The organism is Massilia sp. Leaf139 (genome assembly GCF_001424165.1).
GTDB lineage: Bacteria > Pseudomonadota > Gammaproteobacteria > Burkholderiales > Burkholderiaceae_D > Telluria.
In genome coordinates this window covers 111,094-168,638 of sequence record NZ_LMOJ01000001.1, presented here as the reverse complement: position 1 = coordinate 168,638, position 57,545 = coordinate 111,094, and the positions used below count along the sequence as shown (strand labels likewise).

At 65.9% G+C, this 57,545-nt stretch carries 45 protein-coding genes (1 of these 45 running past the window's edge); 13 read left to right on the top strand and 32 right to left on the bottom strand.

Translation table 11 applies throughout. The features are described from left to right. The 4 genes from ASF77_RS00725 to ASF77_RS00710 all read right to left on the bottom strand — a co-directional run. Positions 1–2,388, bottom strand: partial view of a ligase-associated DNA damage response DEXH box helicase gene (locus tag ASF77_RS00725; RefSeq protein WP_056332913.1) — the 5' portion only. It extends 69 nt beyond the left edge of the window; only the first 2,388 of its 2,457 coding nucleotides appear in the window; the start codon lies at positions 2,386–2,388; its stop codon lies off the left edge, out of view. Then, a complete protein-coding gene (locus ASF77_RS00720; RefSeq protein WP_056332908.1) occupies positions 2,385–4,025 on the bottom strand; it encodes an ATP-dependent DNA ligase in 1,641 nt (546 codons plus the stop codon). The genes ASF77_RS00725 and ASF77_RS00720 overlap by 4 nt, the downstream gene beginning before the upstream one ends. Then, positions 4,018–5,076, bottom strand: a complete 1,059-nt coding sequence (locus ASF77_RS00715; RefSeq protein ID WP_056332905.1) for a ligase-associated DNA damage response exonuclease — start codon at positions 5,074–5,076, stop codon at positions 4,018–4,020. The genes ASF77_RS00720 and ASF77_RS00715 overlap by 8 nt, the downstream gene beginning before the upstream one ends. Positions 5,077–5,148: 72 nt before the next feature. Next, positions 5,149–6,774 (bottom strand): ATP-dependent DNA helicase RecQ, encoded by a 1,626-nt coding sequence (locus ASF77_RS00710; protein WP_229445257.1) that lies wholly within the window; start codon positions 6,772–6,774, stop codon positions 5,149–5,151. 278 nt (positions 6,775–7,052) lie between these two features. Between ASF77_RS00710 and ASF77_RS23935 the strand changes: the two genes are divergently transcribed. Continuing rightward, positions 7,053–7,193, top strand: a complete 141-nt coding sequence (locus tag ASF77_RS23935; protein WP_156648689.1) for a hypothetical protein — start codon at positions 7,053–7,055, stop codon at positions 7,191–7,193. Positions 7,194–7,533: 340 nt separating this feature from the next. On the opposite strand, the gene ahpF is transcribed toward ASF77_RS23935, so the two are convergent. The 15 genes from ahpF to ASF77_RS00635 form a co-directional block, all read right to left on the bottom strand. Next, positions 7,534–9,123 carry an alkyl hydroperoxide reductase subunit F gene (ahpF, locus tag ASF77_RS00705; RefSeq protein ID WP_056336128.1) on the bottom strand — a complete coding sequence of 530 codons (1,590 nt, stop codon included), beginning with the start codon at positions 9,121–9,123 and terminating at the stop codon, positions 7,534–7,536. A gap of 91 nt (positions 9,124–9,214) precedes the next feature. Beyond that, entirely contained in the window at positions 9,215–9,778 is a 564-nt protein-coding gene (gene ahpC, locus ASF77_RS00700; RefSeq protein ID WP_056332901.1) for an alkyl hydroperoxide reductase subunit C, read from the bottom strand. A gap of 245 nt (positions 9,779–10,023) precedes the next feature. Continuing rightward, positions 10,024–11,235 (bottom strand): hybrid sensor histidine kinase/response regulator, encoded by a 1,212-nt coding sequence (locus tag ASF77_RS00695; protein WP_056332896.1) that lies wholly within the window; start codon positions 11,233–11,235, stop codon positions 10,024–10,026. After that, the gene (locus ASF77_RS00690) at positions 11,232–11,843 is read right to left on the bottom strand and encodes a chemotaxis protein CheB (RefSeq protein WP_056332891.1); all 612 of its coding nucleotides are present in this window, start codon (positions 11,841–11,843) and stop codon (positions 11,232–11,234) included. The genes ASF77_RS00695 and ASF77_RS00690 overlap by 4 nt, the downstream gene beginning before the upstream one ends. Continuing rightward, positions 11,840–12,670 carry a protein-glutamate O-methyltransferase CheR gene (locus tag ASF77_RS00685; protein WP_056332887.1) on the bottom strand — a complete coding sequence of 277 codons (831 nt, stop codon included), beginning with the start codon at positions 12,668–12,670 and terminating at the stop codon, positions 11,840–11,842. The genes ASF77_RS00690 and ASF77_RS00685 overlap by 4 nt, the downstream gene beginning before the upstream one ends. An 8-nt stretch (positions 12,671–12,678) precedes the next feature. Beyond that, positions 12,679–16,164 (bottom strand): response regulator, encoded by a 3,486-nt coding sequence (locus ASF77_RS00680; protein WP_056332883.1) that lies wholly within the window; start codon positions 16,162–16,164, stop codon positions 12,679–12,681. 99 nt (positions 16,165–16,263) lie between these two features. Next, positions 16,264–18,834 (bottom strand): excinuclease ABC subunit UvrA, encoded by a 2,571-nt coding sequence (gene uvrA / locus ASF77_RS00675; protein WP_082493490.1) that lies wholly within the window; start codon positions 18,832–18,834, stop codon positions 16,264–16,266. A 249-nt stretch (positions 18,835–19,083) separates the two neighbouring features. Beyond that, the gene (locus tag ASF77_RS00670; RefSeq protein ID WP_056332880.1) at positions 19,084–20,352 is read right to left on the bottom strand and encodes a glycosyltransferase; all 1,269 of its coding nucleotides are present in this window, start codon (positions 20,350–20,352) and stop codon (positions 19,084–19,086) included. A 20-nt stretch (positions 20,353–20,372) separates the two neighbouring features. Then, on the bottom strand, positions 20,373–21,440 hold the full coding sequence (locus ASF77_RS00665; RefSeq protein ID WP_056332877.1) for an SDR family oxidoreductase: 1,068 nt from the start codon (positions 21,438–21,440) through the stop codon (positions 20,373–20,375). Between the two features lie 167 nt (positions 21,441–21,607). Then, complete coding sequence (locus ASF77_RS00660) at positions 21,608–22,144, bottom strand: pyridoxamine 5'-phosphate oxidase family protein (protein ID WP_056332876.1); 537 nt, start codon at positions 22,142–22,144, stop codon at positions 21,608–21,610. Between the two features lie 105 nt (positions 22,145–22,249). Continuing rightward, the gene (locus ASF77_RS00655) at positions 22,250–22,654 is read right to left on the bottom strand and encodes a GFA family protein (protein WP_056332872.1); all 405 of its coding nucleotides are present in this window, start codon (positions 22,652–22,654) and stop codon (positions 22,250–22,252) included. A gap of 70 nt (positions 22,655–22,724) precedes the next feature. Beyond that, complete coding sequence (locus ASF77_RS00650; RefSeq protein ID WP_056332869.1) at positions 22,725–23,192, bottom strand: MarR family winged helix-turn-helix transcriptional regulator; 468 nt, start codon at positions 23,190–23,192, stop codon at positions 22,725–22,727. Next, complete coding sequence (locus ASF77_RS00645; RefSeq protein ID WP_056332865.1) at positions 23,192–24,064, bottom strand: serine aminopeptidase domain-containing protein; 873 nt, start codon at positions 24,062–24,064, stop codon at positions 23,192–23,194. The genes ASF77_RS00650 and ASF77_RS00645 overlap by 1 nt, the downstream gene beginning before the upstream one ends. A 129-nt stretch (positions 24,065–24,193) precedes the next feature. Continuing rightward, positions 24,194–24,661: a DUF1854 domain-containing protein gene (locus ASF77_RS00640; RefSeq protein ID WP_056332862.1), complete on the bottom strand. Its 468-nt coding sequence runs from the start codon at positions 24,659–24,661 to the stop codon at positions 24,194–24,196. Beyond that, positions 24,661–26,919 carry an ABC transporter ATP-binding protein gene (locus ASF77_RS00635; protein ID WP_373961745.1) on the bottom strand — a complete coding sequence of 753 codons (2,259 nt, stop codon included), beginning with the start codon at positions 26,917–26,919 and terminating at the stop codon, positions 24,661–24,663. The genes ASF77_RS00640 and ASF77_RS00635 overlap by 1 nt, the downstream gene beginning before the upstream one ends. A gap of 331 nt (positions 26,920–27,250) precedes the next feature. Between ASF77_RS00635 and cphA (ASF77_RS00630) the strand changes: the two genes are divergently transcribed. The 3 genes from cphA (ASF77_RS00630) to ASF77_RS00620 all read left to right on the top strand — a co-directional run bounded on the left by cphA (ASF77_RS00630) (position 27,251) and on the right by ASF77_RS00620 (position 32,926). Further along, entirely contained in the window at positions 27,251–29,422 is a 2,172-nt protein-coding gene (gene cphA, locus ASF77_RS00630; protein WP_056332859.1) for a cyanophycin synthetase, read from the top strand. A 101-nt stretch (positions 29,423–29,523) separates the two neighbouring features. Continuing rightward, the gene (gene cphA, locus ASF77_RS00625; RefSeq protein WP_056332857.1) at positions 29,524–32,109 is read left to right on the top strand and encodes a cyanophycin synthetase; all 2,586 of its coding nucleotides are present in this window, start codon (positions 29,524–29,526) and stop codon (positions 32,107–32,109) included. Positions 32,110–32,299: 190 nt separating this feature from the next. Then, a complete protein-coding gene (locus ASF77_RS00620) occupies positions 32,300–32,926 on the top strand; it encodes a LysE family translocator (RefSeq protein WP_056332854.1) in 627 nt (208 codons plus the stop codon). Between the two features lie 36 nt (positions 32,927–32,962). Here the strand turns inward: ASF77_RS00620 and ASF77_RS24600 are convergent, their stop codons facing one another. The 4 genes from ASF77_RS24600 to ASF77_RS00600 form a co-directional block, all read right to left on the bottom strand. Then, positions 32,963–33,592 (bottom strand): PEP-CTERM sorting domain-containing protein, encoded by a 630-nt coding sequence (locus ASF77_RS24600; protein ID WP_056332851.1) that lies wholly within the window; start codon positions 33,590–33,592, stop codon positions 32,963–32,965. Between the two features lie 182 nt (positions 33,593–33,774). After that, positions 33,775–37,905 (bottom strand): CheR family methyltransferase, encoded by a 4,131-nt coding sequence (locus ASF77_RS00610; RefSeq protein ID WP_200934118.1) that lies wholly within the window; start codon positions 37,903–37,905, stop codon positions 33,775–33,777. Positions 37,906–38,045: 140 nt separating this feature from the next. Continuing rightward, a complete protein-coding gene (locus ASF77_RS00605) occupies positions 38,046–40,073 on the bottom strand; it encodes an ATP-binding protein (RefSeq protein WP_056332843.1) in 2,028 nt (675 codons plus the stop codon). 86 nt (positions 40,074–40,159) lie between these two features. Then, complete coding sequence (locus tag ASF77_RS00600) at positions 40,160–40,534, bottom strand: hypothetical protein (protein WP_056332840.1); 375 nt, start codon at positions 40,532–40,534, stop codon at positions 40,160–40,162. Between the two features lie 230 nt (positions 40,535–40,764). Here ASF77_RS00600 and ASF77_RS00595 point away from each other — a divergent pair, with 230 nt between their 5' ends. The 3 genes from ASF77_RS00595 (at position 40,765) to ASF77_RS00585 (ending at position 44,968) form a co-directional block, all read left to right on the top strand. Next, positions 40,765–41,217, top strand: a complete 453-nt coding sequence (locus ASF77_RS00595) for a response regulator (protein WP_056332836.1) — start codon at positions 40,765–40,767, stop codon at positions 41,215–41,217. A 116-nt stretch (positions 41,218–41,333) separates the two neighbouring features. Next, on the top strand, positions 41,334–44,009 hold the full coding sequence (gene mutS / locus ASF77_RS00590) for a DNA mismatch repair protein MutS (protein ID WP_056332833.1): 2,676 nt from the start codon (positions 41,334–41,336) through the stop codon (positions 44,007–44,009). After that, positions 44,009–44,968: a hypothetical protein gene (locus ASF77_RS00585; RefSeq protein WP_056332830.1), complete on the top strand. Its 960-nt coding sequence runs from the start codon at positions 44,009–44,011 to the stop codon at positions 44,966–44,968. The genes mutS and ASF77_RS00585 overlap by 1 nt, the downstream gene beginning before the upstream one ends. Before the next feature lie 235 nt (positions 44,969–45,203). Here ASF77_RS00585 and ASF77_RS00580 read toward each other — a convergent pair whose 3' ends face one another. Beyond that, positions 45,204–45,746, bottom strand: a complete 543-nt coding sequence (locus ASF77_RS00580; protein ID WP_056332826.1) for a peptidylprolyl isomerase — start codon at positions 45,744–45,746, stop codon at positions 45,204–45,206. Between the two features lie 91 nt (positions 45,747–45,837). On the opposite strand from ASF77_RS00580, the gene ASF77_RS00575 reads away from it, so the two are divergent. From ASF77_RS00575 to ASF77_RS23450, 3 genes are all read left to right on the top strand, one after another. Continuing rightward, complete coding sequence (locus ASF77_RS00575) at positions 45,838–46,959, top strand: cupin domain-containing protein (protein WP_056332824.1); 1,122 nt, start codon at positions 45,838–45,840, stop codon at positions 46,957–46,959. A 14-nt stretch (positions 46,960–46,973) separates the two neighbouring features. Beyond that, positions 46,974–47,453: a hypothetical protein gene (locus ASF77_RS00570; protein ID WP_056332816.1), complete on the top strand. Its 480-nt coding sequence runs from the start codon at positions 46,974–46,976 to the stop codon at positions 47,451–47,453. A gap of 268 nt (positions 47,454–47,721) precedes the next feature. Beyond that, a complete protein-coding gene (locus tag ASF77_RS23450) occupies positions 47,722–48,018 on the top strand; it encodes a hypothetical protein (RefSeq protein ID WP_082493489.1) in 297 nt (98 codons plus the stop codon). A 297-nt stretch (positions 48,019–48,315) separates the two neighbouring features. On the opposite strand, the gene bamC is transcribed toward ASF77_RS23450, so the two are convergent. The 7 genes from bamC to ASF77_RS00535 all read right to left on the bottom strand — a co-directional run bounded on the left by bamC (position 48,316) and on the right by ASF77_RS00535 (position 54,370). Then, positions 48,316–49,491: an outer membrane protein assembly factor BamC gene (gene bamC, locus ASF77_RS00565; RefSeq protein WP_056332813.1), complete on the bottom strand. Its 1,176-nt coding sequence runs from the start codon at positions 49,489–49,491 to the stop codon at positions 48,316–48,318. Between the two features lie 72 nt (positions 49,492–49,563). Beyond that, positions 49,564–50,439: a 4-hydroxy-tetrahydrodipicolinate synthase gene (dapA, locus tag ASF77_RS00560; protein WP_056332808.1), complete on the bottom strand. Its 876-nt coding sequence runs from the start codon at positions 50,437–50,439 to the stop codon at positions 49,564–49,566. A 61-nt stretch (positions 50,440–50,500) separates the two neighbouring features. Beyond that, positions 50,501–51,070, bottom strand: a complete 570-nt coding sequence (locus ASF77_RS00555) for a bifunctional 2-polyprenyl-6-hydroxyphenol methylase/3-demethylubiquinol 3-O-methyltransferase UbiG (protein WP_056332806.1) — start codon at positions 51,068–51,070, stop codon at positions 50,501–50,503. Continuing rightward, positions 51,070–51,723: a site-2 protease family protein gene (locus ASF77_RS00550; protein WP_056332804.1), complete on the bottom strand. Its 654-nt coding sequence runs from the start codon at positions 51,721–51,723 to the stop codon at positions 51,070–51,072. Before ASF77_RS00550 ends, ASF77_RS00555 begins: the two co-directional genes overlap by 1 nt. A 68-nt stretch (positions 51,724–51,791) precedes the next feature. Beyond that, positions 51,792–52,415, bottom strand: a complete 624-nt coding sequence (locus ASF77_RS00545) for an L-threonylcarbamoyladenylate synthase (protein WP_056332800.1) — start codon at positions 52,413–52,415, stop codon at positions 51,792–51,794. After that, the gene (gene htpX, locus ASF77_RS00540) at positions 52,416–53,309 is read right to left on the bottom strand and encodes a protease HtpX (RefSeq protein WP_056332796.1); all 894 of its coding nucleotides are present in this window, start codon (positions 53,307–53,309) and stop codon (positions 52,416–52,418) included. A 227-nt stretch (positions 53,310–53,536) separates the two neighbouring features. Then, on the bottom strand, positions 53,537–54,370 hold the full coding sequence (locus ASF77_RS00535; RefSeq protein ID WP_056332793.1) for a 3',5'-nucleoside bisphosphate phosphatase: 834 nt from the start codon (positions 54,368–54,370) through the stop codon (positions 53,537–53,539). Positions 54,371–54,489: 119 nt separating this feature from the next. Here ASF77_RS00535 and ASF77_RS00530 point away from each other — a divergent pair, with 119 nt between their 5' ends. Then, positions 54,490–54,888 (top strand): GFA family protein, encoded by a 399-nt coding sequence (locus tag ASF77_RS00530; RefSeq protein ID WP_056332790.1) that lies wholly within the window; start codon positions 54,490–54,492, stop codon positions 54,886–54,888. Positions 54,889–54,993: 105 nt separating this feature from the next. On the opposite strand, the gene ASF77_RS00525 is transcribed toward ASF77_RS00530, so the two are convergent. Continuing rightward, the gene (locus ASF77_RS00525; RefSeq protein WP_056332787.1) at positions 54,994–55,872 is read right to left on the bottom strand and encodes an alpha/beta fold hydrolase; all 879 of its coding nucleotides are present in this window, start codon (positions 55,870–55,872) and stop codon (positions 54,994–54,996) included. Between the two features lie 165 nt (positions 55,873–56,037). Here ASF77_RS00525 and ASF77_RS00520 point away from each other — a divergent pair, with 165 nt between their 5' ends. Together ASF77_RS00520 and hslO are read left to right on the top strand one after the other, a co-directional pair. Further along, positions 56,038–56,562, top strand: coding sequence for a gamma carbonic anhydrase family protein (locus tag ASF77_RS00520; protein ID WP_056332784.1), 525 nt, complete (start codon positions 56,038–56,040; stop codon positions 56,560–56,562). A gap of 3 nt (positions 56,563–56,565) precedes the next feature. After that, positions 56,566–57,522: an Hsp33 family molecular chaperone HslO gene (gene hslO, locus ASF77_RS00515; RefSeq protein WP_056332782.1), complete on the top strand. Its 957-nt coding sequence runs from the start codon at positions 56,566–56,568 to the stop codon at positions 57,520–57,522. Positions 57,523–57,545: the final 23 nt, after the last annotated feature.

Below are 57,545 nucleotides of genomic sequence, written 5' to 3'. Positions count from 1 at the left end.
CACTTTTTCGCGGAAGCGCTCGACCATCAGCGCAAACCCGAAGGGCGTTGCGCGTTTCACGACACGATACGCTACTTTGCGTGCATGCAGTTCGGCCAGCGTATCGCGCAGGCGGGTCAATTCCAGTTCCTGTTCCAGCACCTCGCGCTGGGCTTGCGTCAGCAGCAGGTTGCCGGCGTCGTGCTTGCGGAAGACTTCGAAGAACAGCGACGACGAGGCCTGCACCTGCCGGTTCGATTTCGGCTGGCCTGGATACCCCTGGAACACCAGACCGGCAATGCGCGCCACTTCGCGGAAACGCTGCTGCGACAGCTGGGTTGCGTTCAGGCTGTCGAGCACGTCCTCCAGCAGATGCTCGGTGTCGAACAGGCCCACATCCAGCCCCGTCGCGCCCGCGAATTCGCGTTCCCAGTCGACCGGCTCCGGCGCCATCAGCTCGAAGCCGTAGTCGTTGATCGCGATCGAAAACGTGATCGGCTGGCGCCGCCCGATGCGGTAGGCCATCAGCGAGGCCAGCCCCATGTGCACAGAGCGCCCGGCGAAGGGATAGACGAACAGGTGATAGCCCTCGCGGCTCTTCATCGATTCCAGCACCAAGGTGTCGAGCGTGGGCAGGGCCGACCACTTCTGCTGGATCTCGATCAGCGGCCGGATGGCCTGCATTTCCGGCCCCTCGAAGCGGCCCTCGTCCGCCTGGCGCAGCTGCTCGAGCGCGGCATGCGCCAGCTCGGACGACATCGGCATCTTGGTGCCCTGCCAGCGCGCGATCGCGCCGCGGTTACCGGTCGCGCGTTTTACAAAAGCCGTCATCTCGTGCACGCGCACGAACTCGAGGATGCGCCCGCCGAACAGGAAATGGTCGCCCGGCTTCAGGCGCCCGATGAAGGACTCTTCCATGCTGCCGATGCGCCCGCCGCTGACATATTTCACCTGGATCGTCGCGTCCGAGACGATGGTGCCGATGCCCATGCGGTGACGGCGGCCGATGGCCGTGTCAGGCACCCGGTAGACGCCCTCCTCGTCCGGCAGCACGCGCCGGTATTCCGGATACACGGTCAAACTCTGGCCGCCGCGCGCGACGAAATCGAGCGCCCACTGCCATTCCTCTTCGGTGAGATGGCGATACGACCAGGCGCGGCGCACCTCTTCATAAAACGCCTCGGAACGAAAGCCGCCGCCCAGCGCCACGGTGACCATGTGCTGCACCAGCACGTCGAAGGGTTTGTTCGGCACATAGCGCCCTTCGATCTTGCGCGCGGCGACTGCCTTCTTGGCGCCGGCCGCCTCCAGGATCTCCATGCTGTTGGTCGGCACCAGGGTCACGCGCGAGACCCGCCCCGGCGCATGGCCGCTGCGCCCCGCCCTTTGCAGCAGGCGCGCGATACCCTTGGCACTGCCGACCTGCAGCACGCGTTCGACCGGCAGGAAATCCACGCCCAGGTCGAGGCTGGCCGTGCAGATCACGGCCTTCAGGTCGCCTTTTTTCAGGCCCATCTCGACCCAGTCGCGCACCTCGCGCGCCAGTGAACCGTGGTGCAGCGCGATCACGCCGGCCCAGTCGGGACGCAGCTCGAGGATGTTCTGGTACCAGATCTCGGATTGAGCGCGGGTATTCGTGAACACCAGGGTCGCATCGTAGTGCTCGATCTCGTCGATTACGGGTTTGAGCATCTGCAGGCCCAGGTGGCCGCCCCAGGGAAAGCGCGCGACATCCTTCGGGATCAGCGAATCGACGACGATCTCCTTCTTGGAGTCGCCCTCGACCAGGACGCCTTCCAGGCCGCCCAGCAGCACCTGGCGCGCCAGGTCGAGGTCGCCCATCGTCGCCGACACGCCCCAGATGACGAGGCCCGGCCGCCAGTGCCGCAGCCGCGCCAGCGCCAGCTGCACCTGCACCCCGCGCTTGCTGCCCATCAGTTCGTGCCACTCGTCGATGATGATCATGTCGAGGTGCTTGAACTGCTCTTCCGCAGCCGCATGGCTGAGCAGCAGCGACAGGCTTTCCGGCGTCGTGATCAGGCTGGTCGGCCACTTGCGCGCCTGGCGCGCGCGCTCGGCCGAGCCGGTATCGCCGGTGCGCGCGCCCACCGTCCATTCGGGCGCCAGCGCCGCGGCCGATTCCTCCAGCGCGCGCTGGGTGTCGGCGGCCAGCGCCCGCATCGGCGTGATCCACAGCACGCGCAGCCCGCTCATCCGGCCTTTGGAAAGCGCCCCGCGCTGCAGCGCCGCCAGCCAGACGGCATAGGTCTTGCCGGCGCCGGTGTTCGCGTGCAGCAGCCCGGACTGGCCGGCAAGCGCCGCCTTCCACACTTCCTTTTGAAACGGGAAGGCCTTCCAGCCGCGCGAGGCGAACCAGTTCCTGACGTCGGTCGGCTTCGGCCCGCTCATGCACCCGCGGCGGCCAGCAGGCCTTTCAGGGTATCGAGGGTGTCGGCATCCTCGACCGTCTTGTCGTCGCGCCGGCGCAGGATGCGCGGGAAGCGCACCGCGATGCCTGCCTTGTGACGCGAGGACAGCGCGATGCCTTCGAAGCCGATCTCGAACACCATCGTCGGCTTCACGGCGCGCACCGGGCCGAATTTTTCCAGCGTCGTCTTGCGGATCGCATTGTCGACCTGGGCGATCTCCGCGTCCGTCAGGCCGGAATAGGCTTTCGCGAAGGGCACCAGCTTGCGCTCGCCGTGGCCTTCGTCGTCGTCCCAGACGGCGAAGGTGTAATCCGTATAGAGTGAAGCGCGCCGGCCGTGGCCGGCCTGGGCATAGATCAGCACCGCGTCGACCGAATACGGGTCGACCTTCCACTTCCACCAGGTACCGACATCCTTGGTGCGGCCCACGCCATACTGCGCGCTCTTCGCCTTGACCATCATGCCTTCGACGCCGCGGTTGCGCGATTCGGTACGCAGGGCGGCCAGCGCTTCCCAGCCCTCGGCATGCACCAGCGGCGAAATCTTGAGCTGCGGCTGGTCGATGGCGGCGACCTGGGTTTCCAGCAGCGCGCGCCGCTCGTGCTGGGGCAGCTGGCGCAGGTCGACGCCGTCGAGTTCGAGCAGGTCGTAGCAGACCAGCACCGCCGGCAGTTCGGCCAGCAGCTTGGCGGACAGGGTTTTGCGGCCGATGCGGCGCTGCAGTTCCGCGAAGGGCGCCGGCACATCGTTCCCATGATCCCAGACCAGCACTTCGCCATCGACCACCGTGCCCTCGGGCAGGCGCACGCTGCACAGTTCGGGGAAGCGTTCGCTGATCAGGTCTTCGCCGCGCGACCACAGGTAGTTCTGCGCGCCGCGCCGCACCAGCTGGGCGCGGATGCCGTCGTACTTCCACTCGACCTGCCAGTCGTGCAGCTCGCCCAGCGCCACCGGGTCGCCCTGCAGCTGGTGCGCGAGGAAGAAGGGATAGGGTTGGCCGCCGCGCAGGTTGTGCTCCTCGTCCGACTGCGCCGCGATCAGCTGCAGGAACTTGGTCGCCGTCGGGCGCACGCTGCCGTCCGTCCAGCCCATCAGGCGCTGGGCGATCAGCTTGCTGTCGACGGCGGCGATCGCGGCGAGCGCGCGCGTCACCAGCAGCTTCGAGACGCCGACCCGGAAGCCCCCGCCGATCAGTTTGCAGAACAGGAAGCGCTCGGGCGTGGTCAGCTCGTTCCAGTAGCTGAACAGGGCTTCGCGGATGACGCCGGGGTCGGCGCCGCGCAGGGGGCCGATCCGCTCCGTCATCCATTCGGCCAGGCCGACGTCGCTGCGCTTTTCCGGCGGCGGCAGGATGTGGGCGATGGTTTCGGCCAGGTCGCCCACCGCGTTGTACGACTCGTCGAACAGCCATTCGTCCAGCACCGCGTATTCGATCGCGTACTGGCGCAGCAGCTTGGTCGGCACGGCCTGCTTCGGCTTGCCGCCGGCGAGGAAGTAGACGGCCCAGGCGGCGTTCTCGGGCGCGGCCGTGGAAAAATACTGCTGCAGGGCTTCGAGCTTGCGGTTGGTGGCGGTGGTTTCGTCGAGTTCGGCGAACAGGCGGGCGAATTCACGCATCGCTGGTCTCCTGCTTTTCGACAGCCTGCTCTCCTTCCGTGGCCGGCTGGGGGGCAATGCCGACGTCGTCATCGTCGTCGCCGTATTCGGTGTCGAAGCCGGCCGCGTCCAGGCCCTGCTGGCACAGCCACTTGACCATCACGGGAATCGAGCCGTGGGTGACGATGATGCGCTGGGCGCCGGTGGCGGCGATCGCGCTCATCAGGCCGGGCCAGTCGGCGTGATCGGACAGCACGAAGCCGCGGTCGACCCCGCGCCGGCGCCGTGCACCGCGCAGCTGCATCCAGCCGCTGGCAAAGGCGTCGCTGTAGTCGCCGAAGCGCTTCATCCAGGCCGAACCCGAGGCCGACGGCGGCGCCACGATGATCGATTGCTTCAGGGCCGCCTTGTCGACGTCGCTCACCATCAGGGTCGCCGGCAGCGCTACGCCGCCCTCGCGGTAGACACGGTTGAGCGGCTCGACCGCGCCATGGCAGACGATCGGCCCGATGGATGGATCGAGCCCGGACAGGATGCGCTGGGCCTTGCCGAAGGAATAGCCGAAGATGACGCTCGCACGCCCTTCGTTGGCGTTCTTTTGCCACCAGCGGTTGATGTCGTCGAAGATCGACTGTTCCGGTTCCCAGCGGTAGATCGGCAGGCCGAAGGTCGATTCGGTGATGAAGGTGTCGCAGCGTACCGGCTCAAAGGGCGCGCAGGTCTTGTCCGGTTCGATCTTGTAGTCGCCCGACGCGACCCAGACTTCGCCTTGATACTCCATGCGCACCTGGGCCGACCCGAGTACGTGCCCGGCCGGGTGCAGCGAGATGGTGACGCCGTTGTGCACGACCGTCTGGCCATATTCCAGGCCGTCGACGTTGATCTCGCCGAGGCGCGAACGCAGCACATGGACGCCGCTGGCGGCGGTCAGGTATTTGCCATGGCCGTAGCGCGCATGGTCGCCGTGGGCATGCGTGATCACGGCGCGCTCGACCGGGCGCCAGGGATCGATATAGAACCCGCCAGGGACGCAGTACAGCCCCTCCTTGCGCACTACCACCATATCACCCATAAGATCCTTATTCAGTAGAACTCACGATTGCATGACGCGGGCGAGACGCTGCAACGCAGCCATGAGGCCGCGTCAGGCGATCGTTACGAAGTCTGCCATAAAGCTTTTGTGCTCGCCGTCCGGGAAGTCGATGCCGATCTGGTCGCCCGCCACCGACACCACCACGCCCTCCCCGTACTTCGGCACCGTCACCCGCATGCCGGGTTCGAACTGCGGGCCGCTTGGCGCCGGTTCCGGCGTATGGTCGAACTCGTCGTCGCGGATCTCGATATCGTCCAGGTTCATCGACGGCGGGTTCTTGCAGTTGTCGCACTTGCAGCACTTCTCGAAGCCTTCGACTTCGTCGCCGAAATAATCGAGCATCAGCTTCCAGCGGCAAAAGCCGCTCACCGCATAGCTCACCATCTTTTCCAGCGACTCGCGGTCGTGCTCCTGCTTCTGCACGTAGACGGCGGCCAGCGCTTCGAAGGTGGCCGCCTTCGGTTCGGCGGCGGTCAGCACGAATTCGAGCTTGCGGTTCTGGCGCACCAGCTTGCCGTCCTTGAGCAGCTTCAGGCAGACCTTGATCTTGGCCTCGTTCAGGTCGGCCAGCTGTTCTTCGATGCGCTCGGTCGTGACGGCGCCGCTATCCGCCAGTTCGCGCGCGGCTTCATACACCGAGCGGATCTCGGCCGCATCCGGATAATGCTTCACCAGGAAGAACTGTTGCAGGCGCTTGTCGTCCTGCAGGAAGAGCAGCGTGCAGCTGGCGTCCACGCCGTCGCGCCCCGCGCGGCCGGACTCCTGGTAATACGATTCGAGGTTGGCCGGAATCTGCAGGTGGATCACGAAGCGGGTATCGCTCTTGTCGATGCCCATGCCGAAGGCATTGGTCGCGACCATGACGCGCCGCTCGTCGTTCATGAACAAGTCCTGGTTCGCCTTGCGCTCGGCGCTGGGCAGCTTGCCGTGGTAGAGCGTGACCGATTCGCCGGCTTCCTCGAGGATGCGGTGCATCTCCTCGGCCGCCTTGACGGTCGCGGCGTAGACGATGCCGACGCCCTCGCTTTCCGCCACCAGGCGCCGCGCTTCCTGGAATTTTTCGGCGAGATTGGTCACCTGGCGCACGCTGTAATGCAGGTTCGGGCGGTAGATGCCGGTATTGATGACATTCATGCGCGACCGGTTCAGCTGGCGGCCGATGTCTTCGATCACTTCGTCGGTGGCGGTGGCGGTGAGCGCCAGCACCGGCGGCTGGCCCAATGCGGCGATCGCGGCCGCCATCTCGATATAGGCCGGACGGAAATCGTGACCCCATTGCGAGATGCAATGGGCTTCGTCGACGGCGACCAGCACGATTTTGGCCTGTTTGAGCACGTCGAGGAACTCAGGGGAGGTCAGGCGTTCGGGCGTGCAGAACACGATCTCGCATGCGCCCGCAGCGATGGCGTCGAGCGCCGCATGTTCTTCGTCGGCGTTCAGGCTGCTGTTGACCTGACAGGCGCGGATACCCAGTTCCTCCAGCTTCCCGAGCTGGTCTTTCATCAACGAGATCAGGGGCGAGACGACGACCGTCGTGCCTTTCAGGATATGCGCCGGGATCTGGTAACACAGCGATTTGCCGCCACCGGTGGGCATGATGGCCAGCGTGTCCTTGCCGTCCAGGATGCTGTCGATCACACGTTGCTGGCCATCGCGCAGGCGTTCGAGACCGAACACGGAGCGCAACAGCTTTTTGATGGAATGGCGGCGCACTGCAAGCAGGCCATTATGGAGGAGTTGGGGGTCGTGTCGGGTCATGCCGCCACTGTAGATTTCGCGCGCGAGCACGACTATAGGACGCGGGCTAGAGTCGGCGTAGGAGCGCCTCTCTGAGGCCCTTCCTACTGCTGAGACACCGCCGCAAGGTCTTTTCCTACAGAACGGCGGAATCCCCGCCGATGCCGCGGCTTGGGGCAAGGCCTCAGAATGGCACCATACCAAACGAAAACACGACCATGAAGACCGGAGAAACCATCATGATTCGCTCGATCCCTACCACCCTGACCGCACTCCAGCTTGCCCTCGCCGCCGCCGCCACCTGGCTGGTGGTCGAAACGAACGCCCTGCAGAGCGCAGCGGTATTGATGTTCCACTGATTTCCGCGATGGTTTGCGACAAGGCGGATAGTGATATCTGGCTGAAATCATTGTCGCAAAACATTGCTGCAACTGGCGCACGATAACGCCAGGAAACAAGTTGAGACCGGTGCAATCATATCCGCCGGCAATTAATAAGCGACAGCGCCAGCCCATATACCATGGGTTGGCGCTTTTTGTTGTGATGCATACGTGCGTTGAGCGCGTGGGCGGCGCACGAGCCGCGTCGTGTCGAACAAATGGGTGGAGCCGACTACCCTACCGCCGTGCGAACGTAAACAAAAAACGCCATCCCGATCTACACCGGGATGGCGTTTCGTTTACTACCCTACGCGATGACTCAGGCAGCCTTGGCATCCATGTCGACCGCGTCCGTCTCTTCGGTCGGCAGGCGCATCATGTAGTCGAAGGCGGCCAGCGAGGCCTTGGCGCCCTCACCCACGGCGATCACGATCTGCTTGAACGGCACGGTGGTCACGTCGCCAGCTGCGAAGACGCCCGGCAGCGAGGTTTCGCCACGCACGTCGACTTCGATCTCGCCGTACGGCGACAATTCCAGCGTGCCCTTCAGCCATTCGGCATTCGGCACCAGGCCGATCTGCACGAACACGCCCGCCAGTTCCACGGTTTTCACTTCGCCACTGGCGCGATCCTTGTAGGTCAGGCCGGTGACTTTCTTGCCGTCGCCCAGGATTTCCGTCGTCTGTGCGCCCTTGATCACGTCCACGTTCTTCAGGCTGTAGAGCTTGCGCTGCAGAACCGCATCGGCGCGCAGCTCGTTGCCGTACTCGATCAGGGTCACGTGCTCGACGATGCCGGCCAGATCGATGGCCGCTTCGACGCCCGAGTTACCGCCGCCGATCACCGATACGCGCTTGCCCTTGAACAGCGGGCCGTCGCAGTGCGGGCAATAGGCCACGCCGTGGTTCTTGTACTGCTTTTCGCCCGGCACGTTGATTTCGCGCCAGCGGGCGCCGGTCGAGATGATGACCGACTTCGATTTCAGCACGGCGCCGTCTTCGGTCTGCACTTCGAACAGGTTGCCGACACGCTCGAGCTTCGAGGCGCGCTGCAGGTTCATGATGTCGACCTCGTAGTGCTTGACGTGCTCTTCCAGCGAGACGGCGAACTTCGGGCCTTCGGTTTCCTTGATCGAGACAAAGTTCTCGATCGCGAGGGTGTCGAGCACCTGGCCGCCGAAGCGGTCGGCGACGACGCCGGTACGGATGCCTTTGCGGGCGGCGTAGATCGCCGCGGCCGCGCCGGCAGGGCCGCCGCCGACGATCAGCACGTCGAAGGCTTCTTTTTTGCTCAGCTCGGCGGCCTTGCGCTTGCCGGCGCCGGTGTCGAGCTTGGCGAGGATTTCCTCGGCGCTCATGCGGCCCTGGCCGAAGTGCTCGCCGTTCAGGAACATCATCGGCACGGCCAGGATCTGGCGCGACTCGACTTCATCCTTGTACAGGCCGCCGTCGATGGTCGTGACCTTGATGCGCGGATTGATGATCGACATCGAGTTCAGCGACTGCACGACTTCAGGGCAGTTATGGCAGGACAGCGAAATGAAGGCTTCGAAGACGAAGTCGCCGTCGAGGTTCTTGATCTGTTCGATGACCGCGTCGTCGAACTTGATCGGGTGGCCGCCCACTTGCAGCAGGGCCAGCACCAGCGAGGTGAATTCGTGGCCGAGCGGAATCGCGGCAAATTCGATGCCGATGTCGGTGCCGACGCGGTTGATGGCGAAGGAAGGCTTGCGCACGGCATTGCCGTCTTCGCGATACGTAATCTTGGTGCTCAAGGAGGTAATTTCCTTGAGCAACTCTTCCATTTCTCGCGCTTTGGGCGAGGCGTCCAGCGATGCAACGATCTCAATCGGCTGCACCACTTTTTCCAAATAGGCTTGTAACTGCTTTTTGAGATTTGCATCCAGCATGGTGGTTTCCTTGTATTCGGTGAACTTTGGATGCCGGCACATTTACTGCCGGCATCCCGGTACTACGCAACTACGACTTGACTGCGACTACTTAGATCTTGCCGACCAGATCCAGGGATGGGGTCAGGGTTTCTGCGCCTTCCGTCCACTTGGCTGGGCAGACTTCGCCTGGGTGCGAAGCGACGTACTGGGCTGCCTTGACTTTGCGCATCAGTTCCGAAGCGTCGCGGCCGATGCCGTTGTCGTGCACTTCCATGACCTTGATCTGGCCTTCAGGATTGATGACGAAGGTGCCGCGCAGTGCCATGCCTTCTTCTTCGATCATGACCTGGAAGTTGCGTGCCAGGGTGCCGGTCGGGTCGCCGATCAGCGGGTAGTTGACCTTCTTGATCGCGTCCGAGGTGTCGTGCCATGCCTTGTGCGCGAAGTGGCTGTCGGTCGACACGCCGTAGACCTTGACGCCCATCTTTTCGAATTCAGGCTGGAACGCAGCCAGGTCTTCCAGTTCGGTCGGGCAGACGAAGGTGAAGTCGGCCGGGTAGAACATCAGGATGGACCAGGTGCCTTTGAACTGCTCTTCCGTCAGGTCGATGAATTTGCCTGCGTGGTAAGCGGTTGCTTTGAATGGCTTGATCTCGGTGTTGATAAGGGACATGGAAGCTCCTGTTGTGTTGTGAATCAAAAGTTGATGAATGCAAGTGTAGAGGTCTTGCTCATGCTTGTAAAATTAATTGATCGGATAACATCGATTAATTTCTACTATCACGAGGAGGAAACAAGTTCGGCCGTGGCAGGCACGGTCGCTCATTCTCCTGTCATTCTCGCAAGAGGCCTGTCAGTGTGAGGGAAACGCGCGGTCTTTGCAACCGCGCGCGGTCTGGCGAACGTGGATGAGCAGGCTCAGGCCGGGGCGACGGCGCAGGATTCGAGCACGTCGCAAGGCAGCGCCAGACTGAAGGTCGAGCCCTGCCCCGGCGTGCTCTTGACGGTCAATTCGCCGCCGTGCGCGGTGGCCAGCTGGCGCGAGATGTACAGGCCCAGGCCCAGCCCCTTTGGCTCGCCGTTGCGGGCACCGCGCTCGAAGGGCTGGAAGATGCGCTCGGCGTCTTCCGGCGAAATGCCCTTGCCCTGATCGACGACGTCGATGCGGGCGCACTTGCCTTCCACCTCGACGCGTACCTCGACATTGCAGCCGCCGCCGTAACGCAGCGCATTGGTCAGCAGGTTCACCACCACCTGCTCGATACGGAACTCGTCCCAGCAGCCCGTGACCGGCGCATGCGGCGCCAGCGAGATGACGCAGCCGCTGGCGGCGGCCTGCAGCGACAGGTCGCTCACCACGCGTTCCAGCATGCCCATCAGCTCCACTTGCGCCGGGCGCACCGACAAGGTGCCATTGCGCATGCGGGTCACGTCCAGCATGTCGTCGATCAGGCGGATCATGGCCTTGATCTGGCGCTCGTCGCGCTTGATCATGGCGCCCATCTGCTCGCCGGCGAAGGCCTGCAGGTTGCCGCGCTTGAGGTGCAGCGTGCGCATCTGCGTCTCCAGGAACAGCGTGTTCAAGGGCGTGCGCAGCTCGTGCGCGACCAGCGACATGAACTCGTCGCGCATGCGCAGGGAGCGCTGCAGTTCGGCCTGGGTCGCGTTCAGCTCCTGCAGCAGGATCTCCTGCTCGCGCCGGCTCTTTTCGAGCGCTTCCATCTGGCGCCGCGTCTCGCGCCGCTGCTGGTCGAGCGCCACGAACACGTTCACCTTGCCGCGCACGGCGTCCGGATCGAGCGGTTTGTAGAGGAAGTCGACGGCGCCGGATTCATAACCCTTGAACGCGTAGTTTAATTCGCGCCCGGCAGCCGACACGAACACGATCGGGATATGGCGGGTGCGCTCGGTACCGCGCATCAGCTCGGCCAGCTCGAAGCCGTCCATGCCCGGCATCTGCACGTCGAGGATCGCCAGCGCGAACTCGTGTTCGAGCAGCAGCGCCAGCGCCTCCTCGCCCGAGTGCGCGTGGAAGACGAGGCGTTGCTCGTCGCGGATCAGGGCGTCGAGGGCGCGCAGGTTGTCGGGCAGATCGTCGACGATCAGGAGTTTGCTAGGTTCTTGGTTCATGGACTTGTCTCCAGCTGGGGCAGCAGCGTGCGGATGGCGGCCAGGGGCAGGATCAGGTGCGGGGCGCAGGTACGGATCGCCCCTGCGGGCATGGCCGGCGCCTGCGCTTCCCGTGGATCCTGCACGACCGTCAGGCCGCCGCGCTGCCTGATGCTTTGCATGCCGTCGGCGCCGTCGATATTGGCGCCGGTAAGCAGGATGCCGGCCAGCGCCGCGCCATAGGCGTCGGCGGCCGACTCCATCAGCAGGTCGATGGCCGGACGCGCATAGTGCACGGGCGGCTCGCAGCTGATGGAAAAAACGCGATCGTGTTCGATCGACAGATGGTAGCCGCTGCCGGCGAAGTACACGGTGCCGCCTTCGACCGGCGCCTTGTCGACGGCTTCGCGCACCGGCAGCGACAGGCGCGCGCCGAACAGTTCGGCCAGGCGGCTTTCGCGGTCGGCCGGCAGGTGCAGGATGCACACCGTGGCCGGCTTGAAGTCCGGCGGCAGCGCCGGCAGCAAATCCACCAGCGCGTCGACGCCGCCGGCCGAGGCGCCGATCACGATCGCCTCGATGCTGCGGCCCGCGAGCGCCGCTTCCACGGTGTCATGCGTGGCGCTCATGCGGCCACCTTGCGGAAGATGCGCTCGCGCTTGGCGACTGCCTCGAAGCGGTTGGCATGGTTCGAAAAGTCGATGCTTTCCTTACTGCCCAGCGCCAGGAAGCCGCGGTGGCACAACGACTCGTGGAACAGCCCCAGCACGCGGTTCTGCAGGCGCCGGTTAAAGTAGATCATCACGTTGCGGCAGCTGACGAAATGCGTCTCCGAGAACACGCTGTCGGTCGCCAGGCTGTGGTCGGCGAAGGTGACGTTCTCGGTCAGGAATCGTTCGAACAGCGCCCCGCCATAAGCCGCCGTGTAGTAATCGGAAAACGCGCGCTTGCCGCCTGCCTTCTGGTAGTTCTCCGTGTAGAGCCGCATGCGGTCGAGCGGGAACACGCCGCGCCGCGCCGCATCCAGCGACTCCGGATTGATGTCGGTGGCGTAGATGATGCTGCGTTCGAGCAGGCCTTCCTCGTGCAGCAGGATCGCCAGCGAATACACCTCCTCGCCGGTGCTGCAGCCGGCCACCCAGAGTTTGAGCGACGGATAGGTCGACAGATGCGGCAGCACCTGGCTGCGCAGCGCCGCGTGGTACTCGGGGTCGCGGAACATCTCGGTGACGGGGATGGTGAGGTATTGCAGCAGCCGCGCGAAGGCCTCCGGCTGGTGCAGCACCTTCGCCTGCAGCTCCGACACGGTCGCGCATTCCATCTCGCGCAGGGCCACCAGCACCCGCCGCTTCTGGGACGCGCCGGTGTAGTCGCGGAAGTCGTAGTTGTACTTGAGGTAGACCGCCTCGACCAGCATCCGCAATTCGATATCGATGTCTTCGGGTGGATGCTTCATATGCTGACTCATAGGTTGCTGAGGCGCTCCATGGTCGGCATCCAGACCCGCAGCAGCGAGTACAGGCGCGCCAGGTCGATCGGTTTGGCCAGGTAGTCGTTGGCGCCCGCGGCCAGGCACTGCTCCTGGTCGTCCTTCATCGCCTTGGCCGTGATCGCGATGATCGGCAGGCGGTTGAAACGGCCGTCGGCGCGGATGCGGCGCGTCGCTTCCAGCCCGTCCATCCCCGGCATCATCACGTCCATCAGCACCAGGTCGATACCTGGAATCTCGTCGAGTTTCGCAATTGCTTCAAACCCGTTTCGGCCGACTTCGACGTTAGCACCGCGCTGCTCGAGCGCGCTCGTCAAGGCGAACACGTTGCGCACGTCGTCGTCCACCAGCAGGATGGTACGCCCTTCGAACACGCGGTCACGGCCGCGCACGGTTTTCAGCATGTGCTGGCGCTCGGTCGAGAGCTGCGACTCGACCTTGTGCAGGAACAGCGTCACCTCGTCGAGCAGACGCTCGGGCGAACGCGCGCCCTTGATGATGATCGAGCGCGAGTACTTCATCAGCTCGGCCTCTTCGTCGCGCGTCAGGTTGCGGCCCGTGTAGACGATCACCGGCGGGAAGGAGAACAGGTCTTCGTGCGACATCTGTTCCAGCAACTCCTTGCCCTGCATGTCCGGCAGTTTCAGGTCGATGATCATGCAGTCGAAGAGCTCGGTGCGCAGCAAGGCCAGGGCTTCCTCGCCCGAGCCGACGGCGTCGATCTTGACATCCTCGTCGGCGATGAGTTTCACCACGCTGTCGCGCTGGCGCTCGTCGTCCTCGACCAGCAGCACGCGCTTGATCTGCTGCGCGCTCTTTTGCTGGAGCTTGCGGAACACGTCTTCCAGCTGCTCGCGGCTGGTGGGCTTCAGCGCATAGCCGATCGCGCCCAGGTGCAGGGCCTCGCCGCCGTTCTCCATGCTCGACACCACGTGTACCGGGATGTGGCGGGTGGCCGGGTTGTCCTTCAGCTGCTGCAGCACCGACAGGCCGGAACTGTCCGGCAGGCGGATGTCGAGCAGGATCGCGTCCGGGCTTTCGCTGGCGGCCAGTTCCAGTCCTTCGCCGGCGGTCAGCGCCACCAGGCAGCGGTATTCGAGGTCGTGCGCGAGGTCGAACAGGATGCGTGCGAAGTCGGGTTCGTCCTCGATCACGAGCACGGTGCGCGCGCCGGCGGCCGGCTGGGCGCGATCGTCGGGGAAGGAGGTGCGGGCGGGCGCCTCCTCGGCTTCGACCACGACGGGCGCGGGTGCCGGACGCGGCGCCGGACGGGCCGGACGCGGGCTCGGCGCCGCCGCGCGCGGCGCCGGCGGCGCGGCCGAGACGGTGCCGTTCCTCGGCATGCTCAGGGTAAAGGTGCTGCCCTCGCCCGGCGTGCTCGACACCACCAGGGTGCCGCCCAGGAGGCTCGTCAGATCGCGCGAGATCGAGAGGCCCAGGCCGGTGCCGCCGAAGCGGCGGTTGGTGGTGCCGTCGGCCTGGTGGAAGGCCTCGAAGATGCGTTCCTGCTGATCCGGTGCGATGCCGATGCCCGAATCGACGACAGTGAACTGCACCCAGCCCTCGCTTGTTGCGCTGACCGTCAGGCTGACCTCGCCCTGCTCGGTGAATTTGACGGCGTTCGACAGCAGGTTTTTGAGCACCTGTTCTAGGCGCTGGCGGTCGGTATGCAGGGTCGCCGGCACGTCAGGCTCGACGCTGAGCGTGAAGCGCAGATCCTTTTGCTTGGCCAGCGGCTCGAAGGTGCGGCCCAGGCCCTCGACCGTGCGCCGGATCGGCAGGTCTTCCGGCACCAGCTCGAGTTTACCGGCTTCGACCTTCGAGATGTCGAGGATGTCGTTGATCAGGTGCAGCAGGTCGTTGCCGGCCGAGTAAATCGTCTGGGCGAAGCGCACCTGCTCTTCGTTCAGGTTGCCCGGCACGTTGTCGGACAGGAGCTTGGCCAGGATGAGCGAGCTGTTGAGCGGCGTGCGCAGCTCGTGCGACATATTGGCCAGGAATTCGGACTTGTAGCGGCTCGCACGTTCCAGATCCAGCGCACGCGCGCGCAGCTGCTCCTGCGCTTCGGTGAGCGCGGCGTTCTTCATGTCGAGATTGAGCGCCTGCTCGGCCAGCTGGTCGTTGGTCTGTTCGAGTTCGGCCTGCTGGTTTTCCAGGCTGGTCTGCGATTCTTCCAGCGCGCGCGACTGTTCCTCGAGCTCCTCGTTGGCGGTGCGCAGCTCTTCCTGCTGCACCTGCAGCTCCTCGTTCAGTGCCTGGCTTTCCTCGAGCGCGTCCTGCAGGCGCTGGCGGTAGACCACCGCGCCGACCGAAGCGCCGACGGCGTCGCCGACGAGCTTCAGGAACTCGATGTCGCGCTCGCGCACCGGATGCAGGAAACCGATCTCGAGCACGCCCTTGACCTTGCCGAAATTGGTGAACGGCGCGATCACGACTTCGCGCGGCGCCGTCTCGCCCAGGCTGGAGGCGACCTTGATGTAATCGCCCGGCAGTTCCTTGACGCGCACCAGGCGGTTCTCGCCCGCGGCCTGGGCGGCCAGCGAGGCGCCCGGCTCGATCGTCTTCGCACGCGCTTCGTCGTTGGAGAAACCGTAGGCGCCGATCCGGTGCAGCACGCCATCCTCGGTGCGCCGGTACATGGCGGCCACGCTGCCGCCCAGGTAGCGCACCACGTGATCCAGCACGGCCGCGGCAAGGCTTTCGAGGTCGTTCAGGCCGACTGTCTTGGTCGCCAGTTCGGTCTGGCCGCTGCGCAGCCAGCTCAGGTGGCGCAGCTCGGCATTGTGTTCGTTCTCGTGGCGCAGCACCTCGTCGTAGCTGTTCGACAGGTGCACCAGCTCGCGCCGGCCGAACGCGGCCAGCAGGCCGCCGACGATCAGAGTGAACATCAGGAAGGCACCGACCGACCAGACGATCACCGAACGCGCATCCTCGTTGCGCGCCCGCAGTAGATCTTGCTCCGCGGCCAGGAAGCCCGCGAACTGGGCGCGCATGTCGTCGGTCAGGCTCTTGCCGCGCCCGCTCATGATCGTTGCCACGACATCGTCCCTGGCGCGGCGGCGGTCGATCACCTCCGTCGTGAACTTGAGCCATTCGGCATGGGCGCCGCGCACGCGGCTCAGGCGGTCGGTCTGCTGCTGGTTGTCGCCGACGAGACGCTGCAGCGCGTCGACCTCGATGTCCACCTTCGGCTTGGCTACCGTGTAGGGCGCGAGGAAGCTTTCGTCGCCCGAGATCACGTAGCCGCGCATGCCGGCCTCCATGTCGGAGACCAGGCGGTTCACTTCATTGGCCTTGCCGATGACTTCCTGCGAATGCTCGACCCAGTTCAGCACGCTGACCAGGTAGGCAACGATCGCCACGAAGACGGCCGCGCTCAGCACGGACAGGCCAAGCGGGAGGGCGACGTTACGCGTCAGAATGCGGCGGAACTGGGTGTTATCGAGCGAGGTGCCGGTCATGTATTGCGATTATCTTAAGAAAAAAGTTCTTAAGTGTAACGCAAATGACACGTTTACGGCGGTTCAACCGTGCGCTGCCTGCAGGCCGCAATACCGTCTTTATGCGGGCAGATGGGGCCGTAAATACGGCGCCGTACGGCTCTTCGGCGCCTGCGCCACTGCCTCCGGCGCGCCCGCCGCCACCACGGTGCCGCCCTCGTCGCCAGCGCCCGGCCCGATATCGATCACCCAGTCGCAGGCGGCCACCACGCGCATCGTGTGTTCGACCACGACCACCGTGTTGCCGGCGTCGACCAGGCGCTCGAGCTGGAGGATCAGGCGATCCACGTCGGACGGGTGCAGGCCGGTGGTCGGCTCGTCCAATATATACAGGGTGTTGCCGCGCCCGGTGCGCTGCAGTTCGGTCGCCAGCTTGATGCGTTGCGCCTCGCCGCCCGACAGTTCGGTGGCCGGCTGGCCCAGGCGCAGGTAGCCGAGGCCCACTTCGCGCAGCACTTCCAGCGAGCGCTCGACCAGGGCTTCGCCCGCGAAGAACTCGGCCGCCGCATCGACCGTCATGCCCAGCACTTCGGCGATGTTCTTGTCCTTGTAGGTGACCTCGAGGGTCTGGGCGTTGTAGCGCGCCCCGGCGCAGACCGGGCACGGCGCGTACACGCTCGGCAGGAACAGCAGTTCGACCATGACCGAGCCCTCGCCAGCGCAGTTCTCGCAGCGGCCCTTGGCGACGTTGAAGGAAAAGCGGCCGGCATCGTAGCGGCGCGACTTCGCCATCTTGGTGGCGGCGAAGAGTTTGCGTACCTGATCGAACAAACCGGTATAGGTGGCCAGGTTCGAGCGCGGCGTACGGCCGATCGGCTTCTGGTCGACGCGCACCATGCGCCGGATCGCTTCCATGCCGCCGACGATATGGCCTTCCAGGGGCAGCGCCGCTTCCTGTTCGAGGTCGTCGGTTTCCTCCATCTCGAGCGGCGCGCCGCCCTGCCCCAGTTCGCGCGCCACCAGGTCGACCAGCACCTGGCTTACCAGGCTCGATTTGCCGGAACCCGAGACGCCGCAAACGGCGGTCAGCACGCCGAGCGGGAATTCCACCTTCAGCTTGTTCAGGTTGTTGCGGGTGACGCCTTCCAGGCGCAGCCAGCCGGCCGGTTCGCGCCGTTCGCGCCGTGCGAGCGGCGCCTCGTCGAACAGGTAACGCCGGGTCTGCGAGGCCTCGACCTGTTTCAGCTCCTGCGGCGGGCCGCTGAAGAGCACCTCGCCGCCCTTCTCGCCCGCGGCCGGGCCGACGTCGACGATCCAGTCGGCGCGCCGGATCACGTCCAGCGCGTGCTCGACCACGAACAGCGAATTGCCGGATGCTTTCAGCTGATCGAGCGCGGTGAGGAGGGCTTCGGTATCGGCCGGATGCAGGCCGGCGGAAGGTTCGTCGAGCACGTAGACGACGCCGAACAGGTTCGAGCGCACCTGCGTGGCAAGGCGCAGGCGCTGCAGTTCGCCGGGACTGAGCGTGGGCGTGCTGCGCTCCAGCGCCAGGTAGCCCAGGCCCAGCGCCAGCAGCACATCCAGGCGCGCGACCAGGTCTTCGGCGATGCGCTGGGTGATGATCAGCTGTTCGGGGTGCAGCTTGGCACGCGCCTTGTCCGCGACGCCTTTACCGCTCGCATAGGGTTCGAGCATGGCGTGCAGGCGCGCAAGCGGCATGCGCGAAATGTCGGCGATATCGACGCCGCCGAAGGTGACCGACAAGGCTTCCTGGCGCAGGCGCTTGCCGCGGCACAGCGGGCACTCGGTGCTGACCATGTAGCGCGCCACGCGCTTCTTCATCGAGGCGCTTTCGGTGGTGGCGAAGGTCTGCAGCACGTAGCGGCGCGCGCCCGTGAACGTGCCCTGGTAGCTCGGCGTGTCCTTGCGCTTCAGGGCGCGCTTCGTTTCCTCGGGCGTGAGGCCGGCGTAGACGGGCACGGTCGGCGTCTCGTCGGTATACAGAATCCAGTCGCGGTCTTTCTTCGGCAGCTCGCGCCAGGGCGTGTCGACGTCGTAGCCCATGGTGACGAGGATGTCGCGCAGGTTCTGGCCATGCCAGGCCGGCGGCCAGGCGGCGACCGCGCGCTCGCGGATGGTGAGCGAGTCGTCCGGCACCAGCGACTGTTCGGTCACCTCGTAGACGCGTCCCAGGCCCGAGCATTGCGGGCAGGCGCCTTCGGGCGTGTTCGGCGAAAACGATTCGGCGTACAGCAGTTCCTGGCCGGGCGGATAGTCGCCGGCGCGCGAATACAGCATGCGCAGCGAGTTGGAAAGCGTGCTGACGCTGCCGACCGAGGAGCGCGTGGTGGGCGAACCGCGCTGCTGCTGCAGGGCGACCGCCGGCGGCAGGCCGTCGATCTCGTCGACTTCCGGCACCGGCATCTGGTGGAACAGGCGGCGCGCATAGGGCGAGACCGATTCCAGGTAGCGGCGCTGGGCTTCGGCGTACAGGGTGCCGAAGGCGAGCGAGGACTTGCCCGAGCCGGAGACGCCGGTGAACACGACCAGCGCGTCGCGCGGGATGTCGAGGCTGACGTTTTTCAAGTTGTGTTCGCGCGCGCCGCGCACCCGCACATAGCCGGGACGCCTCTCGCCGTCGGCCGGGTTGCCCGTCTGTTTTACCTCACCGTCTTTCGTCTTGCGCCGCATCGCCGCTCCTGCCTTCAGCCAGTCATGGCGCCATTAAAACGTTCTGTAGGGAAGTTGACGGTGCGTTGACACACCGATGTTGAAGGCAAGGGCATGTGGCAACGCGAGCGCTGCAACGCGTGGGCATGCCCACCCTACGGTACACACCGTTCTCGGGCAACAGCACACCGTAGGGTGGGCATGCCCACGCGTTACGGACATCTCTGTTGGCTCGGGAACGCGCCGTGATCCAGCACGCGACGCATGCACCTACTGCTGCGACGCCAACCCTTCCAGCGCCCGCACCACCTCCTCCACCCCCGCATCCCGCTCGAAATTCCCCGCCAGCGCCCGGCAGCGCCCGCGCACTCCCTCGTCGTCCAACAGCGCCCCGAGACAAGCCACCAGCCGCCGCGTATTCAAGCGCGTCGCCGGCAGCGCCACGCCCACGCCGAGCGCTTCCACGCGGGCTCCATTGTCGAACTGGTCGTGCGCGAGCGGCACCACCAATTGCGCGGTGCCGGCAAGCAGGGCTTCGGCCGTGGTGCCGATGCCGCCATGGTGCACCAGCACTGCTATCCGCGGCAGCAGGGCGCGCAGCGGCACGTACTCCTGCCACAGCACATGGCGCGGGAGTTCTTCGGGCAGCTGGTCTCGGTGCGGCGTGAGGAAGACGGCGCGTTCGCCCAGCAGGCGGGTCGCTTCGATCGCGTGCGCGAAATAGCGGCGCGCCTGGCGGTTGCCGGTGCCGGGCGTGAACACCAGGGGCCGGCCGCCCTGCCCCAGGAAGTGCAGCAGCTCGTCGGACAAGGCCGCATCCGGCTTGGGATCGAACAGCGGAAAGCCGCAGCGCACCAGCGGCTGTGGCCAGTCCGGCTGGGTCGGCGCGAACCAGTCCGGAAACAGCGCGATCGACAGGTCGGCGATCGAGACGATGGTGTCGATCAGCGACTCGATCGGCGCCAGTCCGGCCTGTGTTCGCGCCGCGTTCAGGCCGGGCAGCGCGATCGGGTCGACGAAGCGGCTGGCCAGGCTGCGCCACAGGCGCCGGCGCACGCCATGCGGCACCCAGCGCGGCACGCGCCAGGGGCCGAGCATCAGCGGGTCGTGAACGGTCGGCAGGTTCGAGGGTGCGAGAAAGGCGGCGGCGATGCGCAGGCCTGGGCGCGCGGCGCGGCACAGGGCAGCTTCCGGCAGCGCCAGCGGATGCACCAACATGGTGCAATTTTCGTCAGGCGGCAATGTGGCCATGAACGTCGGGACGGCCGCCATCGCCGGCCGCGTCGCTTCCCAGACGACACCGAAGCCGCGCGTCGGATGCCACAAATCCGGGTGGTCGAGCACGGCCGGGTCGGCCGGCAAGCCGTGGAAAGGCAGGCCGGCGTCGCGCACAAAGGGTTCGTGCTGATGCGGCCCGAGAAAGCTGATGCGGTGCCCCGCTTTGCGCAGGGCCAGCGCCAGGCGCATGAAGGGAAACAGGTCGCCGGCCGAGCCGATGGTGACCAGCACGATGTGGAGCGGCCGGGCTTTCGCTTCCATGGTGCGCGCCGCTGGCGTCGTCAGGGAATCAGGCGTTCCGCGCGCAAGCGGTCGAAGAGCGCGAAGAACGAATCGTCCGTGGCCTGATAGGCGGTGAAGCCGAGCCGGCGGCTGTTGGCCATGTCGGTCATGACTTCCAGCGGACGCCCCAGGTCGAGATCGGTGTGCCAGGCCGAAGCCAGGCGCTCGAGCTCGGGTTCCACCAGATTGTGGCGGGCCGCGATCTCGCGCCAGAGCGGGCCGTCGTTCGCCATCGCCGGCTCCAGGGGCTGGATCTGGCCGCTATAGCCGCCCGCTTCCACGCCAAAATAAGCCGCCAGTTTCGGCCACAGCCAGCTCCAGCGGAACACGTCGCCATTGACGATATTGAAGGCTTCGTTCTTGGCCGCGTCGGTGTCGGCGGCCCAGACCAATTGCTTGGCAAGCATGCGTGCATCGGTCACGTCGGTCAGGCCTTTCCATTGCGCCTCGGAGCCGGGGAACTGGAAGGGACGCCCGGTTTCCTTGCAGATGGTGGCGTAGACGGCCAGCGTGGTGCCCATGTTCATCGCGTTGCCGACGGCCAGGCCGATGATGGAATGCGGACGGTGCACGCTCCAGGTGAAGCGGTCGCGCCCGGCGGCGGCGTAGACCTCGTCTTCCTGGGCATAATAAAAATTGTCGAGCGGCAGGCGCGGCTGGCTTTCGCGCAGCGGCGTGTCCGGCAGCGTGCCCGAGCTGGCATACGCCTCGAAGGGGCCGAGATAATGCTTCAGGCCCGTCACCAGGGCGACGTGACGCACGCTCTTTTTCGGCGACAAGGCGTCGAGCAGGTTGCGCACCAGCGCCGCGTTGACGCGGATGTTTTCCTGCTCGGTGTCCTGGCGCATCCAGGTGGTGATGAACACGTGGGTCGGATCGACGGCGGCTAGGGCGGCGGACAGTGCCGCCGGATCGAGCAGGTCGGCCGCCACATGGCGCACCTGCGGCAAGTCCTTCGGCGCCCGGCGCGACAGGCCGACCACCTTCCACCCGTGCGCCAGCAATTCGCGCGCGACATGGTTGCCGCCGATCCCCGTGATCCCTACCACCAAAGCCGTTCGTTGCATGTGATTCCCCTGCGATTCAATGAAACCCATTGTAGCCGCAGGTCAAAAACGGCGTGCGCGAGGGACAAATGTGCGATGTGCCAGCAGCCGCGCGGCGGCCACCCGGTCGCGCGCGGACACGATCACGTGGTCGAGCTCGATCATCGCCCCTCCCTCCGAGGACAGGTTTATGGCGTCAGCGTGCCCTCGATCGAATCGTCGAGCGTCTTGCCGATCGTCGCGCCAATGAGCATCTTGACGCCGGCCACGGCTTGCCCGTGCTTGTTGTCCCAGTAATAGCCGCTCTTCGGTACGAAGTGGATGACGGTGATGCGCGGGTCGTCCTCGCCTTCGGTGAACCAGGTTTTCAGCGTGAAGTCCCACAGCTCCTTGATCTTGGCGCGATCCTGGGAGACCGTGGCGATGCCCTCGAGTTCCATGAAGCCGGCATGGGTGCTGCGCTGGAAATACAGCTTGACCTGCGGATCGGTGGCGAGTTCTGCATCCTTGTGGCTGTCGATGGCGCTCAGGAACCACAGGTGGCCGGCCTCGTCGGCCTGCAGCACGCTCATCGGGCGCACGCCGCCGTCCGCGCCGGTGCCTTTGGCGGTGACGAAAAAGCAGGTCTTGGCCTCGTCGGCCGTCTCGCGGATGCGCTTGCGGGCTTCCTCGCCGCTCAGGTCGCGGCGGTTGACTTCGGGCTGGTTGCGGTTGATCGAATCCATGTCGGTTGTCCTTGTGGTTGGCAATGGAACGACATTAGGGGAGCACGCGCCGCCGGTCTGTGGGCAGTTTCACCCTGGCGGCAGCGATAGCGGGACAAAATAGGGTCAGCCCGCGCCTTCCGAACGGGTGCGCGGAAAGGCCGGCAAGCCGTCCGCGGCGCGCATCCAGCTCAGCCGTTCGCCAGCGAAGGTATGGTCTTGCGGCGGCGCCGCTTCGGGATCGTCGAGGCTGGCCGTGGCAATGTCGATGTCGTCGGGGCTGCGGTCGTCCTGATAGGTGAGCGTGGTGCCGCAGGTGCCGCAAAAGGCGCGCAGCACATGCTCGCTGGAGCGGAAGGTGGATGGGTTGCCCTTGGTGAAACGCATGTCCACGGTGCGCGCGCTGAACCAGGCCACGGCCGGTGCACCGGCGATGCGCCGGCAATCGCTGCAATGGCACAGGGTGCCGTGAAAGATGTCGCCTTCGACGACGTAGCGTATCGCGCCGCAATAACAGCCGCCTTGCAACATGAGACCTCCGATGACGTTGGACTGCGATCAGCATAAAGCAGCCTGCTGTGCGCTTCAAGCGCAGCGCGAACTAGGATTCGTCCGGTTCGCTCAAGACGGAGGCCGAATGGTCGAGCCAGCGCGCCACCGTCCGCAGTTCCTCCGGGCTGAAACCCCGGCACAGTTTCGCGTTCAGGTCGGCCAGCACCGTTTTCGCCTGCAGGCTGGCCGCCACGCCGGCGGGCGTCAGGCGCAGGCGCGTCATGCGCGCGTCGTGCGCGTCGGCGATGCGTTCGACGAGCCGCGTTGCCTCCATCCGCTTCGACAGGTTCGTCACGGCGGCCGGCGCGACTTCCAGCGCGGCGGCGATCTCGCCGATCGATGCCGCATCGGCCGCCGCATCCGGCGCAGACCCGCGCCCGGCCAGCAGGAACAGCAGGCCGGCCTGGGCGGCACTGGCCCCGTCCCATGCCGCGGGCCGGCTTTCGATCCAGCGCATCATGGCGCGCTGCGCGCGGTTCACGAGGAATACGAAGCGCGGCGTCTTGGCGGTGGCCATCACCCCTCCTCCCGCGCCGCCTGCGCCAGCAGCCAGTCGCCGACCGCGGGCCAGAGCGCCGGGCCGCAGCGCTTGCGGAAGAACCCCATGTGGCCGATGCCTCCCAGGCCGAGCGTGCGCGGTGCGAACTGGCGTCGCTCGACCGGCGCCCCTGTCACGGGTGCCAGCAGGATGTCCATCGCGTGCGGATTGGCCCAGGGATCGTCGTCGAAGCCGAGCGCCAGCAAGGGCATGCGCAGGCGCGCCGCGCGCGCTTCGGCAGCGAGCGCCGGATCGTCGTAGAAGTAGCGAGGCAGCGTCGTCCAGCGGCTCCACTGCAGCATCACGCCGCGCGGCAGGTCTTCGCCCAGGCCGATGCGCCGTCCCGGCATATAACCGTTCAACGCGCACAGCAGCGGCGCCAGCACCCGCATCACGCACCAGACCCGCGCCTGTTCGGCGCGGCCGCGGATGGTGCGCGTGATGCCGGCGTGGCAGGCCACGAGCACGGCGGCGCGTACCGCGTTCCGGTCGCCCGACAGCACCAGCGCATGACCGCCGACGCTATGGCCGACCGCAAGCAGCGGCAGATCCGGGAAGCGTTCAAGGGCCCAGCGCGTGACGGCGGGGACGTCCTCCAGCATCCAGCCGGCCATCGTCACCGCCTCGCCGCTCAGGCTGCGGCCGCGCGAGGCGCCGGTGCCGCGGTAGTCGTAGGTCAACGCCGTGAGGCCGATGCCGGCCAGGTAACGGGCGAAGTGCTCGTAGAAGGTCTGGGTGACGGCGGTGGCGGGGTGGATCAGGACAAGGGCTTTCGGTGCGCTCGCCACGTACAGGGTGGCGGCGAGCGAAGCACCGTCGGCGGTCGGGATCGCGTGGGATTCGGGCGTCATCGAGGCGTCGAGATAGTTAACGTGTTAACGACATTAACACCGAAGCGCCGCGGCGGAGCGAAAACGCCGGCATTCTAGAGGCAGTGCTCGAGATGACGCAGCGCGGGCGTTCTGCGCCCACCTAGAGAATCAGAGGAACCGGTCCAGGATCTTCCTGCTGTGCTTGTCGATACGGAACATGTCCCGCACCAGAAAGTTGATGCCGTGGTTGTCCGCGATCAGCAGCGAAGCCTCGCCCACGCGGCGGATGTCTTCGTCGACCTTCAGCACGAAGGACGTCTCGCCACGGTCGGTCTTGACGAACCAGGTGCAGGGCGTGGCGAAGCTCGACACGCTGGCGATGTGCTGGATCTCGGGGATGAATTCGCGGCCCTCGAGTTCTTCCGTGACGAGCGTGCGGATCGCTTCCGATGTGGTGGCCAGGTCGTCGATCCAGGCCACTTCCTTGCCGCCGTCGCGCACCAGCGAGATGCCGCGCGTGGGCGCCTGGATGGGGAAGGCGCGTACGGGAATGACGCCGTGGATGTCGACGCCGTCCTCGCCCGTGAACACCAGTTTGCCGAAGCTGTCGCGGCGTAGTTGAATGTCAGTGCTCATCAATCATCCTTGTCCGAATCGTCCATGTCCTGGTCCACGTTGCGCGCCTGCGCTTCGTAGAGGCGGTGGTAGGCGCCCTCGCGCGCCATCAGCTCGTCGTGGCTGCCCTCTTCCACCACCACGCCGCGATCCAAGACCACCAGGCGGTCGGCGCGGTGCAGGGTCGAGAGGCGGTGCGCGATGGCGATGGTGGTGCGGCCCTGCACCAGGTTGTCGAGCGCCTTCTGGATTTCCTTTTCGGTTTCCGAATCGACCGAGGACGTGGCCTCGTCCATGATCAGGATCGGCGGATCGATCAGCAAGGCGCGCGCGATCGAGATGCGCTGGCGCTCGCCGCCCGACAGGCCCTGGCCGCGCTCGCCGACCATGGAATCGTAGCCCTGCGGCAGGCGCAGGATGAATTCGTGGGCGTGGGCGGCCCGGGCGGCGGCGATGATCTCTTCGCGCGTCGCATCCGGCTTGCCATAGGCGATGTTCTCGGCGATCGTGCCGAAGAAGAGGAAAGGCTCCTGTAGCACCAGGCCGATGTTGCGGCGGTAGTCGGCCACCGCGAACGAGCGGATGTCGACGCCGTCGAGCAGGATCGCGCCTTCGGCCACGTCGTAGAAGCGGCAGATCAGGTTCACCAGCGTGCTTTTACCGGAACCGCTGTGGCCGACCAGGCCGACCATCTCGCCGGCCTTGATGTTGAGCGAGATGCCGCGGTTGACGGCGCGGTTACCGTAGCGGAAACCGACTTCGCGCAGCTCGATATTGCCCTGCACCTTTTGCACCTTCACCGGGTTGACCGGATCCGGCACGCTCGAGACGTGGTCGAGGATGTCGAAGATGCGCTTGGCCGCCGACGCCGATTTTTGCGTGACCGAGACGATGCGGCTCATGGAATCGAGCTTGACGTAGAAACGGCCGCTGTAGGCAATGAAGGCGGTCAGCGTGCCGACCGTGATGTCACCCTGCGACACCTGCCAGATGCCGAAGATCCAGATCACCAGCAGGCCCAATTCGGTCAGCAGCGATACGGTCGGCGAGAACAGCGACCAGACCCGGTTCAGCTTGTCGTTGACGGCCAGGTTGTGCTTGTTGGCCTCGCGAAAGCGCACCGCCTCGCGTTTTTCCTGGGCGAACGCCTTGACCACGCGGATGCCGGGAATGGTATCGGCCAGCACGTTGGTGACCTCGCCCCAGACGCGGTCGATCTTCTCGAAGCCAGTGCGCAGCCTGTCGCGCACGATGTGGATCATCCAGGCAATGAAGGGCAGCGGCACCAGGGTCACCAGCGCCAGCCAGGGGTTCATGCTGAACAGGATCACGCCCGTCATGATGATCAGCAACACGTCCGACAGGAAGTCGAGCAGGTGCAGCGACAGGAAGACACTGATCCGATCCGAGCCGCTGCCGATGCGGCTCATCAGGTCGCCGGTGCGCTTACCGCCGAAATATTCCAGCGAAAGGCGCAGCAGGTGTTCGTAAGTCGTCGAGCGCAGGTCGGCGCTGATGCGTTCGGACGCAAGCGCCAGTACGTAGGTTTTCCCCCAGCCGAGCGCCCAGGCCAGCACCGATGCGCCGAACAGCCCTCCCATATACAGGTAGACCAGAGAAACGTCGATCGTCTGCCCGTTCTGATAGGGAATCAGCACGTTGTCCATCAGCGGCTTGGTGAGGTAAGGCGGAATCATGTGTGCCGCTGTCGACCCCAGCATCAGCAGGAAACCCATCAGCAGCTGGATCTTGTACGGCTTGGCGAAGCGCCATAAACGGAACAGCGTCCAGGTCGACGGCGGCGTATGCACGACCTTGGCGCAGATCGGGCACTCTTCCTGGTCGGGTTCGAGCGGGGCCTTGCAGCTCGGGCAGGTGTGCTGCTCGGGCGGGACGACCGGCAGTCCGGTTTCCGCGCTCTTCACCTGCTCGGCAAAGGCGTCGGCGACGCGGATCGCGTGCAGGTTCTGGCCCAGGGTAAAGCGCCAGGCGGCCAGGCGGCCGTTCGCATCGACCAGTTCCAGGTGGCCGACGCCGGCATGGTCGTGGTGGCGCAGCGCCCGTCCGGACGCCACGGCCCAGTCGCGCCAGACGGTCTCGCCCGGAGCGCGCGACAGCAGGCGCCGGTTCGTGACCACCAGAATACCCTTGGTAAAACGTAATTTCGCATCAAGGTCAACCTCCACGCCTGTCAGAACGTTTTCCCCTGGTGCAAGCTGTTTCCGAACGTCATTATCCCAACCGTCAGGCAGAAAGCCGGCGGCGGCCGCCAGCGACATCGGAGGAGCGAGTTGTTGAGTTGTCATTAATTGCCGCCCGTGACAGGCATGATCTGGATAGAGGGGGTAACGCAGTGACCGGCTCAGCGGTTTACATGGACTAGCGGAAAAATATCCGCTGTGGAGCGATGCAGTGCCAACCCGGCGCGGGCGTCGATGCCCATTTGGCATAAATCGGCGCGGCGCTGTAAGCTTCGGCCGGGCAGGAAGTATACAACAGATGCGCATGTGCGCTGCATAACCGCGTTTGGGTGCGGTAGCGCACAGGCAGGTAAACAAAGGCAACGCCATCATGGTAAACGAGCAGACCATGATGGCAAGACATCATTACATGACAAAGAAGAAAGACATCAAGTTTCTCCGTGTGACCCACTTGCGCGGCCCGAACATCTGGACTTACCGTCCGGTCATCGAGGTCTGGCTCGACATTGGCGAGCTGGAAGACTTCCCTTCGAACAAACTGCCCGGCTTTAACGCGCGCTTGACCAGCTGGCTGCCCGGCCTGATCGAGCACCGCTGCGGCGTCGGCGAGCGCGGCGGCTTCCTGGAACGCCTGGAAGGCGGTACCTGGGCCGGCCATATCCTCGAACACATCGTGCTCGAGCTGCAGAACATGGCCGGCATGAAGACCGGCTTCGGCAAGACCCGCTCCACCGGCGAACACGGTATCTACAAGATGGCCTTCCGCACCCGCGACGCGGTCGTCGGCCGCGCCGCCCTCGAGGCCGGGCACCGCCTGATGATGGCTGCCATCAACGACGAGCCCTTCGACATGCCGGCCACGGTGGCCTCGCTCACCGAACTGGTCGACCGCTACTGCCTCGGCCCCTCCACCGCCAATATCGTCGACGCGGCCACCGACCGCCGCATCCCGTCGATCCGCCTGACCGAAGGCAACCTCGTGCAGCTCGGCCATGGCGCCGCCCAGCGCCGCATCTGGACGGCCGAGACCGACCGCACCAGCGCCATCGGCGAATCCATCGCCAGCGACAAGGATCTGACGAAAACCCTGCTCGCCTCCTGCGGCGTACCGGTGCCCGAAGGCGCCCTCGTGCGCAGCGCCGACGCCGCCTGGGAAGAAGCGCAGGACATCGGGCTGCCGGTGGTCGTGAAACCCGTCGACGGCAACCATGGCCGCGGCGTGACCCTGAACCTGATGAGCGAGTCGGAAGTGCGCACGGCCTATGCCATCGCCTCGGAAGCGGGCGACAGCACCGCCGTACTGGTCGAGCGCTTCATCCCCGGCAACGAGCACCGCCTGCTGGTGGTCGGCCGCCAGGTGGTGGCCGTCGCGCGCGGCGAATCGCTGTGGGTGACGGGCGACGGCCAGTCGACCGTGACCGCCCTCGTCGCCAGCCAGATCAATACCGACCCGCGCCGCGGCGAGAGCGAGGAGCATCCGCTCGGCCGCGTCAACGTGCAGGATGGCGAAATCCTGCTCGACCTGCAGCGCCAGGGCATGACCCCCGATTCCGTGCCGCAGGCTGGGCAGAAAGTGCTGATCCAGCCGAACGGCAACGTCTCCGACGACGTCACCGACCTGATTCACCCGGAAGTGGCGCACGCAGCAAGCCTGGCCGCGCGCGTCGTCGGCCTCGACATCGCCGGCATCGACCTCGTCTGCGAAGACATCTCGAAGCCCCTGGCCGAGCAGCGCGGCGCCATCATCGAAGTCAATTCCAGCCCGGGCCTGCTGGCCCACATCAAGCCGGCTAGCGGCACGCCGCGCAAGGTCGGCGAAGCCATCGTCAAACACCTGTTCGCCGAAGGCGAGAGCGGCCGCATTCCGCTGGTGGGCGTGACCGGCACCCTCGGCACCAGCCTGATCACCCGCCTGCTCGGCTGCCTGCTCAATGCCACCGGCAAGCATGCGGGCGTGGCCAACGGCGAGGGTCTCTACCTCGACGGCCGCCAGGTGCAAAAAGGCGACTGCACCGGCTTCGCCTTTGGTGAACGCCTGCTCATCAACCGTAATGTCGAAGCGGCCGTGTTCGAATCGAACGCGCGCAGCATCCTGGCCGGCGGCCTGCCCTACGACCGCTGCACGGTGGGCGTCGTCACCGACATGGGGGCGCTCGAGGACGTCGCGGAATTCCACGTGCGCGACGGCGAAGCGCTGGCCACCGTGGTGCGCAGCCAGGTCGACGTGATCCTGTCCGAGGGCGCGGCCGTGCTGAACGCGGCCGACCCGGAAGTGGTGGCGCTGGCCGAAATGTCCGACGGCCGCGTGATCTTCTATGCGATGGACGAGTCCAACCCGGTCATGGCGCGGCACCGCGCGGCCGGCGAGCGCGTCGTCTTCGCACGCGACAACGCCATCGTGCTGGCCGAGGGCGCGCTTGAGACACGCCTGCTCGACCTCGGCAAGATCAAGCCGGCCACCGTGAAGCATCCGGCCAGCGTGCTGGCGGCCACCGCCGCCGCCTGGGCGCTGGGCCTGCCGCACGACCTGATCTGCGGCGGCCTGCGCGCCTTCGACGCCACGAAAAAGTCGGCATACTGAGCGACGCATCGAAAGCGGTGACCGGTTCGCCGGATAAAAAATAACGGTGCCCCAGCCGCCCTCCCCGGCCGGCGCGGCGCCCTGTAAAGGAATGAAGGTTTATGGAAGTATCTCGCGTACGGGCCTTGCGCGGCCCTAACCTCTGGAGCCACCACACTTCGGTCGAGGCGATCGTCGCCTGCACGCCCGAGGAAGAATCGATCGCCAACCTGCCGGGTTTCGAAACGCGCCTGCGTTCGCGCTTTCCCCAGCTCGGCCAGTTGCAGCCGTCGGGCCACGAGGAAGACGCGCTCGACCCGGTGCCGATGGCCGAAGTGCTGGAAATCGTCGCCCTGGCCCTGCAGGCCGCGGCCGGCTGCCCGGTCACCTTCAGCCGCACCACCGCCACCCTGGAAACCGGCATCTACCAGGTCGTGGTCGAATACTCGGAAGAAGACGTCGGCCGCCTGGCCCTGGAGCTGGCGCAGGGGCTGATCGAAGCCGCGCGCGCGGATGCGCCCTTCGACCTGGAAGCGGCGCTGACCCAGCTGCGCGACCTCGACGAGGACGTGCGCCTCGGCCCTTCCACCGGCTCCATCGTGCAGGCCGCCATCGAGCGCAACATCCCCTTCCGCCGCCTGACCGAAGGCAGCCTCGTGATGTTCGGCTGGGGCAGCAAGCAGCGCCGCATCCAGGCCGCCGAGATCGACGCCACCGGCGCGATCGCCGAGACCATCGCCCAGGACAAGGAACTGACCAAGAAGCTGCTCGATGCGGCCGGCGTGCCGGTGCCGCTGGGCCGCACGGTGCTCGACCCGGATGACGCCTGGGCGGCCGCCCAGGAGATCGGCCTGCCGGTCGTGGTCAAGCCGAAGGACGGCAACCAGGGCAAGGGCGTGACGGTCAACATCACGACGAAGGAACAGATCACGGCCGCCTTCCACTCGGCCTCGGAATTCCGCGACGACATTCTGGTCGAGCGCTACCTGCCGGGCCACGACTACCGCCTGCTCGTCATCGGCGACAAGCTGGTGGCCGCCGCGCGCCGCGATCCGCCCAACGTCGTCGGCGACGGCGTGCACACGGTGCGCCAGCTGGTCGACCAGGTCAACCTCGATCCGCGCCGCGGCAACGGGCACTCGACTTCGCTGACGAAAATCCGCTTCGACGACATCGCCCTCGGCAGCCTGGCGAAACAGGGCATGAACGCGGAATCGGTGCCGAGCAAGGGCCAGCGCGTCATCCTGCGCAACAACGCCAACCTGTCGACCGGCGGCTCGGCCACCGACGTCACCGACGACGTCCATCCGGAAGTCGCGGCGCGCGCGATCGCGGCCGCCCACATGGTGGGCCTGGACATCTGCGGCGTCGACCTGGTCTGCGACAGCGTCCTGAAACCCATCGAGGAGCAGAACGGCGGCATCGTCGAGGTGAACGCCGCGCCGGGCCTGCGCATGCACCTGTCGCCCTCCTTCGGCAAGGGCCGCGACGTCGGCGAAGCCATCATCGAGACCATGTTCAAGGATGGCGACGACGGCCGCATCCCGGTCGTCGCCGTCACCGGCACGAATGGCAAGACCACCACGGTGCGCCTGATCGCGCACCTGATGTCGGCCTCCGGCCTGCGTACCGGCATGACCAATACCGACGGCGTCTACATCGAAGGCCGCCGCATCGACAGCGGCGACTGCAGCGGCCCGCGCAGCGCGCGCAACGTGCTGCTGCATCCGGACGTCGACGCCGCCGTATTCGAGACCGCACGCGGCGGGCTCTTACGCGAAGGCCTGGCATTCGACCGCTGCGAAGTGGCGGTGGTGACGAACATCGGCGCCGGCGACCACCTCGGCCTGAACTACATCACCACGCTCGAAGACCTGGCCGTGCTCAAACGCGTGATCGTCCAGAACGTCAAGGTGGGCGGCATGGCTGTGCTGAACGCGGCCGACCCGGTGGTGGCCGAGATGGCCGAGCACACCAGGGGCGACGTCACCTTCTTCGCGCAGGACGGCAGCCATCCCCTGATGGCGATGCACCGCGCCCAGGGCCGGCGCGTCGTCTTCGTCGAAGACGGTTTCCTGGTCTGCGCTCAGGGCAAGCTCGAGACGAAAATCGACCTCAAGGAGGTGCCGATCACCCGCGGCGGCGTCATCGGCTTCCAGGTCGAGAACGTGATGGCCTCGGTCGCCGCGGCCTGGGCCGTCGGCATCGACTGGGACAAGATCCGCCTCGGCCTGAAGACCTTCGTGGGCGAGAGCGACAACGCGCCGGGCCGCTTCAACGTCTTCGATTATCGTGGCGCGACCCTGATCGCCGACTACGGCCACAACCCGGACGCCATCGCGGCCCTGGTGTCGGCGGTGGAGAACATGCCGGCCAAGCGGCGCTCTGTCGTGATCAGCGGCGCCGGCGACCGCCGCGACCAGGACATCACCCAGCAGACCGAGATCCTCGGCAAGGCCTTCGACGACGTGCTGCTCTACCAGGACCAGTGCCAGCGCGGCCGTCCGGACGGCGAGGTCGTCGCCCTGCTGCGCCGCGGCCTCGACGGCGCGACGCGCACCAGCCATGTCGAGGAGATCAACGGCGAGTTCGTCGCCATCGACCGCGCGCTGGCGCGGCTGTCCGAGGGCGACCTGTGCCTGATCCTGATCGACCAGGTCGACGAGGCGCTGGCGCATATTGCCAAGCGGGTCGCTGAATCGACGTAATACCCGTAGGGTGGGCGGGTCTCCCGCCCACGCGTTCAAATCCGGTACGAACGAACGGCGGGGCTGATCCCGCTGCGGTTGAACGCGTGGGCGGGGAACCCGCCCGGTGAGACCGTCATTGAGGCCATTGGCCTCAACGCCCCCTACGTCCCTTCGTTTTATACCGTCATCCCACGAACAAAAACAAACCATGCTCGCACCCGAACAATTCTTCGGCTTCCTGCTCGCCGCCCTCCTCCTCACCGCCTCCCCCGGCCCCGACAACCTGATGGTGCTTGGCCTGGGCATGTCCAGGGGCCGCAAGCAGGGCATGGTCTTCGGTCTCGGCTGCGCGCTGGGCTGCCTGAGCCATACCTTCCTCGCCGTGATCGGCGTGAGCGCGATCATCGCCGCCTCGCCGACGGCGTTCACGGCCTTGCGCATCGGCGGCGGCCTGTACCTGGTCTACCTGGGCATCGGCGCGCTGCGCAGCAGCGGCGGGCAACGCGCCGACAAGTCCGGCGCGCCGCCCCAGTCGCTGCGCACGCTGTTCATGAAGGGCTTGCTGGCGAACGCCATCAATCCGAAGATCGTGCTGTTCTTCCTGTCGCTGCTGCCGCAGTTCGTGATCGCGTCCAACGGCAACGTGCCCGGCCAGATGCTGGCGCTGGGCGTGACTTTCACGGTGCAGGCGGCGATCCTGTTCGGGCTGCTGGGTTATTTTGCCGGCGCCGTGGGCGCCTGGCTCGAGCGCAAGCCGGGCGCGGGCAAATGGCTCGACCGGCTGGCGGGCACGGTGTTCATCGCGCTGGGCGTGAAGCTGATCGTTTCGCGCTAGATGGTGCGAGGCGGGCAGGCGCTGCCCGCCCGGGAATCAACGCCGGCGCGCGGCGCGCATGCCCAGCAAGCCCAGGCCCAGCATCGCCAGCGTGGCCGGCTCGGGCACCGGGGCCGGGCCCGTGGTAAAGCTGATGTCGAGCGAGGCCGAGAAGAATTCGAGCGGATCGCCGGGCGAGAAATCCTGCAGCGAGAGCGTCCAGCTGCCGAACATGTCCGTGCGGTCGAACAGGCCCAGGCTTCCCTCGGGGCGGAATGTGCCGGACGCGATGCGCGGGCCTACCGCATCGGGCGCTTCGTCGTCGAAATTGACGCTGACACGACCTGCCCCGCGCGTGGCGCCGGTATAGGTCTCGTAAGGCAGCACCAGGTCGACGCTGCGGCCATCCGGGCCGGTCAGGGTGAATGCGATTTCCTCCTCGAAGGGGTCGCCAGGGCCGCGGCAGGCACTGCCGTTCGGCCCGATCGGCGGATCGTCGCATTTCGAGAATTCCACCAGAATGTTCAGGTCGGTGATCCAGCCGTGCTCGGCGACGGTCAGCGTGCGCGTATCCAGCGTGCCGTCGATGACGCCGTAGCTGGTGTTGGTGGCGACGACCGCGGCGGAGGCGCCGGCGCAGGCAAGGAAGGCAAAGGCGAAGGCGGCAAACTGACGGGCGTGGCGCATGGATTCTCCTTATGGTTGACTTAGTAAGGAGAGCAAGTTTTGCGCCAGCAACAAAAAATGCAGCGTTATCAGCGGCTTAGTCGTACGGTCCGGGAGCATGCGGCGTGTTCTGTAAAAACCGCCGACATCCACAAGGCATAAGCACGGCCCGGGGCGTCGCCGATCCGGGCCCTCACCCCTGTTCAAGCGTCGGCTTGCACCCCGCGCCGCGACAGAAGCTCGTGCACGATCGCGTTCAGGCGGTCGATCGAGACCGGCTTGCCGAGATGGGCCGAGAAGCCGGCCGCGCGCGCGCGCGCGATATCGTTATCGCGGCGCATGCCACTGATCGCGATCGCCGGCAGCTGCGCCAGCGCCCGATTGGCGCGGATGCGTTCGAGGAACTGGTAGCCGTCCATCTCCGGCATGGAGATGTCCGAGATCAGGAGGTCGATCGGTTCGCGCTCCAGGATCTCCAGCCCGGCCCGCGCGCTCGTCGCTTCGAACACGGTCGCCCCGCTCATCTCGAGCAGCGACTTGAAGACCATCAGCATCTCTTCCATGTCGTCCACCACCAGGATGCGCAGGCCGGCCATCGCGTCGTTGGCATCGCCGTCCACGTTCGAGACCGGCATGCCATGACGGTCGAACAGCGGCAGCCAGAAACTGAAGCGCGCGCCCCTGCCGATGCCTTCCGAGTGGGCCTCGACGCGCCCGCCGTGCAGCGCGACGATTTCGCGCACCAGCGCCAGTCCGATACCGAGCCCGCTCTTGGTGCGCGTGGTGACCGAGACGCTCTGGCCGTACATGTCGAACACGTGCGGCAGGAAGTCCGGGGCGATGCCCTGGCCGCTGTCGACGACGTCGACCCGGGCGCCGTTGTCCTCGCGCGCCAGGCGTACTTCGATATGGCCGCCGCCAGGGGTGAACTTGACCGCATTGCTCAGCAGGTTCATCACCACCTGCTCGATGCGTACCAGGTCGGCCATCACGTACACACCCTCGGCCTCGTCGATCACCTCGATCCGGATGTCGCCCGTGGCCGGATCGGCGCGCTGCACCTCGGCGACGTTCCGCAGCACGGCGCCGAGCGCCAACGGCGCGATCGCCAGCGACAGCTTGCCGGTGCGCACGCGTGACATGTCCATCAGGTCGTCGATGATCTTGGCTTGGCTCAGCACCGCGTTGCGGATGATGTTCGCCGCGCGCATGAAGGGCGCCGACTTGCGGATTTCGGGCATGCGCGAGAGCAGCTCGACGTTTATGTTGATCATGTTCAGCGGATGGCGCAGCTCGTGCGACATCACCGACAGGAATTCGTCCTTCAGCGCCGACTGGGTGGCCGCCTCCGAGCGCGTGATCGCCTCGCGCTCGCGCGAGGCCTGCTCGCGCTCGAGTCCTTGCCGCTCGCGCCCGGTGACATCGCGCGCGATCTTGGCATAGCCGTGAAAGCTGCCGTTACGCAGCGGCGTGGTCACGCCGCTGCAGAAGAAGCGGCTGCCGTTCTTGCGCATGTGCCAGCGCTCGTCCTCGGCGCGGCCGTCCTCGCGCGCGCGGCGCAATTCCGCCGCCGGCACGCCGGCAGCCAGGTCTTCGGGTGTGAACAGGCGTTCCAGCGTCTGTCCCCGCATTTCCGCTTCGGTGTAGCCGAACAGGTAGTGCGCGCCATTGTTCCAGCTGGCGACCAGGCCGCGTTCGTCGAGCGTGATGATGGCGTAGTCGTCGGCGCTGTCGGCCACCATGCGCATGCGCGCTTCGCTGGCGCGCGCCGCCTCCTCCGCCTCGCGCCGCGCCGTGATGTCGAAGAAGGTCATCACCGCGCCTTCGATGCGGTCTTCGTTGGTGCGGTAAGGCAGCAGGCGCACGATGTAATAGCGTCCGTCGTTGCTGCGCACCTCGCGCTCGACCGGGCGCAGGGTATCGAAGGTGGCACCCACGTCCTCCGCCAGCTGGTCGTAGTCGAGCCGGTGCGTCAGGTCGAGCAGCGAACGGCCGATGTCGGACGCGATGATCGAGAACAGGTCGACCGCGCGCGGCGTGAAGCGCTTGATGCGCAGCCCGCTGTCGACGAAGATCGTGGCGATGTCGGTCGAGGCGATCAGGTTGTTCAGGTCGTCGTTGGCCTTCCCGGTTTCCTCGACCTTCACTTTCAGCTCGTAGTTGACGGTGACGAGTTCCTCGTTCACCGACTGCAGCTCTTCCTTGCTCGTCTCCAGCTCCTCGGTGGCCGAGCGCAGTTCTTCATTGATGGCCTGCAGCTCCTCGTTCGAGGCGCGCAGCTCCTCGGTCGAGATTTCAGAGTTCTCGATCGTCTCCTGCAGCTGCTCGCGCTTCCTCTGCAGCTCGGCTTCGAGCTGCGCCAGCACCACGTCGTGGCTGCCGTAGGTCTGCGGCGCGGCGGCCGCAGGGGCCGTCGACTCGATGCGCTTGAACATGACCAGCATGAAATCGGCGTCGGCCTCGTCGTCGCGGAAGGGGCGCACCGTCATCGCGACGGGGCCCAGCTCTTTTTTCTCGTCCAGGTCGACCGGGCGGCATTCGATGCTGCCTTCGCCCTGGCCGGCCTGGTAGATCGCCGAACGCAGTTCGAGCCGCAGCTCCGGGAGCACCAGCGCCAGCAGGTTGCGCGTCGGTTCGCCGGCGCCCATGCGGACGAAGCGGCCCGCCAGTTCGGACATGTGCAGCACATTTCCTTCGCGGTCGATCACCACCGACGGCGGGGCGACGCGTGCCAGCGCGCGCTGGTGCAGCTCGGCATAGGACAACTGGCGCTTGCCGGGCAGCTTGGCGCGGCTCGCCTCCGGCATGCGGGCGCCGTAGAGTCCAGACGGCGCGTGGAACTGCGGCGGCCGGCCGCCGCCGCGGGCACGGTAGATGCGGTTCTTCTTGTCGACCGGGATGAAGTAATCCGCGACCGACTCGGCCGACTCGGACGAACCGAGGAAGAGGTAGCCGCCTGGCCGGAGCGCGAAGTGGAAGGTCTGCAGCACCCGCATCTGAACCTCGCGGTTCAGGTAGATCAGCAGATTGCGGCATGAAATCATGTCGAGCCGCGAGAACGGCGGATCGCGCAGCAGGTTGTGCGACGCGAACAGGATATGGTCGCGCACCGACTTGCGGATCCGGTAGCGGTCGTCTTCCTTGTTGAAATACTGGCGCAGGCGCGCCGGCGTCACATCGGTGATGATCGAAGCTGGGTAGTTGCCGGCGCGCGCGGTGTCGATCGCGCTTTCGTCGATGTCGGAGGCGAATACCTGGAAGCCGGGCGGATGCTCCATCAGTCCCGCCTGGTCGGCCATCAGTATCGCCAGCGAATAGGCTTCTTCGCCGCTGGCGCAGGCGGCAACCCAGGCGCGCACCTCGTCGAGCGGCCCCTTGTCCTTGAACAGTTCCGGGATGATGTCGCGTTCGAGCGATTCGAAGGCTTCGCGGTCGCGGAAGAAGTTGGTCACACCGATCAGCATGTCGCCCAGCAGCGCTTCGTGTTCGTGCGGATCGGCGGCCAGCAGGTCGCGGTATTCGGGCAGGGTATGCACCTGGCGAACCTGCAGGCGCCGTTCGATGCGGCGCAGGACGGTCGCGCGCTTGTAGTGGCGGAAGTCGTGCCCGGTATGGGCCAGCAGGGTGCCGATGACCTCGTGCAGCGCCTCCTCGGCGCTGGCAAGGTCGCGCGGGGACGGCACCTGGATCAGCGGCAGCTCGCCGTCGCCGGCCGGCGGCAGCTCGATGGCGCGGGCGTTTTCCCACAGTTCGAACAATTTCTGCGGCATCTCGACCACGGGCATGACGAAATCGACCGCGCCGGTGCGGATGGCGGCCACCGGCATGCCGTCGTGCTCGGCGTCGCCCGGCGCCTGCGCGAGCGTCACGCCGCCCTGCTCCTTGACCCGGGTCAGGCCGACCGCACCGTCGGCGCCGGTACCCGAGAGCACGATGGCGATCGCGCGTTCGCGGTGTACCTCACCCAGCGTGCGGAAGAACAGGTCGATCGCAATATGCTTGCCGCGCGGACGGTCGAGCGGATCGACCAGCAGCAGGCCATCGACCATCGACATCTGCTGGTTCGGGGCGATCACGTACACATGGCCGGGCCTGATGTGTTCGCGCTCGGTGACCTGGACGACCGGCATGCGCGTGGCGCGCTGCAGGATCGCCGCCGCCGAACTCGGATGCTTGGGCGAGAGGTGCATGATGACCACGAAGGCCATCTCGTGCGCGGCCGGCATGTTTTCGAACAGCCGCTGCAGGGCCTGCAAGCCGCCGGCCGAGGCGCCGATGCCGACGACCGGGAAAGGTAGGGTACTGGGAACCACGCCGGGCGCGGTCAATGGCATGTTGCCTGGTTGAGCGGAATCGTACATTGCCGTGCGCGCGGATAAAAGAATGTCAAGTCTAGACGATTCGTGCCGCTTCCGGATCGTAAAATGGAAATTTTCCCGCTCCAATGCGCGGCCGGACGGTATTCGACGCCTTGTCAGCGTGCGTTCACCTGCGCCAGTTGAGCACCCACTTCGTCCGGAATGGCCGGTTTCAGCAGGTGGCCGTCGAAGCCGGCGGCGCGCGAGCGGCGCCGGTCTTCCTCCGTACCCCAGCCGGTAAGGGCCACCAGGCGCATGCCGTCCAGTTCGGGGCGGGCCCGGATCGCGCGCGCCGCGCAGTGTCCGTCCAGGCCCGGCATGCCGATGTCGAGGAAGGCGATATGCGGCCGAAAGTCCGCGGCCAGCGCGACCGCTTCCTCGCCGTCGTGGGCGATGCGGGTGTCATGTCCGGCAAGGTCGAGCAGCGCGCGCAGGGTGGCCGCCGCGTCGACGTTGTCGTCGGCCACCAGCACGCGCAGTCGCTGCGCCGGTGCCGGCACGGCATGCCGCGCGGGCGGAGACTCGATCCGCGCCGCGCCCAGCGGCAGGCGTACCGTGAAGGTGCTGCCCTGCTCCGGCCCGGCGCTGGTCGCGGCGACGCTGCCGCCGTGCAGCTGCACCAGGTGGCGCACCAGGGCCAGGCCGATGCCCAGCCCCCCTTTGGCGCGGTCGATGCTGCGCGCGACCTGGGCGAACATCTCGAACACTTCGGGCAGTGATTCGGCGGCGATGCCGATGCCGGTATCGCTGACGGCGACCACGACCTCGTCCCCTTCGTTCCGTGCCGTGACCGCGATGCGTCCGCCCGCAGGCGTGTACTTGGCCGCGTTCGACAGCAGGTTGCCGAGCACCTGCGACAGGCGCACGGCGTCGGCCTCGACCGGCAAGGGTTCGGCCGGCAGGTCGAGCACCAGCGTGTGGCCGCTGCCCTCGATCAGCGGCAGGCTGGTCTCGACGGCGCTGGCCACCACCTCCTGCAAGGCCAGCGGCGCCACCTGCAGCACCACCTTGCCGCTGGAAACACGCGCGATGTCGAGCAGGTCGTTAATCAGGTGCACCATGTGCCCGACCTGGCGCTCCATCATCGCGCGCACGTTCGCGTGCAGCTCGGGTTTGCCGTCGGCGATGCGCAGAAGTTCGAGGCCGTTGCGGATCGGCGCCAGCGGGTTGCGCAGCTCGTGCGCCAGCGTGGCCAGGAATTCGGACTTGCGGCGGTCGGCCTCGACCAGGGCCTCGGTCGCGCGCACGCGCTCGATGTGGGCCCAGCAGCGCTCGACCACGCCCTCGACCAGCGCCACCTCGGCACGCGTCCAGGCGCGCGGTTCGCGCTGGTGCACCGCCATCATCGCCACCAGGCGCCTCGCCTTCACCAGCGGGCAGCAGATGATGGCCTTGATGCCGATCGCATTGAACATGGCGGCGCCGTCGTCATGCGCCAGCTCGCGGTCGACGTCGGCGACCAGCAGGTTGCGGCCGGCGCGCAGGTTCGAGGTCGCGCGCGAGCCGAACAGGTCGAGCGAATAGGTGCCCACGGTGCTCGTCACGCCCTCGACATGCCAGTCGTGGCGGATCGTAAAGCGGTCATTGTCGGGCTCGAGGTCGGCGTAGGCCACCCGCGTCACGCCCAGGTGCTCGCCCAGCAGGCGCGTTGCCTCGCGCATGATCGCCTTCGGGTCGGCCGCGATGCGGGTCGCCTCGCCGATGTCGTCGAGCAGGCGCAGGCGCTGCGCAACCAGGCGCCGCTCGGTGACGTCGACGCCGGTCGCGGCCAGGAAGAGGATGCGTCCGGCGTCGTCGCTGACCGGCGCGATCACCAGTTCGGCATAGCGTTCGCTGTCGTCGAGCGCGCGGTAGGCCGACAGGCGGCGCACGGTGTCGCCTTCGGCCGCGGCCAGCGTCGCCTCGCGCGCCGCCCCCATCAGCTCGACCGAGTGGCTCCACCAGCGGCATTCCCAGAGCGGCCGGCCGACGACCTCGTCGTGGGTGTAGCCGCCCAGCGCCAGCGAGACGCGGTTCATCTCGACGATGCTGCCGTCGAGATTGAGCAGCGCGGCGAAGCTGGTGGCCTGCTCGAAGAAGGCGCGGAACCGGGTAGCGGCATTGGCATCGGCGCCGGCATCGGCGGAGTGACGGGACTCGGGCATGAAATCGTTCCGGTGGTAGCAAATTGCGCAACAAAAATGTTTTGCAACACGAACGATAGCATTTCCGGCCGCTCCCCGCCTCGCCTTCAGTTGCCAAAATACCGTAGCTCGAAGTCGAGCGCCCACTGCAGCCGCGACGAAGACAGCGGCGCCCGGATCGTGGCGTCGCATTCCTTCATCCAGGCGTCGTTCGCCGCGTCGGGGCCATGCTGCCTGAAGCCGACCACCGCGGTGCCGGGCGCGGCCAAGCGCAGCTCCTGCACGAAGCTGCAATCGCTCCCCGGCTGCGTGCCGCCGACGCTGGTCAGCACGATGTCGAAGCGCACCGTGCACAGCACCTTGAGCGCCGCGCGCCGTCCGCTGGCGCTGACCGCGATATGGCCCAGGGTGCCGAGCAGGCGGCGAATGTCCGCCGGATCGCCGGAGTGAACGACGAGAATGGTTTTGCGTTGAGTAGCCATACACATGGGGTTATGCCTGATTCGGCAAATACAAGGCCAGGACGCGGGTATATTTTGCCGGCGTGCCATGAGGAACGAATAAGGGAACCAAATGAGGGCAAGACCGGCCCGCGGATCCGGGAGAAGCGCCAATCGTTCGCACAAAATTTGGCGAATCCTGCATACTTCCCGTTTCTTTTCCATTATGCGCGCCCGCTTCGCGGTCGCGCGAGTCGCCCTGGGAGTTTGTTGTGTACGGTACGACGAATCTGCGCTGGTCGTTTTCGAAAGCTGTTCCGCCCGCCCCGGCGGGCGCGCATCAGGCAGGTGAAGCGGAATCCTGCGGAGAGGCCGGCCTGGTACGCAAGGTGCTGGTCGTCGACGACGAAGCCGACCTGGCCGACCTGGCCGAAGCCCTGCTCAGCAGCCGCGGCCTGGACGTCGTCGTCGCCAACTCGGCCATGGAAGCGCTGCACATCCTCGGGCAGGACGAGGACATCGACGCCGTCTTTTCCGATGTCATGATGCCCGGCATGAACGGGCTGCAGCTGGCGGACGCCGTCAGCGAACTATTCCCTCGCGTAAAAATTGTCCTCACCTCCGGCTACACCGTCCCTGGCCTGCTCGCCGACCGCGAGCGGCGCTACCCCTTCGCGACCAAGCCCTACAAGATCGAGACGGTGCTCACCCTGCTGCGCCGCTAGGCAGGCATCGCGCGCGCGGGCGGCCGCTGCCCCAATGGCATCCTGCTGTCGGGCTGGAGGTTGTAGAATGGCGATCCTGGCCCGGCGGCAGTCCGGGCTTCCCGCTTACGATCGACATGACCACCGTCCCTACCGAAATCAACGCCGCCGCGGCTCGCGCAACGTCGGAAAAAGTCACACCGATGATGCAGCAATACCTGCGCATCAAGGCCGACTACCCCACCATGCTGGTGTTCTACCGCATGGGCGACTTCTACGAGCTGTTCCACGAGGACGCTGAAAAGGCCGCGCGCATCCTCGGCATCACGCTCACCGCGCGCGGTACGTCGGGCGGCAATCCGATCAAGATGTGCGGCGTGCCCTTCCATTCGCTCGACGGCTACCTGGCCAAGCTGGTGAAGCTGGGCGAATCCTGCGCGATCTGCGAGCAGATCGGCGACCCGGCGACCAGCAAGGGCCCGGTCGAGCGCAAGGTGGTGCGCGTGGTCACACCCGGCACCCTGACCGATTCCGACCTGCTGCCCGAGAAGGCGGAACGGTCGCTGCTGGCCGTGTGCACGGTCAGTGCGCGCAAATCGAGCACGGTGGGCCTGGCCTGGCTGTCGCTGGCCAGCGGCGCACTGCGCCTGATGGAGTTTTCCGGCGAGGAGCGCACGGTCGGCGCGCGCCTGGCGCAGGAACTCGAACGCATCTCCCCGGCCGAGATCCTGCGTGCCGACAACGGCGACCTGTTCGAAGAAAATCCCTTCGCCCATACCCAGCGCGTCCCGGACTGGCATTTCGACGTGGTCAAGGGCCACAAGGCCCTGCTCGAGCAGCTCGGCGTGGCCACCCTCACCGGCTTCGGCGCCGATGGCCTGGGCGCGGCGTTTGGTGCCGCCGGCGCGCTGCTGCGCTATGCGCAGTCGACCCAGGGCCGCGGCCTGCAGCACGTGAAAAGCCTGGCGGTCGAGAGCGAGAACGAATTCATCGGCCTCGACGCCGCCACCCGCCGCAACCTGGAGCTGACGGAAACCATCCGCGGCCAGGAAGCGCCGACCCTGTTCTCGCTGCTGGACGGCTGCCGCACGGCCATGGGTTCGCGCATGCTGCGCCACTGGCTGCACCATGCCAAGCGCGACCAGCGCGTGGCGCGTTCGCGCCATGAAGCGATCGAGGCCCTGGCCCAGGGCGACGCCACCAGCAGCCTCTCGGCCACGCTCGACGACGTGCCCGACATCGAGCGCATCACGACGCGCATCGCCCTGCTGTCGGTGCGCCCGCGCGACCTGGCCAGCCTGCGCGACGGCCTGAAGCAGTTGCCGGCGCTGCGCCAGCAGGTCGCGCGCTGCTTCATCCCGGGCGACTCCTGCCTGCTGCGCGAGCTGCACGATGCGATTGACACGCCGGTTCCCTGTCTCGACCTGCTGGAGCGCGCGGTGGCCGAGGAACCGAGCGCCATGGTGCGCGACGGCGGCGTGTTTGCGCGCGGCTTCGACGCCGAACTCGACGAACTGCGCGCGCTGTCGGAGAACGCCGGCCAGTTCCTGGTCGACCTCGAAACGCGCGAGCGCGCCCGCACGGGCATCGCCAACCTGCGCGTCGAGTACAACCGGGTGCACGGCTTCTATATCGAAGTCACCAACGGCCAGGCCGACAAGGTGCCGGACGACTACCGCCGCCGCCAGACGCTGAAGAACTGCGAGCGCTACATCACGCCGGAACTGAAGGCCTTCGAGGACAAGGCCCTGTCGGCCCAGGACAAGGCGCTAGTGCGCGAAAAGGCCTTGTACGACGAGCTGCTGGCCTGCCTGGCGCCGCACATCGTCGAGCTGCAGAAGATCGCGCAGGGCCTGGCCCAGCTCGACACGCTGGTGGCGCTCGCCGGCCATGCGCTGCGCCACAACTGGTGCGCGCCGAACCTGGTCGATGCGCCTTGCCTGAGCATCGTCGAGGGCCGCCATCCGGTGGTGGAGCGCCAGATCGAGCGCTTCATCGCCAACGACTGCAAACTCTCGAACGAACGGCGCCTGCTCCTGATCACCGGCCCGAACATGGGCGGTAAATCGACCTTCATGCGCCAGACCGCGCTGATCGTGCTGCTGGCCTATGTGGGCAGCTATGTGCCGGCCACCAGCGCCACCATCGGCCCGATCGACCGCATCTTCACCCGCATCGGCGCCAACGACGACCTGGCCGGCGGACGTTCGACTTTCATGGTCGAGATGACGGAGTCGGCCGCGATCCTGAACGGCGCCACCGAGCATTCGCTGGTGCTGATGGACGAGGTCGGGCGCGGCACCTCGACCTTCGACGGCCTGGCGCTGGCCTGGGCGATCGCGCGCCACCTGATCGACAACAGCCGCAGCTTCACCCTGTTCGCGACCCATTATTTCGAGCTGACCCAGCTGCCCGAGACCCACCCGAGCGCGGCCAACGTGCACCTGTCGGCGGTCGAGCACAAGGACACCATCGTGTTCCTGCACGCAGTGCAGGACGGCCCGGCTTCGCAGAGCTATGGCCTGCAGGTGGCGCAGCTGGCGGGCGTGCCCCCAGGCGTGATCAAGGCCGCGCGCAAGCACCTGGCGCGCCTCGAATCGCAGGCGGTGGGCAGCACGCCGCAGCTCGACCTGTTCGCCCTGCCCTGCGACGAACCGGAACTTGAACAAGCGGAGCCCGAGGAAGCCGCGCCGGCTGCGGCGCCGGCCGTCCCGCCGGCCCTGCTCGATGCGCTCGACGCGCTCGATCCGGACGCGCTTACCCCGCGCGAAGCGCTCGAGCGGCTGTACGAACTGAAGCGCTTGGCCGCCTGATGCCGCGCCTGCGCCCGCTTTTGTATCCTCTTCTGCTGGCGACGCTGCTGGCGGCACCGATGGGGGCGGTCGCCTACGACGGCGCCCGCGAGGCGGCCGATCCGCATCGCTTCGGCGTCATCGGCCACAGCTTCGGCAAGCCGGGCGACCAGGGTTTCAAAAAGGCGCTGGCGGAGACGAGCGAGAAGTCGCTCGCCTTTGTCGTCGTCACCGGCATCAAGGCGGCGAGCGAGCCTTGCGGCGACAAGCTGTATGGAGAACGGCGCGACCTGGTCGACAAGGCCAAGCGGCCCGTCATCGTGCTCCCTGCCGGCAGCGACTGGACGGAGTGCCGCAACTCGGCCGGCCGCACGAATGCCGTCGAGCGCCTGAACCGGTTGCGCGAACTGTTCCACGGCGAGCCGAATGCACTCGGCGCGAAGAAGCTGGCGCTGACCCGGCTCTCGACCAGCCCGCGTTTTCGCGGCTATGCCGAGAACGCACACTGGAGCGTGGATTCGGTGCTGTACGCCACCGTGAACCTCCCCGCCAACAACAACCATTACCTTGCCGCGGCCGGGCGCAACAGCGAATACGAAGACCGGCTGGTGGCGACGCGCTTCTGGCTGAATCGCCTGTTCACGCTGGCGCGGCGCGACAAGGTCGATGCGATCGTGCTGTTTTCGGAAGGCGACCTGAAACCACTGCAGCTCGAACCGACCGGCCTGCGCGGCCTGCTGCGGCGGGCGCCGGCGGCCCAGGACGGCTTTGCGGCCGTGCGCAAGCAGGTGCAGGCGCTGGCCAAGCGCTTCGAGGGCAAGGTGCTGCTGGTCGACAGTGCGCCGCTGCCGAAGAAGGGCAAGCCGGCGATCGAATGGCGCGAGAATATCGGCCATGTGTCGATCGGGGGCGAGGCGGTGGAGGTGAAGGTGACGCCGGGGGAGAAGGCCTTGTTCAGCCTGAAGGATGCGGGGGAGTGATTGATGCGCCGGATGCGACGAACGAACGGCGCTAACACGGCGGCGCATTCACGCGTGGGCACGGAGTGCCCACCCTACGTTACGCCACCGTTGTAGGGGTGGGCGATGCCAATGGCATCGCCCACGGTTTCACCGGGCGCCCTGTGCCCTGCCCTGTCGGGCAGGGCGCTTCACGGGCGGGCAGCATGCTGCCCGAATTCCCCGCTACGCCCCACATGAACCCTATAAACAATAATTAATGCAGCGGCTGGCTACGGAAGTGGTCGCCCTCGTCGCTGTCGCCGACGGCTTCTTCGCCATGGTGATGGCCGTGGGCGCCATGCACGTGGCCGTGGGCGATTTCCTCGTCGGTGGCGGCGCGCACATCGACCACGGACAGTTCGAAGCGCAGGGCCATGCCAGCCAGCGGGTGGTTACCGTCGAGGACGACCTTGTCGTCGGCGATTTCGGTCACCGTGAAGATCATCGGCTCGTCGTCTGCGCCGTCGGCCATGCCTTCGAACTGCATGCCCACTTCCAGCGGCTCCGGCAGGCGCGAGCGGTCTTCCACTTTCACCAGCTCGGCATCGTAGTCGCCAAAGGCGTCGTCCGGCTCGACCTGCAGGGTCGATGCGTAGCCCACTTCCTTGCCGTCGAGTTCCTCTTCGATCTTCGGCAGGGTGTTCTCGTAACCGCCGTGCAGATAGACCATCGGCTGCGCGCCTTCTTCGATCAGGTTGTTCTGTGCATCCGACAGTTTGTAGTTGACCGTCACGACCGTATTCTTGGCAATCTTCATCGGAGTTTCCTTTCGTTGTAAGGAGCGGATTATACCCTTCCTCCGCCGGCGCCCGCGCTGTTGAAGGATGCGGGGTGGTTATAATTGAGCCATGAAAAAATTACAGCTCCTCGGGAACATCACCCCCGCCCAGTTCCTGCGCGATTACTGGCACAAGAAACCGCTCCTGATCCGCAACGCCATCCCCGGCTTCAAGCCGCTGCTCAAGCTCGACAAGCTCGCCGAGGCCGCCGCGAAGAACCACGTCGAGTCGCGCCTGGTGACCAGTGTCGACGGCCAGTGGGACATGCAGCACGGCCCGCTGACCGAACTGCCGCCGCGCACCCAGCGCGAATGGACGCTGCTCGTCCAGGGCGTGAACCTGTTCGATGAACGCGCCGACGCGCTCCTGCGCGAGTTCCGCTTCCTGCCCGATGCGCGCCTGGACGACCTGATGGTCAGCTATGCGACGGACGGCGGCGGTGTCGGCCCCCACTTCGATTCCTACGACGTGTTTCTGCTGCAGGCGCACGGCAAGCGCCGCTGGAAGATCAGCGCCCAGCAGGATCTGTCGCTGGTCGAAGGCATGCCCCTGAAGATTCTCTCGAACTTCACGCCGGACGAGGAATTCGTGCTGGAACCGGGCGACATGCTCTACCTGCCGCCGCACTACGCCCACGACGGCGTGGCCGAGGGCGAGTGCATGACCTATTCGATCGGGTTCCGCTCGCCCTCCTTCCAGGAAATCGGCGAAGCCTTCCTGCAGTTCATGGCCGATTCGATCGACCTGCCCGGCCGGTATGCCGATCCGGATCTGCAGCCGGCCAAGAACCCGGCCGAGATCCCGCGCGAGATGCTCGGTGCCATCACCGAAGAACTCAACAAGGTGCGCTGGGACGAGGAAGACGTGACTGTCTTCTTCGGCGAGTACATGTCCGAACCCAAGCACAACGTGTTCTTCACGCCGCCGGCGAAGCCGCTGGTCGTGGGACGCTTCATGGAGACGGCGGCCAAGCGTGGCCTGAAGCTGTCGCCGAAGACCTTGATGCTCTACCGCGGCAAGCACGTGTTCATCAACGGCGAATCCTTCGCGGTCAGCCGTGCGGACAAAATTGTCCTCGACCTGCTGGCTAACGAACGGCGCCTGAGCGGTGAGGCGCTGGCGCGAGCCTCGGACGACGTGCTCGAAGCGCTCTACACCTGGTACCAGGACGGCTGGGTCGAGCTGGGCTAAAAGGGGCAAGGAGCATGGACGCGCCGACCGTCATCCGTTTCGATATGCGCCGCGACCTCCAGGCGCAGTGGCGCGCCCTGCTCGTCCGGGCCACCACCCGCATCGACCTGTTCGACCCGGACTTCTCTGCCTTTCCGCTGGGTGTGCCCGATGTCGAGGCAACCCTGCGCGCCTTCCTGCGCGGCGGCGGCCTGCTGCGCCTGGCCCTGCACGACACCACATTTATCGAGCGATCGTGTCCACGCTTTCTGGGTCTCGCGCGTTACTACAATGAACAGATCGAATGCCGTCAGAGTCCACGCTCGCTGCGGCATCTGTCCGATTCGCTCGCCTTGGCCGATGGCGTGCATGTGGTGCGGCGTTTTCATTGCGATCACATGCGCGGCGAGGCGGCGTTCGATGCGCCGGCTGCCGTCGAGCTGCCGGCGCACCGCTTCGAAGCACTGTGGGAAGAGTCTCGCGTGACACTCTCAGCGACTGTCACAGGACTGTAAATTAGCCATAAAGCAATATATAAATCGCAATATTGATGCTTGTAGCATCTTGTAACAAAATGAAGCTTAGCAAGTCACAAAATACTTCCATTTTGGCATCTGTTTTCTATTGCGATTCAGTAAATTTGGCTATAATATCGGGTTAGGAAGGTTCCGTTGTCTATCAAGCACTGTTACCAGTATGAAAGCTACGAGAATTCCAAAAGAGCGATAATTACCGGTAATTATTAATCGCAACAACAAGTACTTACTTAATTAAGGAAAAACCATGAAAAAATCCCTGCTGATCGTCTCCCTGATGGCCGTTGCCCTGGCTGCTTGCTCGAAGAAAGAAGAAGCAACCACCACCACCCCAGCTGCTGTTGAAGCACCTGCTGCAACGACCACCACCACCACCACCGACGCTGCTGCTCCAGCTGCAACCACCACCACCACCACCGACGCAGCTGCTACCCCAGCCGCTGACGCTGCTGCTGCTGCTGCAACCGCTTCGGCTGCTGCTGCTGACGCTGCTTCGGCCGCTTCGACCGCTGCTGACGTCGCTGCTGACGCTGCTAAGAAGTAATCAGCTACTCGCTGAGGAAAAACCGGCCTGCGGGCCGGTTTTTTTTCGTCTGTGCGTTGGAGTTTCGTGGCTTTTCTAGCCGGTGCGGTGCGCAACGGGACGTAACGCGTGGGCATGCCCACCCTACGGTGCACACCGGTCATCAACTGGCGGTTGTGCACCGTACGGGGGCATCGATGCCAATGGCATTGATGCCGGATTCATTGGGCATGCCCGCGTTCCGGCTGATGCATATCGAAACTCACGCATAAAAAAACCGGCCACACAGGCCGGTTTTTTCATTCACGCCAACGACGATTACTTCAGCTCGTCGTTCAACAGCGACAGGATCTTCTTCCCGGTCGGCGAGGCATCGGTATTGCCCGCATTGTCCTGCACCGTCACGCTGCTCACGCTGGCATTCGGCTCGGCCTTGACCAGCACGCGGTAGCGCTGGGCTTCCTTGGCCTTGTCGGAGTCGCCGAAGCTGAACAGGCGCTTGAGGAAGCCTTCCTGGTTCGAGCCGTCCGGATCGATGTAGCGCACGAAGTACACGCCCTGCACGCGGTCGCGGTCTTCGACGGTGAAGCCGACGCGATCCAGCGCCAGGCCGACACGGCGCCAGGCGCGGTCGAAGCCTTCGTCCACTTCCACGCGGTCGCCGACCAGCTTGGCGTGCTGCGGCGCCGGGGCGGCGTTGGCGACGGTCGCTTCGGCCGACTTCACGGCGGCCGGCTCGGTGGCGCCGGTCAGGCGTGCGACCAGGCGCGCCAGGAACTGGGCTTCGAGGGCCGGATCGTTCGGGCGCACGGTCCAGGTGGTGGTTTCCTTCTGGGCGCCGACCAGCACTTCCTCGGCGCCGCGGTGGCTGATGTAGATCTCGGTCGAGCCGTCCGGCAGGCGCTCGAGGCGGGTGCGGTACTTGTCGCGCTCGCCGGTCGAATAGGCGCGGTCGAACACGCGGCCGAGGGTGCGGCGCACGATGTCCTGCGGGATCTTCGAACGGTTCTCGGCCCATTCGGTTTCCATGATGCCGGTTGCGGCCGACTCGGAGGCCAGCGGGAAGCCGGCGTCTTCCCAGAACTGGCGCACCTGCGGCCAGAGCTGTTCAGGCGTCTGCTTGACGACCAGCCAGCGCTGGTCGCCGGCGCGCTCGACGCGGACGGCCTCGGTCGAGACCGGGCCGACGGCGGCGCCAGCAGCAGCCGGCACGACGATCGAACCGGCCTGGGCGGTAGCGCCCTGCTGCATGCCCGATGCGGTGGCGACGCCGCGGCCTTCCGGCACGGCATAACGATTGTCCTTGGCGAGCTGGGTCAGATCCGGCGGCACGTCCAGCGGCGCGGCCTTCTTGGACGACTTGTAATCCACCTTGTCGGATTCGAACACGGTGGTGCATGCCGCCATGGAGAGCGCCATGGCGCCGATGGCCAGCACGCGCACAGGCGCGGAAACGTCCATCAGCGGGAAAGTCTTCTTGTTGCTTTTAGTCATATCGTTACGATTCAGATCGGTAAACGGAAACCCTCGCAGAGGAGATCAGGAATGCGAGGATTGCGAAGATGGCTACACCAGGCCGGCGGCGCGCAAGGCGCTGCTGACGGTGTCGTGGAACGGTTCCGACAGGGGCGCGAGCGGCAGGCGCAGGCCGGCCGGCATCTTGCCCATCTCGGCCAGCGCCCACTTGACCGGCACCGGGTTCGGTTCGACGAACAGCTTGGCATGCAGGTCGAGCACGCTGTTGTTGATCTCGATGGCGCGGGCGATGTCGCCCGCCATGGCGGCCACGCACAGCTCGTGCATGGCGCGCGGCGCGACGTTGGCGGTGACGGAGATATTGCCGGCGCCGCCGCAGAACATCAGCGCCATCGCGGTCGGATCGTCGCCCGAGTAGACGGCGAAGGATGTATCCACCATGCGCAGCAGCTCGATGCCGCGGCCGATATTGCCGGTCGCATCTTTCACGCCGACGATATTGTCGATCGGCGCCAGGCGCGCGATCGTCTCGTTGCTCATGTCGGCCACGGTGCGGCCCGGCACGTTGTACAGGATGACCGGCAGGTCGACCGCTTCTGCGATCGCCTTGAAGTGGCGGTACATGCCTTCCTGGGTCGGACGGTTATAGTACGGCACCACCTGCAGGGAGGCGTCGGCGCCCACTTCCTTGGCGGCGCGGGTCAGTGCGATGGCTTCGGCGGTGGAGTTGCCGCCGCTGCCGGCGATCACCGGAATACGGCCGCCAACGTGATCCACGGTCAGCTTGATCAGTTCGACGTGCTCTTCCGGCGTGACGGTGGCGGATTCGCCGGTGGTGCCGACGATGACGATGCCGTCGGTGCCTTCGTCCACGTGCCAGTCGATCAACTTGCGCAGGCCATTCTTGTCGAGGCTGCCGTCTTCGAACATCGGCGTGACGATTGCTACAATGCTGCCCTTAATCATAATCAGTGGTACGTGCCGAAATATAAAAATCTGATTGTAGCGGATCGTCCGCCACTATGGTTCATTCCCGACCAACTAAATGGTCGAGCTTCGCCTCGGTTTGCGGGAAGGCGCGCCCCGCGGCGCAGAGCCGCTGCACGCGCGCCGGCTTCGGCAGCGCGACCACGCCGTCCTCGAAGGCCAGTACCGTCAAGCCCGTGCCGGTGGCCAGCTCCAGCAATTCGCCCGGGTGCAGCAGGAAGGCCGGATTCGACGGTTTGCCGTACAACTCGTTACCCAGCGCGAAGGTTTCATAGATCAGCACGCCGCCCGGCGCCAGGCTATTGACCAGGTCGTTCATGAGCGGCCGGTGCAGGTAGTTGGTGACGACGATGCCGGCGAAGCGCCCGGCCGCGAAGGGCCAGCGTGCGCCCCCCTCTTCCAGGTCGGTCTGCAGGGTCGTGATGCCGGGGCCGGCGGCCAGGGCCAGCGCCTGCGGGTCGCGGTCGACCGCCAGCACCGGATGGCCGAGCGCCGCGAACAGGCGCGCGTGGCGGCCGCCGCCACAGGCCAGGTCGAGCACCTCGCCGGCCCGCACGCCGGCGGCGAAGCGGCGCACCCAGGGGGAAGCATCGGGTGTGGGTGTATGCATCAGCTCAGCAGGAAGGTCACGGGCCAGGCGAAGAATTCCACCGCCTGGGCGCCCAGCCACATCACCGGCTGCACCCAGAAGGCCAGTACACCGAAATACAGCAGCGCGAGCAGGACGAAGAAGCCGTAGGGCTCGATCTTCGCGAATTTATAGGCCAGGGCGTTGGGCAGCATGCTGGTCACCACGCGTCCGCCGTCGAGCGGCGGCAGCGGAAACAGATTAAAAGCGAAAATCAGCAGGTTCGTCACGAGGCCGGCCTGGGCCACCTTGTGCGGGAAGTCTTCGCTCACGCCGAAGCGCTCGAGTGCGACCGCAAAGATCAGCCACAGCACCGCCATGATGAAGTTCGCCATTGGGCCCGCCAGTGCCACCCAGGCCATGTCGCGCTTTGGATTGCGCAGGTTCCCGAACTGCACCGGCACCGCCTTGGCATAGCCGAACACGAAGCCGGACGTCAGGTAGAGCGCGACCGGGATGATGATGGTGCCGAACGGGTCGATGTGCGAGATCGGATTGAGGGTCATGCGCCCCTGCGCATAGGCCGTGTTGTCGCCGAAATAGCGTGCGGCATAGGCGTGGGCGGCTTCGTGCAGGGTAATCGCGAACAGAACGGGCAGCGCATAGACTGCGATATTGCGAATGATTTCATCCATAGGGGAGCGATTCTAGCAGAGCCGGGCCTTGCTGCCCGGCTCCGTGAGGGCGGCCGTGGGGCAGCCGTTTATAAACCGAAGGCGGCAGGATCTCCCCTGCCTTCACGGACGAGCACCGGCTCCGAACCGGTGAGGTCGATGATGGTGGTCGCTTCCAGCGTGCCGGCGCCGCCGTCGATGACGAGCTCGATCTGCTTTTCCAGGCGCTCGCGCACCTCGTCCGGATCGGACAGCATGTGCTCGTCGCCCGGCAACTGCAGGGTGGTGCCGATCAGCGGCTCGCCCAGTTCCTCGAGCAGCGCCAGCGTGATCACGTTTTCCGGCACACGCAGGCCGATCGTCTTGCGCGACGGATGCGACAGGCGGCGCGGCACCTCCTTGGTCGCTTCCAGGATGACGGTGTAGGGCCCCGGCATGGTGGCTTTCAGCAGGCGGTACTGGACGTTGTCGACGCGTGCGTACTGGGCGATTTCGGACAAGTCGCGGCACAGCATCGTCAGGTGGTGCTTGTCGTCGATGCCGCGCACGCGGCGCAGCTTTTCGACCGCGCCCTTGTCGTCGAGCTGGCAGACCAGCGCATAAGCCGAGTCGGTCGGCAGCGCGACCACGCCACCGGAACGGAGGATCTGCGCCGCCTGCGCGATCAGGCGCTTCTGCGGATTTTCAGGATGGATCTGGAAGAACTGGCTCATTCAATGGGTTCCTTGCGAATTGGACCTCAGGGCTTGCAGGGCCGCGATGCGTTCTTCCATCGGCGGGTGGGTCGAGAACAGCGCGCCCCAGCCGCCGCCGCTGCCGGAGATGCCCGAGGCGCTCATCGACGAAGGCAAGGCGCCGGGCTGGAAGCCGCCCAGGCGGGCCAGCGCGTTCTGCATCGGCACCGTCGTACCCAGCAGCTTCGCGGAACCGGCGTCGGCGCGGAATTCGCGCTTGCGCGAGAACCAGGCGACGATGATCGAGGCCACCAGGCCGAACAGGATTTCGCAGACGAACACGGCGGCCATGTAGCCGATGCCGCGGCCGCCTTCGTTGCGCAGCAAGACCTTGTCGACAAAGAAGCCGACCACGCGCGCGAAGAACACGACGAAGGTGTTGACCACGCCCTGGATCAGGGTCAGCGTGATCATGTCGCCGTTGGCGATGTGCGCCACCTCGTGCCCGAGCACGGCTTCGACTTCGTCGCGGTTCATGCCTTGCAGGAGGCCGGTGGAGACGGCGACCAGCGCCGAATTCTTGAACGCGCCGGTGGCGAAGGCGTTCGGCTCGCCATCGTAGACGGCCACTTCCGGCATGCCGATGCCGGCGCGCTCGGACAACTGGCGCACGGTATTCACCAGCCACAGTTCGGTCGAGTTCTGGGGCTGGTCGATGACGCGCGCGCCGGTCGACCACTTTGCCATCGGTTTGCTCATCAGGAGCGAGATGATGGAGCCGGTGAAGCCCACCACCAGCGAGAACACGGCCAGCGCGCCGACATTAATGCCCTCCGCGCCCACCGTGCGTCCGACCCCCAGCAGGTTCAGGACGACCGTCAGCACCAGCACAACCGCGAGGTTGGTGGCGAGGAATAACACAATGCGCTTCATGGCTTGCCTCCAGGGCAGGAATGACTTATCAGGCTGCCAAGATAAGGCTGCAATGTGGAAAATTCAAGGGAAGCGGCTTATGGCGCGCTTAAGCGCGGCCGATATCGTCGCCGGTTTTGTAGGGTGGGCTCTCCGAGCCCACGCGGTGATACGGAACCGGCTCCGATCTCGTACTCGACGATCTCGCCGTAACGTATCACCGCGTGGGCGAAGCCCACCCTACAAAATCAAAACCAATCGTGCCAGACAGGCGTCACGTTCGCCGGCAGCGGCGGCAACGCATCGAACTCCACCCGCGCCTCGCCCGGCGCATGGAAATCCGTCCCGCGCGAAGCGAGGAAACCGTAGCGCCGCGCCACTTCCGCATAGGTCGCGTACTGGTCGGGCGTGTGGCTGCCGGTCACCACCTCGATCGCACTCCCGCCCAACTGGCGGAACTCGTCGAAGAGCGCGTCCTCGGCCGTCTGCGAAAACTTGTAGCGCCCCGGATGCGCGATCACGGGGATGCCGCCGGCGCTCCGGATCCAGCCCATGGCCTCGGGCAGCGAAGCCCAGCGGTGCGGCACATAGCCCGGCTTGCCTTCGGTAAGGAAGCGCCTGAAGACTTCCGTGGTCGTCGAGCACTTGCCGCATTCGACCAGGTAGCGCGCGAAATGGGTGCGCGAGAGCAGATCCGGGTTGCCGACGTACTTCAGTGCGCCCTCGTAGGCATCCGGGATGCCGGCCGCTTCCAACTGGGCGGCGATTTCGCGGCCGCGCGCGTCGCGGCCATGGCGCGTTTTGGCCAGGCCCGCCAGCAGCTCGGGGTTGTCCTCGTCGACCTGCAGGCCGACCAGGTGCACGGTCTGGTTGGCCCAGGTGACCGAGATCTCGACGCCGGGCACGAAGCGCATGCCCTGCGCGTTCGCCGCCGCCCGCGCCGCCTTGATGCCGCCGATTTCGTCGTGGTCGGTCAGGGCCCAGACGTCGACCCCGCCCTTGCGCGCGTAGGCGGCCAGGGCGTTCGGGGTGAGGACGCCGTCGGAGACATTCGAATGACAGTGGAGATCGACTTTCAGCATGGTGCGCGAAGGGCTTTTCTGGATGAGGGAGCATTGTACGCCGCATTGCGCGGCGCGGCGCTGGCCGCATGCCGCGTGTGCAATGGTAGAGTTGCCGTTTCACCATCGAGGAGCGAGACGTGACGACCTACCACGGCAGCTGCCACTGCGGCGCGGTGCGCTACGAGGCCGATATCGGGATCGCAGCCGGCACCATCAAGTGCAACTGCTCGATCTGCACCAAGATGCGCTTCTGGGCGATCCAGGTGCCGAGCGGCGCTTTCCGTCTGCTGTCCGGGGACGCCGCGTTGAGCGAGTACCGGTTTCACACGAAGCGCGATGGCCACTATTTTTGCCGCCGTTGCGGCATCAACGTGTTCTCGACCGGCCGCTCGCCACGGCTCGGGGCCTTTCATGCGGTAACAGTGGCGAGCCTGGACGATTTGCCGCTGGAGGATCTGCTTGCGGCGCCGGTGCGGTATGTCGATGGGCGTAACGATGAGTGGGAAGTGCCGCCGGCGGAGACGCGGCATTTGTAGGGGTGCAAATATTGTTTGCAGTTCAAGGCTCTGATGCAAATATCGTTTGCACCGATTCAAGCGAACGTTGAACACGTAGGCGGAAAACCCGCCCACGCGTCCCCATCACTTCGCTAAAAACGCCTCGATCAACGCCGCCAACACTGCCGGCTGATCATGGTGCACCATATGCCCCGCCTCGGCCACGATGTGCGGCTCGACCGAAGCCATGTGCGCCAGGCGCCGATCCACTTCGACGCGCATCTGATCCTGCGGCCCCATCCAGCGCCACATCTCCGTCTCCGCCGCCTCGATCCACAGCACCGGCGCGCTGATACGTTTCCACATGGCGATCATCTCGTCGAGGTGGTACAGCAGCGGCCCGCTCATCTTGTGCGCCGGGTCGCCCAGGATCTCGTATTCGCCGGCCTCGTTGCGCGCCGACCAGTGTTCGGCCAGGAAAGCCGCGCGTTCGCCCGGCAGGCGCGGATTGGTCTTCTGCAGGCGCGCCGCGACTTCCTCCAGGCTGGCATAGCCGCGCATCGTGGGCGGGCTGCGCAACTCTTCGAGCCATTTCGCCATGCGCTTTGGCGCCTGCTCGGGCTTGGCGCCCATCAGGCCGATGCCTTCCAGGTTGATCAGCTTTTTTACACGCTCCGGACGCACGCCCGCATACATGCTGACGATGTTGCCGCCCATGCTGTGGCCCAGCAGGTTGACGGGTTCGCCAGGGGAATAGTGTTCGAGCAGGGCGTCGAGGTCGGCCACGTAATCCGGAAACCAGTAGGTGTCCGAATGCGAACGTTCCGACAGGCCGAAGCCGCGCCAGTCGTTGGCGATCACGTGCCAGTCGCCGGCCAGGTGGTCGACCACGAACTGGAAGGATGCCGACATGTCCATCCAGCCATGCGACATGAACAGTGTGGGCGCGCCCTCGCGGCCCCAGTGGCGCACATGGGTGCGCAGGCCGCGGATGGTGAGGAATTCGGAACGGGAAGGTTTCATGGCAAGGGTGGCGAAACGGCAGAAAAAGTACGGTCGTTCGCATTATACGCGGCCCCTTGGTTTCCTGCCCGTCGTCCCCATTTGCCACCAATCGGCGGCGCGGTGCAACCGGAGCGGACGCGAGGGCGTAAAATAGCGCCATTTCAATCTTCCGCGAGCACATCCATGGCGATTTACCAGCTGGGCGAGCATGCGCCCGAGATCGATGCGTCGGCCTTTGTCGCCGATTCGGCCAACCTGATCGGCAAAGTCACCCTCGAGGCCAATGCCTCGGTCTGGTTCGGCGTCACGATTCGCGGCGACAACGAACGCATCACGATCGGGGAAAACAGCAACGTCCAGGAAGGCACGGTCATGCACACCGACATGGGCTACCCGCTCACGCTCGGCAAAGGCGTGACGGTCGGCCACCAGGCGATGCTGCATGGCTGCACGGTGGGCGACGGTTCGCTCATCGGCATCCAGGCCGTGATCCTGAACGGCGCCAAAATCGGCAAGGGTTGCCTGGTCGGCGCCGGCGCCCTGGTCACCGAAGGAAAAGAGTTCCCGGATCACTCGCTGATATTGGGTTCGCCCGCGAAAGTGGTGCGAACGCTCACGGAAGAAGACCTGCTGCGCCTGCAAGGCAACGCCGCCAATTATGTGGCGCGCGGCCAATTGTTCAAGGCACAGCTCAAGCAAATCGGATAGACAATGACGACAACGGACACCAAGGACACCCTGCAGAAATTCATCTTCGACAACGCCGCCGTGCGCGGCGAGCTGGTCGAGATTTCCGACACCTGGCGCGAGATCCAGGCCCGCCACGGCTATCCGAAAGCCGTGCGCTCGATGCTGGGCGAGATGGTGGCGGCAAGCGCCCTGCTGTCGGCCAACCTGAAATTCAACGGCTCGATCGTGATGCAGATCCACGGCGACGGCCCGGTGCGCCTGCTGGTGGTCGAGTGCGACGCCGACCTGCGCATCCGCGCCACGGCGAAACTGAACCCGGACGCGACCATCGCCGACGACGCCACGCTGACCGACCTGCTCAACGTGAACCGCCGCGGCCGTTTCGTGATCACGCTCGATCCGCTGGAAAAGATGCCGGGCCAGCAGCCCTACCAGGGCATCGTGCCGCTCGACGGCGACAGCGTGGCAACCGTCATCGAAAACTACATGCTGCGTTCGGAACAGATGGACACCAGGCTGTGGCTGGCGGCAGACGACAAGGTCTCGCGCGGCCTGCTGCTGCAAAAGCTGCCGCGCCACAGCGGCAAGGACGACCAGACCAAGCAGGCGAGCGAAGAGGAAGACCTGGAAACCTGGAACCGCGCCGTTATGCTCGGCCAGACGCTCAAGCAAGAGGAACTGCTCAGCACCGGCATCGAAACCCTGCTCAACCGCCTGTTCTGGGAAGAGACGATCCGCGTCTTCGATCCGCAGCACCCGCAATTCCACTGCAGCTGTACCCGCGAAAAGGTCGGCAACATGCTGAAGATGCTGGGCCAGGAAGAAGTCGAATCGGCGCTGGCCGATCTCGGCGAACTGGGCATCAACTGCGATTTCTGCGGCAAGCACTACGCCTTCGACAAGGTCGATTGCGCCCAGCTGTTCGCCACCGCGACCACGGCCGACGCGCTGGCGCCGGCTCCCGATGTAAAACACTGATCCAGGCACCGGACTGAAAGGAC

What these genes read in the sequence shown, in the direction of transcription:
- ASF77_RS00720 (WP_056332908.1), bottom strand. Translation starts at nt 4,025, where the DNA reads ATGCGTGAATTCGCCCGCCTGTTCGCCGAACTCGACGAAACCACCGCC.
- ASF77_RS00715 (WP_056332905.1), bottom strand. Translation starts at nt 5,076, where the DNA reads ATGGGTGATATGGTGGTAGTGCGCAAGGAGGGGCTGTACTGCGTCCCT.
- ASF77_RS23935 (WP_156648689.1), top strand. Translation starts at nt 7,053, where the DNA reads ATGAAGACCGGAGAAACCATCATGATTCGCTCGATCCCTACCACCCTG.
- ahpF (WP_056336128.1), bottom strand. Translation starts at nt 9,123, where the DNA reads ATGCTGGATGCAAATCTCAAAAAGCAGTTACAAGCCTATTTGGAAAAA.
- ahpC (WP_056332901.1), bottom strand. Translation starts at nt 9,778, where the DNA reads ATGTCCCTTATCAACACCGAGATCAAGCCATTCAAAGCAACCGCTTAC.
- ASF77_RS00695 (WP_056332896.1), bottom strand. Translation starts at nt 11,235, where the DNA reads ATGAACCAAGAACCTAGCAAACTCCTGATCGTCGACGATCTGCCCGAC.
- ASF77_RS00690 (WP_056332891.1), bottom strand. Translation starts at nt 11,843, where the DNA reads ATGAGCGCCACGCATGACACCGTGGAAGCGGCGCTCGCGGGCCGCAGC.
- ASF77_RS00685 (WP_056332887.1), bottom strand. Translation starts at nt 12,670, where the DNA reads ATGAAGCATCCACCCGAAGACATCGATATCGAATTGCGGATGCTGGTC.
- ASF77_RS00680 (WP_056332883.1), bottom strand. Translation starts at nt 16,164, where the DNA reads ATGACCGGCACCTCGCTCGATAACACCCAGTTCCGCCGCATTCTGACG.
- uvrA (WP_082493490.1), bottom strand. Translation starts at nt 18,834, where the DNA reads ATGCGGCGCAAGACGAAAGACGGTGAGGTAAAACAGACGGGCAACCCG.
- ASF77_RS00670 (WP_056332880.1), bottom strand. Translation starts at nt 20,352, where the DNA reads ATGGAAGCGAAAGCCCGGCCGCTCCACATCGTGCTGGTCACCATCGGC.
- ASF77_RS00665 (WP_056332877.1), bottom strand. Translation starts at nt 21,440, where the DNA reads ATGCAACGAACGGCTTTGGTGGTAGGGATCACGGGGATCGGCGGCAAC.
- ASF77_RS00660 (WP_056332876.1), bottom strand. Translation starts at nt 22,144, where the DNA reads ATGGATTCGATCAACCGCAACCAGCCCGAAGTCAACCGCCGCGACCTG.
- ASF77_RS00655 (WP_056332872.1), bottom strand. Translation starts at nt 22,654, where the DNA reads ATGTTGCAAGGCGGCTGTTATTGCGGCGCGATACGCTACGTCGTCGAA.
- ASF77_RS00650 (WP_056332869.1), bottom strand. Translation starts at nt 23,192, where the DNA reads ATGGCCACCGCCAAGACGCCGCGCTTCGTATTCCTCGTGAACCGCGCG.
- ASF77_RS00645 (WP_056332865.1), bottom strand. Translation starts at nt 24,064, where the DNA reads ATGACGCCCGAATCCCACGCGATCCCGACCGCCGACGGTGCTTCGCTC.
- ASF77_RS00640 (WP_056332862.1), bottom strand. Translation starts at nt 24,661, where the DNA reads ATGAGCACTGACATTCAACTACGCCGCGACAGCTTCGGCAAACTGGTG.
- ASF77_RS00635 (WP_373961745.1), bottom strand. Translation starts at nt 26,919, where the DNA reads ATGTCGCTGGCGGCCGCCGCCGGCTTTCTGCCTGACGGTTGGGATAAT.
- cphA (WP_056332859.1), top strand. Translation starts at nt 27,251, where the DNA reads ATGACAAAGAAGAAAGACATCAAGTTTCTCCGTGTGACCCACTTGCGC.
- cphA (WP_056332857.1), top strand. Translation starts at nt 29,524, where the DNA reads ATGGAAGTATCTCGCGTACGGGCCTTGCGCGGCCCTAACCTCTGGAGC.
- ASF77_RS00620 (WP_056332854.1), top strand. Translation starts at nt 32,300, where the DNA reads ATGCTCGCACCCGAACAATTCTTCGGCTTCCTGCTCGCCGCCCTCCTC.
- ASF77_RS24600 (WP_056332851.1), bottom strand. Translation starts at nt 33,592, where the DNA reads ATGCGCCACGCCCGTCAGTTTGCCGCCTTCGCCTTTGCCTTCCTTGCC.
- ASF77_RS00610 (WP_200934118.1), bottom strand. Translation starts at nt 37,905, where the DNA reads ATGCCATTGACCGCGCCCGGCGTGGTTCCCAGTACCCTACCTTTCCCG.
- ASF77_RS00605 (WP_056332843.1), bottom strand. Translation starts at nt 40,073, where the DNA reads ATGCCCGAGTCCCGTCACTCCGCCGATGCCGGCGCCGATGCCAATGCC.
- ASF77_RS00600 (WP_056332840.1), bottom strand. Translation starts at nt 40,534, where the DNA reads ATGGCTACTCAACGCAAAACCATTCTCGTCGTTCACTCCGGCGATCCG.
- mutS (WP_056332833.1), top strand. Translation starts at nt 41,334, where the DNA reads ATGACCACCGTCCCTACCGAAATCAACGCCGCCGCGGCTCGCGCAACG.
- ASF77_RS00585 (WP_056332830.1), top strand. Translation starts at nt 44,009, where the DNA reads ATGCCGCGCCTGCGCCCGCTTTTGTATCCTCTTCTGCTGGCGACGCTG.
- ASF77_RS00580 (WP_056332826.1), bottom strand. Translation starts at nt 45,746, where the DNA reads ATGAAGATTGCCAAGAATACGGTCGTGACGGTCAACTACAAACTGTCG.
- ASF77_RS00575 (WP_056332824.1), top strand. Translation starts at nt 45,838, where the DNA reads ATGAAAAAATTACAGCTCCTCGGGAACATCACCCCCGCCCAGTTCCTG.
- ASF77_RS00570 (WP_056332816.1), top strand. Translation starts at nt 46,974, where the DNA reads ATGGACGCGCCGACCGTCATCCGTTTCGATATGCGCCGCGACCTCCAG.
- ASF77_RS23450 (WP_082493489.1), top strand. Translation starts at nt 47,722, where the DNA reads ATGAAAAAATCCCTGCTGATCGTCTCCCTGATGGCCGTTGCCCTGGCT.
- bamC (WP_056332813.1), bottom strand. Translation starts at nt 49,491, where the DNA reads ATGACTAAAAGCAACAAGAAGACTTTCCCGCTGATGGACGTTTCCGCG.
- dapA (WP_056332808.1), bottom strand. Translation starts at nt 50,439, where the DNA reads ATGATTAAGGGCAGCATTGTAGCAATCGTCACGCCGATGTTCGAAGAC.
- ASF77_RS00555 (WP_056332806.1), bottom strand. Translation starts at nt 51,070, where the DNA reads ATGCATACACCCACACCCGATGCTTCCCCCTGGGTGCGCCGCTTCGCC.
- ASF77_RS00550 (WP_056332804.1), bottom strand. Translation starts at nt 51,723, where the DNA reads ATGGATGAAATCATTCGCAATATCGCAGTCTATGCGCTGCCCGTTCTG.
- ASF77_RS00545 (WP_056332800.1), bottom strand. Translation starts at nt 52,415, where the DNA reads ATGAGCCAGTTCTTCCAGATCCATCCTGAAAATCCGCAGAAGCGCCTG.
- htpX (WP_056332796.1), bottom strand. Translation starts at nt 53,309, where the DNA reads ATGAAGCGCATTGTGTTATTCCTCGCCACCAACCTCGCGGTTGTGCTG.
- ASF77_RS00535 (WP_056332793.1), bottom strand. Translation starts at nt 54,370, where the DNA reads ATGCTGAAAGTCGATCTCCACTGTCATTCGAATGTCTCCGACGGCGTC.
- ASF77_RS00525 (WP_056332787.1), bottom strand. Translation starts at nt 55,872, where the DNA reads ATGAAACCTTCCCGTTCCGAATTCCTCACCATCCGCGGCCTGCGCACC.
- ASF77_RS00520 (WP_056332784.1), top strand. Translation starts at nt 56,038, where the DNA reads ATGGCGATTTACCAGCTGGGCGAGCATGCGCCCGAGATCGATGCGTCG.
- hslO (WP_056332782.1), top strand. Translation starts at nt 56,566, where the DNA reads ATGACGACAACGGACACCAAGGACACCCTGCAGAAATTCATCTTCGAC.